Below are 56,763 nucleotides of genomic sequence, written 5' to 3'. Positions count from 1 at the left end.
GAAGTCGTCGCTCTGAAGCCGGAGACCATGCGCACGCTGATCGTGATGGCGCGCGACGTCTATCCGCACGACCGCATTGCCGACCGCTTCTATGCCGTGGCGATGAAGCCTTACGAGACCGATGCCGCCAAGGACCCGGCGCTGAAGGCACTGGTGGAGGAGGGAGTGATCACCCTCGACACCCTCGCCAAGGCGCGGCATGGGGTGGCCTACGCCGATCTCGGCTGGGAGGACCAGCGCGTCGCCATATTGCGCGAGATCGAGGACAGCGCCTTCTTCCAGAAGGTGAGGGGCGGCCTGGTGGTCGGCCTCTACAACCAGGAAGAGGTGTGGCCGATCTTCGGCTATGAGGGCGCCTCGGCCGAGAAGGGCGGTTACATCGACCGCGGCTTCAGCGACATCAGCTGGCTGTGAGGGGAGGGCACGAACATGGCTGCACCTTTCGATCTCAACGATGATTCGGTGGTCGTCATCGTCGGCTCCGGCGCCGGCGGCGGCACACTCGGCACCGAGCTGGCGCTCAAGGGCGTCAAGGTGGTGATCCTCGAGGCCGGCAAGCGGCACAATATGGAGGATTTCGTCAACAACGAGTGGGAGAGCTTCGCCCAGCTGGCGTGGACCGACATGCGCACCACCTCCGGCTCATGGCGGGTGCACAAGAACTTCCCCAATTTGCCGGCCTGGATCGTCAAGTCGGTCGGCGGCTCGACGGTGCACTGGGCCGGCGCCTCGCTGCGCTTCCAGGAGCACGAGTTCAAGACCCGCACCACTTATGGCGACCTCGACGGGGCGAACCTGCTCGACTGGCCGATCACCCTCGCCGAGCTCGAGCCCTATTATGCCAAGGCCGAGGACCGGATGGGGGTGACGCGCACCAACGGCATTCCCGGCCTGCCCGGCAACAACAATTTCAAGGTGTTCGAGGCCGGCGCCAAGAAGATCGGCTACACCGAGGTCTCGACCGGGCGGATGGCGATCAACAGCCAGCCGCGTCATGACCGTGGCTCCTGCCAGCAGATCGGCTTCTGTTTCCAGGGCTGCAAGTCGGGAGCTAAATGGTCGACGCTGATCGCCGAGATCCCGCGCGGCGAGGAAACCGGCAATCTCGAGGTGCGCCCGGAATCCATGGTGCTCAAGATCGAGCACGATAATTCCGGCAAGGCCACCGGCGTCGTCTATGTCGACAAGGACGGCAAGACCCAGCGCCAGAAGGCCCGCATCGTCGCGGTGGCCGGCAACTCGATCGAGAGCCCGCGCCTGCTGCTCAACTCGGCCAGCAGCATGTTCCCGGACGGGCTCGCCAACTCCTCCGGCCAGGTGGGGCGCAACTACATGCGGCACATGACCGGCTCGGTGTACGGCATCTTCGAGAAGCCGGTGCACATGTATCGCGGCACCACCATGGCCGGCATCGTGCGCGATGAGGCGGGCTTCAACGACAAGCGCGGCTTCGTCGGCGGCTACGAGATGGAGACGCTGTCGCTCGGCGTGCCGTTCATGGCTGCCTTCCTCGATCCCGGCGGCTGGGGCCGCTCCTTCACCTCCGCCATGGACGGCTATGTGAACACGGCCGGGCTGTGGATCGTCGGCGAGGACATGCCGCAGGAGACCAACCGCGTCACGCTGAACACCGAGGTGAAGGACAAGAACGGCATGCCGGTGGCGAACGTGCATTTCGACGACCACCCCAACGACATCGCCATGCGCACCCACGCCTACAAGCAGGGGGCCGCCATGTACGACTCGGTCGGCGCGGTGCGCACCTTGCCGACGCCGCCCTATCCCTCGACGCATAATCTCGGCACCAACCGGATGAGCGAGAAGCCGCGCGACGGCGTCGTCAACAAGCACGGCCAGACCCATGACATCCCGAACCTGTTCGTGTCGGATGGCAGCCAGTTCACCACCGGCGGCGCGGAGAATCCGACGCTGACCATTGTGGCACTGGCGATCCGGCAGGCGGATTTTATCGCCGGCGAGATGTCGAAGAACGCGTTCTGAGGGAACGGCAAAAGTTGCCGGCCTTCCTTTCCTCTCCCCATTGGGGAGAGGTGGCCCGCGCAACGGGTCGGTGAGGGGAGACGCGATGGGGAAGCGTCCGAAGACCCCTCACCCCAACCCTCTCCCCGACGGGGAGAGGGAGTTGGCACCTTGAAGACTTCGATCCCCTCACCCCCTCATTCGTCAGGCGCCCGGCGTAGCCGGGCTTCGAGGGATGCTCGTGCGGGCGCACCCGACCCACTATCCTTCGAGGTCACTTCGCTGCACCTCGGGATGAGAGCATGCCTCGCGCGAGCGACGAGGACAGCCATCCCGGCGCACTCGGTGGCCTCCCGGTGCCTGTCGCGCTTGCCAGCCGCAGCGCCAGCCATTAGCACTCGCTCGCCCAATAATTCAGCCCAGCATAGGCGAGAGATCCCCATGGCTACCCACAAGCTCCTCCTCCTTCCCGGCGACGGCATCGGCACCGAAGTGATGGCGCAGGTGAAGCGGGTGCTGGCCTGGCTCGAGGAGACCGGTCTCGCCTCCTTCGCCGTCGAGGAGGACCTCGTCGGCGGTGCCGCCTACGACCAGTGCGGCCTGCCGATTTCCGAGGAGGCGATGAAGCGCGCCTTCGCCGCCGACGCCATCCTGCTCGGCGCGGTCGGCGGTCCCAAATGGGCCAATGTGCCCTATGAGGCGCGCCCGGAGGCCGGCCTGCTGCGCCTGCGCAAGGATCTTCAGCTGTTCGCCAATCTGCGTCCGGCGCTGTGCTATCCTGCGCTGGCCGACGCCTCCAGCCTGAAGCGCGAACTCGTCGAAGGGCTCGACATCCTCATCGTGCGCGAGCTGACCGGCGGGGTGTATTTCGGGGAGCCGAAGACCATCACCGACCTCGCCGATGGCCAGAAGCGCGCCATCGACACCCAGGTCTACGAATCCTACGAGATCGAGCGCATCGCCCGCGTCGCCTTCGAGCTCGCCCGCACCCGCCGCAACAAGGTGGTGTCGGCCGAGAAGCACAATGTGATGAAGTCCGGCGTGTTGTGGAAGCAGGTGGTGAGCGAGGTGCACGGCGCCGACTACACCGACGTCTCGCTGGAGCATCAGCTTGCGGATAGCTGCGCCATGCAACTGGTGCGCGCGCCCAAGCAGTTCGACGTGCTGGTGACCGACAACCTGTTCGGCGACATCCTCTCCGACGTGGCGGCGATGCTCACCGGCTCGCTCGGCATGCTGCCCTCGGCCTCGCTCGGTGCGGTGGAGGAACTCACCGGCAAGCGTCGCGCGCTGTATGAGCCGGTGCATGGCGCCGCCCCCGACATCGCCGGCAAAGGGCTCGCCAACCCGATCGCCATGATTGGTTCGCTGGCCATGGCGCTGCGCTATTCCTTCGGCCAGGGCGATGTCGCCGACCGCATCGAGAAGGCGATTGCCGGCGTGCTGGCCAAGGGCTATCGCACCAACGACATCAAGTCGGAAGGCACCACCGTGGTCGGCACCGATGGCATGGGCGACGCGCTCCTCGCCGAGTTGGCCGCGGGCTGAGCGAATCGTCGCATAAAGATACGAAAGCCCGGCCGTCATGCCTGACGGCCGGGCTTTTATGTTTCGACCCGGAGTGTCGGGAGCGGCGGTCGCTCCGCGCGGCGGCTCGGCTCAGCGCGGCAGTTCGTAGGGGCCGGGCAGCGGCCAGCGGGTGCCGGTGATGGTGCTGTCGGTGCCGTAGCTGGGGAAGCGGAAATTGTTCAGCCCGACATAGTTGAGGTCGCGGCTGGTGCCGGGACGCACATTCGGGCCGGGATCGAGATAGGAGCGCTCCGGCAGCTTGCGGATGGTGAGGCGGGTCGAATCCTGCGCGGCGGCGGGCAGTACCGCAAAAGCGGAGCCGGCTACGGCAAGGGCAAGAGCGAGCGGGATGAAACGCATGTGAACCTCCGGGCGACGCATCCAGCATCGCTCAACGACGCTTACGTCACCCTCAAGATGGAGACAAGCCGGGCGCACGTCGAGATGGGGGAAGGATTAATTCCGCCTTTCGGCGATGAAACGTGCCGCTTCCTGGAGAAGTGTGGCCCGCGTGCCGAAGCCGGCGAGCGCCGCATGGGCCTGCTCGACCAGCCTTTCGAGCTCGATCCGCGCGCCTTCGACGCCCAGCAGCTCGACGAAGGTCGCCTTGCCGGCGGCGCTGTCCTTGCCGACCGCCTTGCCGACGGTGGCGGCATCGCCCTCGACGTCAAGCAGGTCGTCGGCGATCTGGAAGGCGCGCCCGACGGCGTGCGAATAGGTGTGCAGATGTGCCGCTTCGGCCGGCGAGGCGCGGCCCAGCAGCGCGCCGGTCGCGCAGGCATGGCGCAGCAGCGCGCCGGTCTTCAGCTCCTGCAGCCGGGCGACGCCGGAAAGGTCCGGGGCCGGGCGGCCGGCATCGGCGAACCGCCCCTCGGCGGCGAGGTCGAGCATCTGCCCGCCGACCATGCCTTCGCCGCCGGCGGCGCGGGCGAGCGCCGCCACCAGGGCGATTCGCACCGCCGGATCGGGATCGGCCGCCGGCTCGGCGAGAAGTTCGAAGGCGAGGGTGAGCAGGGCATCACCGGCGAGAATGGCGGTTGCCTCGTCATAGGCGCGATGCACGGTCGGCTGGCCGCGGCGCAGGTCGTCATCGTCCATGGCCGGCAGATCGTCATGCGCCAGCGAGTAGCAATGCACGCATTCGAGCGCGGTGGCCGCCGGCAGCGCGCGCGACATCGGCACGCCGAACAGCGCCGCGCTTTCGATCACCAGGAACGGCCGCAGCCGCTTGCCGCCGGCCAGCGCCGCATGGCGCATGGCGCGCGTCAGCCGGTCGCTGACCGGTTGCGCCCGGGCGATCACCCGGTCGAGTTCGGCGGCGACGGCATCGGCGCAGCGGATGAGCGCGCCGGCTAGCGTTTCGGCAGGGGGAGCGGTGTCGGTCATGATGCCTATCCGTCGGATCCATGGCTGCGTGCCCGAGCCGGCCGCCGCGGTCAAGCGTTCCGGCTGCGACGGGCGCGCGCGGCTTGGTGGAACCGATGGGACCGTCTAGGTTTTCCGTCATCGGCTAGGGGAGTTGGAATGCGCGGGCTGGTATGGATCTGGAGGGCGGCGTTCGTCATCGTGCTGGCGCCGCTGGTGCTGGGCCTTCTCTACAGTGCGGTGAATCCGGCCTCCACCCTGATGCTGGCCCGCTGGGCGACCGGCCAGCGTGTCGAGCAGAGCTGGGTGCCGCTGGAGGCGATTGCGCCGGCGCTGGTCCGCAGCGTGCTGGCCTCCGAGGATGCCCGCTTCTGCCAGCACAACGGCATCGACCTTGTCGAGCTGCAGAATGTCATGGACACCGCCGAGGACGGCGAGCCCGCGCGGGGCGCCTCGACGATCACCATGCAACTGGCCAAGAACCTGTTCCTGTGGAACGGGCGCAGCTTCATCCGCAAGGGGCTGGAAATGCCGCTGGCACTCTATCTCAACGTCGTCTTGAGCAAGCGGCGGCAGATCGAGATCTATCTCAACATCGCCGAATGGGGCCCGAACGGCGAGTTCGGCGCCGAGGCGGCGGCGCAGCGGGCTTTCGGCGTTCCGGCGCTGCGGCTGGGCGCGCGCCAGGCGGCGCTGCTCGCGGTGATGCTGCCGAACCCGCATCGGCGCGACGCCGCCAAGCCGGGTCCGGGCCTGTCGCGCCTCGCCGCCCGGCTGCAGGCGCGGCTGCCACGCGAGGGGGCGGAACTCACCGCGTGCCTCGGTTTGTAGGAACGGATCGAAAGCCGTCGGCAAGAGTGCAGTTTCAATGCGCCCCCCCTTTCACTCGCACGCATGAGTCTGTATAAGCCGCCACTCGAAATACGAGCTACCCGGCGCCGGCCCCCTCGACATCCGAGGCAAGCCAAGACAGGACCGCCGGCACAGGAGTTGAGACAATGGCCGTTCCGAAGAAGAAAACCAGCCCGTCGCGTCGCGGCATGCGCCGCTCGGCCGATGCGCTGAAGCAGCCCACCTATATCGAGGACAAGGATTCGGGCGAGCTGCGCCGTCCGCATCACCTCGACCTCAAGACCGGCATGTACAAGGGCCGGCAGGTGCTGAAGGTCAAGGCTGAGGCCTGAGCCCCGGGGCGGGCGACGCTCGCCCTTCCGGTCACCCTCTCGCGACAATGAACGAAGCGCGGCCGCCATCGGCCGCGCTTTTTGTCGTGTGCCCACTGTCTCGGCTTGCACCGTTCCGGTGGCTGGCGCATCGTTCAACTCTTCAAGAGCCAGTCGCCGTTCCACCGACTCGGTGGGGGCGGGGTGCGGGCATGTCCGCGCGAAGGCCGAATGCGAGGGGAGTGGGCGACGCATCATGGGATTGGCAGGGCACGGGAGCGACGGGTGTTGATGTCTGACGCGACGGGCTCAGCAGTGCCGGATCTCGGCGGCATGGCCACGCTGAACGACATCGTGCGCGCCCATGAGACCGCCGACAGCGCCGCCTATGAATGGCGTCTCGCGGATGACCGCCTGCAATGGAGCGCTTCCGCTGCGGCCTTTCTCGGCCCCGATGTCGATCGCGAACTCGCCAGCGGCCGCGGCTATGCCGCGATCGTCACGCCGGGCAGCGGGGGCGGACGCGCCGAGGCGGTCGAGGCGTGCCTTTCCGCCGGACTTGCCGGCGAATCCCAGCAATTCGACATTCGCTACAGCATCCGGCTGCCCGGCCGTGACGGTGCGCGCGAACTGCATCTCATCGATCGCGGCGTCTGCCATTTCGATGCCGGTGGCCGGGTGGAGCGGGTGCTCGGCCTTATCAAGGCCGATGCGTCCGGCGACGAGGGGCGGCGGCCGCTGTCGGCCGCCGTGCAGGTTCTACCCAATGCCGGTTCCGGCCGCAGGCCGTTTGCCATGCTGCTGAAGGACTGGCTCGACCGCGCGGGGCGGACAGGCGAGCCGTTCGGCGTCGCGCTCATCGACATCGACGACCTGGCGCGGCTGAACGACACCTATGGATTTGGCGCCGTCGACGAGGTGATCGAAATCTTCCGCCGCCGGCTGCGGGCCGAGCTGGGTGAGGGCGAGGCCATGGGGCGCTGTTCGGTCGGCAGCTTCGGCCTGCTGCTGCGGCTGCGCCCGGGCGAGGATTTCGCCGCTCGTGTCCATGCCATCGTGGATGCGGTCAATGCGAGGCCGCCAAGCACCGAGCGCGGTGTGGTGGCGGCCGGCGTCACTGCCGGGGCGCTCACGGCGCCGCATCAGGCCGGGACGCCGGCCGATGTCTTCCGCCGCGTCCAGGACGCGCTGTATCACGCGCGCCATCGCAGCCGCGGCAGCTTCGCTATCTTCGATTCGACCCTCGACCGCGCCGCCGAGCACCGTGCCAATCTCCAATTCGCCGACAATATCGTCCGCGCCCTGGACGAGGAGCGGGTCGGTCTCGCCTATCAGCCGGTGGCGACGGCCGAGACGCGCACCATCGCCTTTCACGAGGCACTGGTTCGGGTGCAGGGCCGCGACGGTTATGTGCTGGACGGTGCGGCGGTGATTCCCACCGCCGAGCGCTTCGGCCTCACCGGGCTGATCGACCGGCGCACGCTGCAACTGGCCTTCGCCACGCTCGCTGCCGATCCGCAGTTGACGCTGTCGGTGAACGTGTCGCCGACAAATCTCGACGACAGCAATTGGCTGACGTTGATGGAGAGCCATGCCGGTGACGGGCTGTGCCGACGGTTGATCGTCGAGATCACCGAAAGTGCCCGCCTCGTCGATATCGGCCATGTCCGGCGGCGCATCGACCGGCTGCACGAGCTCGGCTGCCGGGTGGCGATCGACGATTTCGGCGTCGGTTACACGTCGTTCCGCAGTCTGCGCGAGCTCCGCGTCGATATATTGAAGATCGACGGCAGCTTCGTCAGCGGGCTGATGCGGTCGGAGCCCGACAGCCATTTCGTGCGGGCGCTGATCGAGCTTGCCGCCCATCTTGGCGTCAGCACGGTAGCGGAGTGGGTGCTTGACGAGCCGACCGCGAGCCGGCTCGTCGAATGGGGCTGCACCTATCTGCAAGGTGAACTGATCGGCCTTGCCGCCCCGCAGCCGCTGCGGGGCTGAAAGCGTCCTTCCCGCCGGGGCTGCTCTGGGAGCGTTGCTCTCGCGGTTGATTCTCGCGGTTATTTCTTGGTGTCGGCGTCGCCGATCTTGTCGAGGCGCTTCTGCATCTCGGCGACTTGCCGCTTCAACTCGTCGAGATCGTCGGCCTTCACCGCCGGGGCCGCGGGGGTGGCCTCCTCGCGGGCGTTGGGCAGGAACATCTTGAAGGTGCGGTCGAAGATGTCGATGTTGCGCCGCACCTGCTCTTCCATCGCGCTGAAGCCTCCGGCAGGGAAACCACCCGTGGGGAATCCGCCCGTGGGGAAACCGCCGACGCCGAAGGTCTTGACGAACTGCTCGCGGAATTTTTCCTGGTCGCGCGTGAAATTCTCGATCGACATGTCAAGGTAGCGCGGCACCAGCATCTGCATGCTATCGCCGTAGAAGCGGATGATCTGGCGCAGAAAGTTGATGGGCAGCAGATTCTGGCCCTTGCCTTCCTGTTCGAAGATGATCTGGGTCAGCACCGAATGGGTGATGTCGTCGCCGGACTTGGCATCGTAAACGACGAAATCCTCGCCGTTTTTCACCATCAAAGCCAGATCCTCGAGCGTGACATAGGTACTCGTGCCAGTGTTGTAGAGCCGGCGGTTTGCATACTTCTTGATGGTCACGGGTTCGTTGGATTTCGCCATAGGAGCCGCTTGCCTTGTTGGTTTCCCCTTGAAAACTCTAGGGCGTTTCCGAACTGAGGGCTACAGGATTATCGGTGGACGAGGTGGTCTACAGCCTCTGGTATATTAAGGACGGCGTTCGAGCGGCCATTGACATGCGTCATACGACGTCACCACGATGTCCCTAAACTCGCTATAAGCCCGGTGCGGGATTTCTTCCTGCACCACATCTGCTTCCCATCGGAGGACGTTCAAACATGAAGGACGGCATCGTCATCGTCGGCGCCGCACGTACGCCCGTTGGCGCGTTCAACGGCGCTCTCTCCTCCCTGCCGGCACATGAGCTCGGCAAGATCGCGATCAACGCGGCGCTGGAGCGTGCCGGCGTTGCTCCCGGCGAGGTCAGCGAGACCATCATGGGGCAGATCCTTACCGCCGGCGCCGGCCAGAACCCGGCGCGCCAGGCCTCGGTTGCCGCCGGCATTCCGGTGGAGAGCCCGGCCTGGGGGGTGAACATGCTCTGCGGTTCCGGCCTGCGCGCGGTGGCGCTCGGCTTCCAGGCGATCGCCAATGGCGACAGCGACATCGTCGTCGCCGGCGGCCAGGAATCGATGAGCCAGGCGCCGCATTGCGCCAACCTGCGCAACGGCACCAAGATGGGCTCGCTTGAGATGGTCGACACCATGATCAAGGACGGCCTGTGGGACGCCTTCAACGGCTACCATATGGGCACCACCGCCGAGAACGTGGCCCGCCAGTGGCAGATCACCCGCGAGCAGCAGGACGAGTTCGCGGTCGGCTCGCAGAACAAGGCCGAGGCGGCGCAGAAGGCCGGCCGCTTCAAGGACGAGATCGTCCCCGTCACCATCTCGACCCGCAAGGGCGACATCGTGGTGTCCGACGACGAGTATCCCCGCCACGGCGCCACCATCGACAGCATGACCAAGCTGCGCCCGGCCTTTTCCAAGGATGGCACGGTGACCGCCGGCAACGCCTCGGGCATCAATGACGGCGCCGCCGCCATCGTGCTGATGAGCGCCGAGACCGCGGCCGCGCGCGGCGCCAAGCCGATCGGGCGGATTGTCTCCTGGGCGCAGGCCGGCGTCGATCCGGCCGTCATGGGTTCGGGTCCGATTCCGGCCTCGCGAAGGGCGCTGGAAAAGGCCGGCTGGACGGTTGCCGATCTTGACCTGGTCGAGGCCAACGAGGCCTTCGCCGCCCAGGCCTGCGCGGTGAACAAGGATCTCGGCTGGGATACCTCGAAGGTCAACGTCAATGGCGGCGCCATCGCCATCGGTCACCCGATCGGCGCTTCCGGCGCGCGCATCCTGACGACGCTGCTCTACGAAATGCAGAAGCGCGACGCCAAGAAGGCCCTCGCCACGCTGTGCATCGGCGGCGGCATGGGCATTGCCATGTGCATCGAGCGCGATTGACGCCTCCTGCCGGCGGCGCTTCCCCGCCGCCGGCCCGCTGGCCGCAAAGAGCCATGCGGAAATGATGGTCGGGCAGGCGTTTGGGAGCCTTGCCGATCGATAAAAACGACGTACAAGCCGTCGCAGGTTCCGGGACGGAAGCCGAGAGGGGAAGTCAGATGAGTCGCGTTGCGTTGGTCACCGGCGGAACCCGTGGAATCGGGGCCGCGGTGTGCAAGGCCTTGAAGGCTGCCGGGTACAAGGTCGCCGCCAACTATGCCGGCAATGAAGAGGCGGCCGCCGCCTTCACCGCCGAGACCGGCATCCCGACCTTCAAATGGGACGTATCGGATTTCGAGGCCTGCAAGGCCGGCGTCGCGAGCGTGGTCGCCCAGCTGGGTCCGGTCGATGTCCTGGTCAACAATGCCGGCATCACCCGCGACGGCATGCTGCACAAAATGACCGCCGAGCAGTGGTATGCGGTGATCAACACCAATCTCAACTCGGTGTTCAACATGTCCCGGCAGGTGATCGAGGGCATGCGCGAGCGCAGTTTCGGGCGCATCGTCAACATCTCCTCGATCAACGGCCAGAAGGGGCAGATCGGGCAGACCAACTATTCCGCCGCCAAGGCCGGCGACCTCGGCTTCACCCGGGCCCTGGCGCAGGAGAACGCCAATAAGGGCGTGACGGTAAACGCCATCTGCCCCGGCTATATCGCCACCGAAATGGTGAAGGCGGTGCCGCAGGAGGTCATCGAGAAGAAGGTGCTGCCGCACATCCCGGTCGGCCGGCTGGGCGAACCGGAGGAGATCGCCCGCTGCGTGGTGTTCCTGGCGGCGGACGAGGCGTCCTTCATCACCGGTTCGACGCTGTCCGCCAATGGCGGACAGTTCATGATCTGAGCGGCAGCGTTCCGGCCTCCCGCATCAGGTGGGACGGCCAGCTCGTTTAGGTCTTCGGAGCTCGGCCGGTTTCGGCGTCGAAATCGTTGCCGAGCAGGTAGCGGCTCGCGGTGGTCCCGAGCCTCCTGTTCTCCGTTGTCGCTCCAGCGTGGTGGCCGTAGCGGGCCATGGGCGCGCGTGGTCCCCGGCGTCGCGCCTCGGCTTCGACCGATCCGGTGTCCGCGCGCCGCAGCAATCGTCATGGCCTCCAATGCGATGACAGCAGCGGGGCAGCCGACATTGCAGGCGTCGAAGGGTATAGCCTCTGCTGCGAGGGTCCGCCGGCAAGGTGGGCGGCTTGCGCACCACTTGTCCATCCCGGCGCTAGGCAGAGCAGCCGTCATCGGCAGCGAGGGCCGGTCGTCCAAGGAAGGGCTTGGCGCCGCGGCCGGCGGCGGCCATAACGGGCGCCCACTCAGGTGCCTCCCATGTCCGCTTCGATCTCGCGCTCCTCCGCCACGCTCATCGGCTTTTCCGCCATCTTGCTCTGGGCGACGCTGGCGCTCGCCACCTCGGCGACCGGGGCGGTGCCGCCCTTTCTGCTCACCGCGCTCACCTTTGCCATCGGCGGCGCGGTGGGGCTGGCGGCTGCGGCGGTGCGCGGCGTCGGCCTGTCGGTGCTGCGCCAGCCTTGGCCGGTGTGGCTGCACGGCGTCGGCGGGCTGTTCGGCTACCATTTCTTCTATTTCTCGGCGCTGAAGCTGGCACCGCCGGCCGAGGCGGGGCTGATCGCCTATCTCTGGCCGCTGCTGATCGTGCTGATGTCGGCGGCGCTGCCGGGCGAGCGGCTGCGGCCGGCGCATATCGTCGGCGCGCTGATGGGGCTCGCCGGCACGGTGATGCTGCTCGGCGCCCGTGCCGGGGGCTTGGGCTTCTCGCCGGACTACCTGCCGGGCTATGCAGCGGCGGCGCTATGCGCGGTGATCTGGTCGGGCTACTCGGTCCTGGCGCGGCGATTTGCGCGGGTGCCGACCGAGGCGGTCGCCGGCTTTTGTCTCGTCACGGCGGCGCTGTCGGTGCCGTGCCATCTGTTGTTCGAGCCGTCGATCTGGCCGTCGGGAGCAACAGAGTGGCTGGCGGTGGCCGCGCTCGGCATCGGGCCGGTCGGTATCGCCTTCTATACCTGGGATATCGGCATGAAGCGCGGCGATATCCGCCTGCTCGGCGTCGCCTCCTATGCGGCGCCGGTGCTGTCGACGCTGCTCCTGGTGGCGACCGGCTTCGCCAGCGCCAGCTGGGCGCTGGCCGGGGCCTGCGCCCTCATTGTCGGCGGTGCCGGGGTGGCGACGCTGCTCGCCCGGAAATAGCCCGTCCGCGGAATCAGCCCGGCTGCCAGCCCGGTGCCGCGAGTTCGAAGCCGGCAAACTCGAAGCCGGGCGCCACGGTGCAGCCGACCAGCGTCCAGTCGCCGAGGCTCCTTGCCGCTTGCCATGTGCCACGCGGCACCACGCGCTGTGGCTCCTCGCCGGCGGCAAGGTCGGGTCCCAGCAGAAGGGATTGCACCGGCCCGGCATCGGTCGCCGCCAGCGAAAGCCTGAGCGGTGCGCCGGCGTGCCAGTGCCAGATCTCTACTGCGTCGACCCGGTGCCAGTGTGAGGCCTCGCCCGCCGCCAGCAGGAAATAGATGGCGGTGGAGGCGGCACGGCCGTCTTCCAGCCGGTGCGGATCGCGGTAGGTCTCGCGGAAATGTCCACCCTCGGGATGCGGTTCAAGCCCGAGGCGGGCAATGATGTCGGCGGCGGAGAGGGAAATGGCGGCCATCGCCGTCAGCCCCTGAACCGGCTCTTGAGCTCGCGCAGCTCGGTGAACACCGCCGCCGGGTCGGCACCGGCCAGGCCGAGCTTGGCCGCCAGCGTCGGGTCGTCGGCACGCAGGAACGGATTGCTCGCCTTTTCCGTGCCGATGGTGGTCGGCAGCGTCGGCTTGCCTTCGGCACGCAGCGCCTCGGCCAGCGCGAGCTGCTCGCGCGAGGCGGCATTGTCCGGGTCGACATGCACGGCGAAGCGGCCGTTTGAGACGGTGTATTCATGGCCGCAATAGACGGCGATGTCGTCCGGCAGCGCCCGCAGCCGCAGCAGCGATTCCCACAGCACCGGCGGATCGCATTCGAACGGCCGGCCGCAGCCCATGACAAACAGCGTGTCGCCGCTGAACAGCAGCCGTTCGCCCTCGAACAGGAAGACGATATGGCCCTTGGTATGGCCTGGGGTCTCCAGCACCCGGCCGACCAGGCTGCCCACTGCTACCGGATCGCCATCCGTCACCGCGAAATCGAGACCGGGAATGGTGTCGCGTTCCGCCTTCGGGCCGATCACGGTCGCGCCGTAGCGCGCCTTCAGCGCCTCGACCCCGGCAATGTGATCGGTGTGGTGATGGGTGACGAGGATGTGCGTCAGCGTCCAGTCCTCGCGCTCCAAGGCGGCAAGGATCGGCGCCACCTCCGGCACATCGACGACCGCGGTCGCCTCCGTCACCGGGTCGCGCAGCAGCACGGCGTAATTATCGGCGAGGCAGGGGATCAGGCGAAGCTCGACCGGCATGGCGGTTCCCGATGGGGGTTTCCGGAAGGCGTCCTCGGATGAGGAAGGCACGTGGTCCGGCGCTATTCGAGAACAGCGCCGGACCACGTGGTGTCCGGCTCAGCGGCATTCCTGCGTCGCGCGATCCACCGCCGCCGAGATTCCGCTCAGCGAATAGGTGTCGGTAGTGACGTTGCCGCGGGCCGACGTGCTTTTCACCACCACGTCCTTGCCGCGACGCATGGCATCGAGCAGGCGGTTCTCTTCCGCCACATTGCGCACCCAGGCGCCTGAGCCGCGCGTGTAAAGATCGAACGAGGCCGGACCGATGGTGAGCATGGCGTCCGAGCCCTCCTTCAGCGGGAAGCCCATGACCACGCTGATCTCGTTCTTGACGTTTTCGGCTGTGCGGGTGCTGACGAAGAAATAGGCGGGATCGCGGCTGAGGCCGGCGGGCGCGCGCGTTTTGGGCTGCGAGAGCGCGTAGCAGATCTTGCCGCTACCGCTGTCGTCCAGATAAACGCCCCAATCGCCGAACTGGCCAACCAGCTTCGGCGCCGCCTGGGCGCCAGCCGTTCCGATGAGTGCCAGTGCCAGGCCGGCGAGTGCCGCGCACGAAATGCGTCGTGCCATCGTCGATCGCTCCTGTGTTTATGCTTCCACCGCGGCTGCGGCTTTGCTCAATGCTCCGTTCAGACCGCTAAAGGGATATCTGCCCCTCGGACGGCTGTGAACCCTTGCGACCGGGATGTGATCGCTTTGCCGGAGAATTGGGCTCATCTTCGAGTGATTTTGTCAGGGAGGTAAATGAAGGATTACTGCGGCGGGTGAAAACCGTGGAAAGCCTTCACACGCGTGTGATTCGCCCGAGCGCCCGTCGCGCCGCCTCGCGGTGGGTCGGGGTGATATGGGCGGCGAGGAGATTGAGCGCAGTGGCAAGCACGGCGGCGTCGTCGGTGAAGCCGAGCACCGGCAGGATATCGGGAACCGTATCCGAGGGCAGCAGGAAATAGGCGAGCGAGCCGAACAGCATCGCCCGTACCTTCACCGGCGTGTCGCGGTCGAGCGCGCAGTAATAGGCTGCGGCGGCATCGGCGGCGAACGGGATGCGGGTGGCGACGCCGGCGAACTTGCGCCAGAAACCGGCGCGCACCTGCGCCTCGTCGCCGGCATCGTCAGCGCCGGCGAAACGCTGGTCCTCGATAAAGTCGAAATCGTCGGCTGCGGCGGCGTCGATGGGGCGGGTGGCCATATGACCCTCATGTGTCATGACCGTGAGATGGCCCCACTCATCCTCATCCGCAATATGTCCGGCGCAAGGCAGAACCGCAGGCGGGCGCCGTGCCATTACATCAGTGGGTAGGCGGCCTCGACACGGTAGGGGCCGCCACCGACCGAATCGCGCGAGGAGTAGAGCACGAAGCGCGAGACCTCGAAGCTCGGCGAGCGGAAGTAGCCACGCAGCGAGAGATAGTCCGCCACCTGCCGCGGGGCGGCGTCGCGCAGCCGGGCGAGGGTGACATGTGGGCGGAAGTTGCGTCCCTCGGGCGGCAGGCCGATGCGCTTCATCAGCCGCTCATGCTCGGCCTGCAGCTCGATCAGCGCGCTGTTGGCCTTCACCGCGGCGAAGATGGCGCGCGGCTTATTGTTGCCGAACTGGTCGACGCCGTCGAGGGTGAGGTCGAAGCCGAAGCGGTCCACCTCGTCGAGCGCTGCGGCCGCGTCGCGCGCCATGGCGTGATCGACATCGCCGATGAAGCGCAGGGTGACGTGATAGAATTCGGGGTCGATCCATCTCGCCCCGGGCAGGCCGCCGCGCAGCATCGACAGGGTGCCGGCGACATTGGCCGGGATTTCGAGGGCGGTGAAGAGCCGCGGCATGGCCGGCCTCCCTGATAACCTCGGGATCGTCTGCATCAATTTGATACGGATTCGGGCGCCGAGGAAAAGCGTAAAAATAGGGCAGTGCCAATATGGCCGCATCATGCCGGTCACGCCCCTCGGCGAAGCTGACGGCCTCGAATGAAGCCTGTATGTTGGGCCGCCATGACCGAATCAATCGACGATACCGACTCCGCCGCGCCTGCCGACCTGCCGGAAGCGCCGATTGCGTTTGCGTCGGTCGCGTCGATCTATCGCTACCCGGTCAAGGGGCTGACCCCGGAGCGGCTCGATCTCGCGGAACTGGTCGCCGGCGGCTATTTCCCCGGCGATCGGCTATATGCCATCGAGAACGGCCCCTCCGGCTTCGTGGCCGAAGCGCCGGCGTTTCAGCCGAAGATCAAGTTCCTGATGCTGATGCGCAATGAGCGGCTTGCCGCGCTTGAGGCGCGCTATGACGATGCCGCGACCACGCTCGTCATTCATCACGAGGGCGCCGAGGTGGCGCGCGGCGACCTTTCGACCGAGGCGGGCCGGGCGGCGATCGAATTGTTCTTCCAGCGCTATGCCCGCTACGAGCTGCGCGGTGCCCCGAAGATGCTGGCGGCGCCCGAGGGATTCCGCTTCGTCGATACCACCGAGGGCTACATTTCGCTCATCAACCTCGCCAGCTGCCAGGCGCTGGCGGCGCTGACCGGCAAGCCGGTCGATCCGCTGCGCTTCCGCGGCAATCTCTATCTCGCCGGCATGGAGCCGTGGGAGGAGTTCGATCTGGTCGGCCACACCATCGAGATCGGCGAGCAGGTGAAGCTGAAGATCACCGAGAGCATCGTCCGCTGTGCCGCCACTAATGTCGATCCGGTTACTGCCATGCGCGACCTGGACATTCCCGGCACGCTGATGCGCCGCCTCGGCCATAATCATTGCGGTATCTTCGCCGAGGTGGTGTCCGGCGGATCGATCGCCGAGGGCGACGCGGTACGCCTGCGGCTCTAGTTTCTCCATAACCTCAGAAGCGAAAGACGGGTGGCGCGAGCTGCCCTGCTGACGCGCGCCTGCCTGTTCCGGCCCTATCCGGAGGCGCCGCCCGTCGCCCCCGGAAGCGTGCCCTGTCGGGCCGGTTCCCCTGCCTCATGGGACCGTGCCCTGAAAAGGCGACAGCCCGGCACAAGGCCGGGCTGCTTACAGCGTCAATCTGCCAGCCGGTGAAGGCCTCACTCGCCGGCTTCGGCGGGCTCGGCCGGGGTTTCGCCCTCGGCATCTCCGGCGCGGCGGTAGCGACGCCGGCGGGTACGCGGCTTGGCGGCCTCATCGACGGCTTCCGCCTCCGGCACCGAGGCTGGCGTCTCGGAAGCGGCGGGCTCGGCGGCGGGAGCCGGAGCCGCTGCGGCGCGAGACCTGCGCGCGGGCGCGGGGGGCGCCGCGAGGGGGAGGGGCTCGGGTTCCGGCTGCGGCGCGGGCTGCGCCGCCACGGGGAGAGGGGCCGGGGTCGGCTCGGCCGGCACAGGTGCCGCCACCGGCGTTACCGGGACAGGGCCGGTGCTCTGGGTGATGAAGGCCGGCAGGCCGATCTCAGCCTCGACGTCCGGGCCGAGGGTCGGCTGCGGCTGGTTGCCCGGATCGCGATAAGCGTTATCGCGCGCCTCGCGATAGGGGCGCTCGCCGCGCTGCCAGCGGTTCTCGCGCGGCTGGTCGGAACGCTGATCGCGGTCATCGCGAGGCGCACGCTCCTGCCGCTGAACATTGCGATCCTGGCCCCGATCCCGATCCTGGCCCCGATCCCGGTCCTGATTGCGGTCGCGGTCCTGATTACGGTCCTGGCTTCGGTCCCGATCCTGATTGCGGTCGCGATCCTGACTGCGGTCCTGGTTACGATCGCGATTGTCGCGATTGTCTCGGCTATCCCGGTTGTCGCGGCGATTATAGTTGTCCCGATCGCGGTAGCCGTCGCGGGCAGGCTCACGCCCGCCTTCCTCGCGCTGGGGCACCTCGCGCGGCTGCTGCTGGTTCGGCTGCGCTTCGCCGGATTCCTCGAAGTCGAAGTCGTCCTCATCCTCGTCCGGACGCTGGAACGGCTGGCCCTGCACGCCGAACTGTGCCTGCACCGCGGCGATAATGCGGAAATAATGCTCGGCGTGCTGGAGATAGTTCTCCGCCGCCACCGGATCGCTGGAGGCCTGCGCGTCGCGGGCGAGCTGCAGATACTTCTCGGCGATGGTCTGGGCGGTGCCCCGGACCTTCACGTCCGGCCCGTTCGACTCATAAACCCGGGTGAGCGGGTTCTGGCCGCGCCGATTGGGGTTGTTGTTGTTCCGGCCACGCATACGCTTCTGCTGGTTATTATTTCGCATCGAGTCTGGTCTCTGCTGCCGCACGTCCGGGCCGGGCCGAAGCGCCGTTTCCGGGAGCATGCGGGAGGGTCAATCGCCTTCTGGGGTCCGTATCGTCTTCGTTTGCGTCACAATTGTCGGTATCGAGCGCAGCCTTCGGAAAAATCTCGACCGGGCAATTCCGGCACATCTCGGCGCAGGAGCCGGCGGATATACTCCGCGCGATCCGCTTGCGCGGAACAGCCCTGGAGGTGGATCGCCCGGCAAGATCCTTCCAGATCCGGTGCGCCGCAGCGAGGCCAGAACCTCCGAGGCATGAACCTCTTCTTGCGCCAGGGGCCGGATCCGACCGGAAAATCCGATCGCTGCCACGGCAACCACCCTGTCGGCACGCCAAAGGCGTTGCCGTCAGCTTCGCGTCTTGCCGCACGGTGACATGCGGCCAAACGACGGAAGCAATTATGTCCTAGGTGACATCGACCTCCCTTGCGGGAGAGCTTTCCGGTCAGGGGACCGTCCCGGCCGCGCAAGCCGTTCCGAAATCAACATCCTGTCGGTGAATGATGTCTCAGGTCGATTCCTGTGACCGGACACTAATCGGTTCGGTAGTCGGTTCCAAGCCCTTTTTTGCTGCTGGCCGGTGATCTCATGCCGGTGTGGTAACGAGGGCGCGGGCGATGCCGCCGAGATCGGCGCGCGCCGGACCGTCGATGTGAAGGCCCACCGCCTCGACCAACCGAGCGACGTCCGCCTCCTGTCCTGCCCCGAGTTCGAGAATCACCCGGCCTCCGGGCAACAATAGGGCGGGCAGATGACAGGCTATGGCGCGGTATGCCGTCAGCCCATCTGCCCCACCGTCAAGCGCCATATGGGGATCGTGGGCGCGCACGTCCACCTCCAGCCCGTCTATGTCGGCGGTTTCGATATAGGGCGGGTTGGAGATGACGAGATCGAAGCGCCCGCAGAGCGCCGAGGCCCAGTCGCCGACCATCACGGCGGCACGCGCGAAAAGACCGAGCGCGGCAAGATTGGCACGTGCCTGCCGCGCCGCGCCCTCCGAACGATCGACGCCGATGCCGACCGCGTTGGGCCGTTCGGAGAGGAGGGCGGCGAGGATGGCGCCGCTACCGGTGCCGAGGTCGAGCACCCGCAACGGTCGCAGGCGCTCGGGAAAAGCGGCGAGGGCGGCTTCCACCAGCGTCTCGGTTTCCGGGCGCGGCACCAGCGTCTCGGGGGAGAGCGTGAAATCGAGGCTCCAGAATTCGCGCCGCCCGGTCAGGCGGGCCAGCGGCTCGCCGGCGGCGCGGCGGCGGGCGAGGTTGCGCAGCCGCTGCGCGTCGGCATCCTCGACGGGAAGTTCCGCGCGGACGATCATGTCGGCATCGCCAAGCGATAGCGCCTGCCGGATCAGCAGGCGGGCTTCCCGCGCGGGCGATTCGAGGCCGGCGGCGGCGAGGAGCCCGGCGATCTCGCTCATCAGCGCAGCGCGGGAGGCCGGCATCGGCCTAGTTCCAGCCGGCCGATTCGGCCTCGGCCAGCAGCGCCGCCTGGTACTCGGTGACGAGCGCGTCGACGAGGTCGCCCAGCGCATCGCCGGCAACGATCTCCGGCAGCTTGTAGAGGGTGAGGCCGATGCGGTGATCGGTCACACGCGCCTGCGGGAAATTATAGGTGCGGATGCGCTCGGAGCGGTCGCCGGAGCCGACTTGCAGCTTGCGCTCGCTGGCGCGGGCGCTGTCGCGCTTCTCGCGCTCGGCCTCGTATATCCGTGCCCGCAGCATGCCCATGGCACGGGCCTTGTTCTTGTGCTGCGAGCGCTCGTCCTGCACGGCGACGACGGTGCCTGTCGGGATATGGGTGATGCGCACCGCGCTTTCGGTCTTGTTGACATGCTGGCCACCGGCACCGGAGGCGCGGAAGACGTCGATGCGCAGGTCGCCCTCGTCGATGGCGATGTCGACCTCCTCGACCTCCGGCAGCACCGCCACCGTGGCGGCGGAGGTGTGGATGCGGCCCGAACCCTCGGTGTCCGGCACGCGCTGCACGCGATGCACGCCGGATTCGAATTTCAGTTTCGCATAGGCGCCGCGGCCATGGATGGCGGCGATGATTTCCTTGTAGCCGCCGGCGGCGCCCTCGCTCATCGACATGACTTCGACCGACCAGCCGTTCAGCGAGGCGAATCGCTCATACATGCGGAACAGGTCGCCGGCGAACAGCGCCGCCTCGTCGCCTCCGGTGCCGGCGCGCACCTCGAGGATGACGCCGCGCTCATCCATGGCGTCCTTCGGCAGCAGGGCGAGCCGCACCTCGTGAACGAGCGCCTCGGTCGTCTCTTCCAGAGCGGCGGCCTCCTCGGCGGCGAGGGCGGCCATCTCCCGGTCCCCGGCGGCATCTTCCGCGAGCAGCCGTGCCTCGGCGAGCTCGCGCTCGGCGGCGCGCAGCGCCTTCACCCGCTCGATCAGCGGCGAGAGGTCGGCGAATTCGCGCGAGAGCCGGACATAAGCCTCCGCATCCGGGCTGGCCGAAAGCGCGTGCTCGATCTCGGCGTGGCGGGCGAGAAGCTGGTCGAGGCGGGCATCGGGCAGAGCGGTGGTCACAGTGGCAGGCCGGTGGTTTCGGCAAAGGCCTTCAGATGCGGGCGCAGGCTGGGAATATAGGCTTCGCCGTTCAGCAGCGGCTTGACCAGGGCGGAGACGGCGCCGAGATCGAGATCGAGGAACATCGCCTTCACCGGGCCGTAGGATGCGGGCGAAAGCGAAAGCTTGCGATAGCCGATGGCGGCGAGCGCCAGCGCTTCCAGCGGCCGCGAGGCGAGTTCGCCGCACAGGGTCACCTGCTTGCCGTGGCGTTCGGCGGCGTCGGCGATGGTCTTGAGCGCATTGAGCGCCGGCGGCGACAGCGGGTCGAAGCGGTCGGCGACGCGCGGATTGCCGCGATCGGCGGCGAACAGGAACTGCACCAGGTCGTTGGAGCCGACCGAGGCGAAATCGATGCGCTCGAACAGCGCGTCGAGCTGGAACAGCAGCGAGGGCACTTCCAGCATCACCCCCACCAGCACCCGCTCAGGCAGGCCGTGGCCGTGGCGGCGCAGATGGGTGAGCTCGCGCTCGACGATATGGCGCGCCTTGTCGAACTCTTCCACCGCCGCGACCATCGGGAAGATCAGCCGCAGCTCGCGGCCATTGGCGGCGCGGAGCAGGGCGCGGACCTGGCTGCGCAGCAGGCCCGGGCGGTCGAGGCCGAGGCGGATGGCGCGCCAGCCCAGCGCCGGGTTCTCTTCCTCGATCGCCCGCATATAGGGCAGCACCTTGTCGCCGCCGATGTCGAGGGTGCGGAACACCACCGGCCGGCCATCGGCCGCGTCCAGCACCGCGCGATAGAGCTTGAGCTGCTCATTGGTGCGCGGGAAGGCGGAGGCGATCATGAACTGCAGTTCGGTGCGGAACAGGCCGATGCCCGAGGCGCCGGTCTCGTCGATGTGCGGCAGGTCGACCAGCAGGCCGGCATTCAGATGCAGGTCGATGGCGACGCCGTCCTTGGTGACGGTCGGCACGTCGCGCAGCGCGGCATATTGCTCCAGCCGCTTGGCCCGGAACCGCACCTTCTCGACATAGACGCCCTCGACATCGGTGGGCGGGCGCACATGCACCTCGCCGCTGACGCCGTCGACGATGATCGGGTCGCCGGCATCGACGAGGCCGACAATGTTCTCGATATGCCCGACCGCGGCGATGTTGAGCGCGCGGGCGACGATGGTGAGGTGGCTGGTCGCCGCGCCTTCCTCCAGCACCAGGCCGCGGATGCGGGTGCGGTCGTAGTCGAGCAGCGCCGCCGGGCTCATATTGCGGGCGACGATGATCGCGTTGTCGGGGAGCGCCATCTTCTCCGGCCCGCCGGCGCGGCCGGTGAGCTGGCGCAGCAGCCGGTTGGCGAGGTCGTCGAGGTCGTGCATCCGCTCGCGCAGATAGGGGTCGGTCATGCGCAGCATGCGCGCGCGGGTGTCCGACTGCACGCGCTCGACCGCGCCTTCCGCGGTGAGGCCGGTCATCACCGCCTCGCGCATGCGGTTGATCCAACCGCGGTCGTGGGCGAACATCCGGTAGGCTTCGAGGATCTCGCGGTGTTCGCCGACGCGGGCGACCCCCTCATCCTCCAGCATGATGTCGATGGAGGCGCGCAGTGTCTGGACCGCGTGATCAACGCGGTCCAGCTCGGCCGGCACGTCGTCGGCGATGACCTTGGTCACCTCGATGCGCGGCTCGTGCAGCACCACATGGCCGAGGCCTATGCCCTCGGAGAGCGCGCTGCCGGTGAGGTGCAGCGGGCGGCGGGCGGCGGGCTCGGCACCGGGTAGGGCGAGGGCGGTCAATTCGCCGGAGGCGATGATCTCGGCGAGCACCATGGCGGTGGTCTGCAGCGCCTCGATCTCCTCCTCGGTATAGGAGCGATGGGCGCGGTTCTGCACCACCAGCACGCCGAGCGTATTGCCGGCGCGCAGGATCGGCACGCCGAGGAACGAATGGTAGATCTCCTCGCCGGTTTCCGGCCGATAGGAGAAGGCGGGGTGCGCCTGGGCGTTGGAGAGGCTGATCGGCTCGGCCTCGCGGGCCACCGTGCCGACGAGGCCCTCGTCGATGCGCATCACCGTCAGATGCACGGCGCTGCGGTTGAGGCCCTCGGTGGCGTAGAGCTCCAGCGTGCCGTCGACGCGCAGCACATAGACCGAGCAGACCTCGGCCACCATGTTGGCCGCGATCAGCACGACGATCTTGTCGAGGCGGTCCTGCGCGCTGACCGGCTCCGCCATGACTTCGCGCAGGCGGCGCAGCAGCACGCGCGGACCGCCGAGGGCGCTACGCATCGGCCGTCCCTGGAAGCCGGGCAAAACCCGGATCTATCGAAGAATCGGCGCGGCCGGGGTCGCGCCGCCGAAATAATGCCGTCAGGCGTCGAGCCCGTATACCGAATGCAGCGTCCGCACCGCAAGTTCGGTATAAGCCGCATCGATCAGCACCGAGATCTTGATCTCGGAAGTGGAGATGGCGCGGATGTTGATACCGCGTTCGGACAGCGCCTTGAAGGCGCGGGCGGCGACGCCGGCATGCGAGCGCATGCCGATGCCGATGATCGAGATCTTCACCACGTCGGTGGCGCCCTCGATGGTCTCGAAGCCGATCTCCGACTTGACCGCCGCGAGCGCCGCCTTGGCGCGCTCGAAATCGGCGGTCGGCACGGTGAAGGTGATGTCGGTATGGCCTTCCGCCGAAATGTTCTGCACGATCATGTCGACGTTGATGTTGGCATCGGCCAACGGCACGAAGACGTTGGCGGCGATGCCCGGCTTGTCCGGCACGCGGCGGATGCTCACCTGGGCCTCGTCGCGCGCGAAGGCGATGCCGGTGACGACTTCACTCTCCACGATTTCCTCCTCGTCGCAGATCAGGGTGCCCGGCGGATCGCCGGCGGTCTTGAGTTCCGGTGCATCCGGGTCGGTGAAGCTGGAGCGCACGAAGGTCCGCACCTTGTGCACCATGGCCATCTCGACCGAGCGCACCTGCAGCACCTTGGCGCCCAGCGACGCCATCTCCAGCATCTCCTCGAAGGCGACCTTGTCGAGGCGCTTGGCCTTGGGGACGATGCGCGGGTCGGTAGTATAGACGCCATCGACGTCGGTATAGATGTCGCAGCGATCGGCCCTGATGGCGGCGGCCACCGCCACCGCGCTGGTGTCGGAGCCGCCGCGCCCCAGCGTGGTGACCCGGCCGGACGGCTCGTGGATGCCCTGGAAGCCGGCAATCACCGCCACCTCGCGGCCGGCGCCGAATCGGCGGACGATCTCGTCGCCGTTCACCGACAGGATGCGCGCCGAGCCATGGGCGTCGTCGGTGGAGATCGGCAGCTGCCAGCCCTGCCAGGAGCGGGCCGCAATGCCCATGTCCCGCAGCGCGATGGCAAGAAGACCCGACGTCACCTGCTCGCCCGAGGCGACGATGGCGTCATATTCGGGGGCATCGTACAGCACCGCCGTGTCGCGGCACCAGGCGACCAGCTCGTTGGTCTTGCCGGACATGGCGGAAACCACCACGGCGACCTCGTGACCGGCGTCGATCTCGCGTTTGACGTGGCGGGCGACGTTCTTGATGCGCTCCACGTTCGCGACGGACGTGCCGCCGAACTTCATCACCAGACGTGCCATGGGAAGAAACCGTACCGCTTTGTTCTTATGTCGGGCGCAGGGGAGGGAGCCCCCGGCCGAAAAGGCGCGTATACATATCCACCTCGCGCCCCGCCCGCAACGGGCGCGCGTGGGTCGGCGGCGAGCTTGGAATTCTTCCCGGCTGCGCCCGTTTCCGACCGGTTGAGCCCGATTGACCCGAGAGCGCCTGATGACCGAGACCGCCGACACCGCCACCACCGTCGATCCTCGCGAAGTGGAGCGCTTCGCCGCTCTCGCTGCCGAATGGTGGAATCCGCGCGGCAAGATGGGGGTTCTCCACAAGTTCAATCCGGTACGGCTCGCCTATCTGCGCGAGAAGATCGTCACCCATTTCAACCGCGACCCGCGCGCCATGCGCCCGCTGGAGGGGCTGCGCCTGCTCGATATCGGCTGCGGCGGCGGACTGCTGTGCGAGCCGCTGGCGCGGATGGGGGCCACCGTGGTCGGCATCGATCCCGCCGAGCGCAATGTGCGCGTCGCCTCCCTCCATGCCGGGGAGAGCGGCGCGCCTGTCGAGTATCGTGCCACCACCGCCGAGGCGATGGCGGCAGCCGGCGAGCGCTTCGACGTGGTGCTGGCGATGGAGGTGGTCGAGCATGTCGCCGATGTCGGGCTGTTCGTGAACAGCGCGGCGGAGATGGTGAAGCCGGGCGGGCTGATGTGCGCCGCGACGCTGAACCGCACCGGCCGCAGCTTCGCCCTCGCCATCGTCGGCGCCGAATATGTGCTCGGCTGGCTGCCGCGGGGCACGCATGACTGGAAGCGCTTCGTCACCCCCGAGGAACTGGCGGCGGCGATGACCGCCGGGGGCCTCGCCGTGACCGATCGCGAGGGCGTGGTTTTCAATCCGCTGCTCGCCGAATGGCGCCGCTCCACCGATCTGGCGGTCAACTACATGCTGCTCGCCGAACGGCCGGCGTGAGGCGGCCCGCCGAATCCGGCCGACACCTCAATAGACGATGCGGTTCTCCGGCCGGATGATCGGGGCGACACGCTCCGCCAGCCATTCGCGGCCGATCCGGCGCCGCACGGCGTCATCGCTGGCGAGAATGCTGAGTTCGCTGCGGTCGAAGCCGGCCGCCTCGAGATCCTTGACGGCGCGCTCCAGCCGTTGGGCGCTGTCGAACAGTCCGACCGCCTTGGTCCGGGATGGTAGCTTACGAGCGTCGAAAGCCATGGTGAAGCCTCCCATGCCACGGGCGGCCGAGCACCGCCCGACCGGGGCACTATAACCTGGAATGGCGCTGATTGCCCGAGGCGACCGGCGGCGGCCGGCCTCGGTATTTTCTGGTCCGGCGCCCCCTTTCGTTGCCGATCTGCCACACTACATGAGCAGGGACGGATCGCCTGATCGGGGTTCGTCGCGGTGGCCGGGATACGGGCGCCGCCGTCCCGCAAGACCGTGTGTGCTCGCTCACGAGGCCACGGGGGGCCAGGAGGCAACGACCTATGAATTTCGAGATCTACACCGAGCGCGCGCGCGGCTTCATCCAGTCCGCCCAATCGCTCGCCCTGCGTGAGGGGCACCAGCAGTTCACGCCCGAGCACCTGCTCAAGGTGCTGCTCGACGACCCGGAAGGGCTGTGCGCCGGGCTGATCCAGCGTGCCGGCGGCGATGCGCGCATCGTGCTCGCCGACACCGAGGCGGCGCTCGCCAAGCTGCCGAAGGTGCAGGGCTCGGGCGCCGGGCAGGTCTACCTCGCCCCGACCACCGCCCGCGTCTTCGACGCCGCCGAGAAGGCGGCCAAGAAGGCCGGCGACGGCTATGTCACCGTCGAGCGGCTGCTGCTGGCGCTGGCGCTGGAGAAAGATAGCGAGGCCGGGAAGATTCTCGCCAAGTCCGGCGCTTCGCCGCAGAAGATCAACGCCGCCATCGAGGCGCTGCGCAAGGGCCGTACGGCCGACAGCGCCACGGCGGAAAACGCTTATGACGCGCTGAAGAAATATGCCCGCGACCTGACCCAGGCGGCCCGCGACGGCAAGCTCGACCCGGTGATCGGCCGCGACGAGGAGATTCGCCGCACCATCCAGGTGCTGGCGCGCCGTACCAAGAACAATCCCGTCCTCATCGGCGAGCCCGGCGTCGGCAAGACCGCCATCGTCGAGGGCCTCGCGCTGCGCATCGTCGATGGCGACGTGCCGGAGAGCCTGAAGGACAAGAGCCTGCTGGCGCTCGACATGGGCTCGCTGATCGCCGGCGCCAAATATCGCGGCGAGTTCGAGGAGCGGCTGAAGGCGGTGCTCTCCGAGGTCACTTCGGCCGAGGGCGGCATCATCCTGTTCATCGACGAGATGCACACGCTGGTCGGCGCCGGCAAGGCGGACGGGGCGATGGACGCCTCCAACCTGCTGAAGCCCGCTCTGGCGCGCGGCGAGCTGCACTGCGTCGGCGCCACCACACTCGACGAATACCGCAAGCATGTGGAGAAGGACGCCGCGCTGGCCCGCCGCTTCCAGCCGGTCTTCGTCTCCGAGCCGACGGTGGAGGACACGGTGTCCATCCTGCGCGGCATCAAGGAGAAATACGAGCTGCACCACGGCGTGCGCATCACCGATTCGGCGCTGGTGGCGGCGGCGACCTTGTCGAACCGCTACATCACCGACCGCTTCCTGCCGGACAAGGCGATCGACCTGATCGACGAGGCCGGCTCGCGCCTGCGCATGCAGGTCGATTCGAAGCCCGAGGAGCTGGACAGCATCGACCGCGAGATCGTACGCCTGCGCATCGAGCAGGAGGCGCTGAAGAAGGAAAGCGACGCCGGCTCGAAGGACCGGCTGAAGAAGCTGGAAAAGGAGCTTGCCGATCTCGAGGAGGAATCCGCCTCGATCACCTCCCGCTGGAAGGCGGAGAAGGACAAGCTCGGCGATGCCCAGAAGGTCAAGAGCGACCTCGAAAAGGCGCGCGCGGACCTCGCCATCGCCCAGCGCAACGGCGAATACCAGAAGGCCGGCGAACTGGCCTATGGCACCATCCCGGCGTTGGAGAAGAAGCTCGCCGAACTCGAGAAGCAGGATCTTGCCGCCGAGGTGAGGGCCGGCACCATGGTGGAGGAGGCGGTGACGCCCGACCACATTGCCGGCGTGGTCTCGCGCTGGACCGGCGTGCCGGTCGACAAGATGCTGGAGGGCGAGAAGGAGAAGCTGCTCCGCATGGAGGAGGAGCTCGCCAAGCGCGTCATCGGCCAGAAGGAGGCGGTGGAAGCCGTCTCGACGGCGGTGCGCCGCGCCCGCGCCGGGCTTCAGGACCCGAACCGGCCGATCGGCTCGTTCATGTTCCTCGGCCCCACCGGCGTCGGCAAGACCGAGCTGACCAAGGCGCTCGCGTCCTTCCTGTTCGACGACGACACCGCGCTCGTCCGCATCGACATGTCGGAATACATGGAGAAGCACGCGGTGGCCCGGCTGATCGGCGCGCCTCCCGGCTATGTCGGCTATGAGGAGGGCGGCGCGCTCACCGAGGCCGTTCGCCGCCGGCCCTATCAGGTGGTGCTGTTCGACGAGGTCGAGAAGGCGCATCCGGATGTGTTCAACGTGCTGCTTCAAGTTCTGGACGACGGGCGCCTGACCGACGGCCAGGGCCGCACGGTCGACTTCCGCAACACGCTGATCATCATGACCTCGAATCTCGGTTCGGAGTATCTGGTGAACCAGAAGGACGGCGAGGACACCGAAGCGGTGCGTGACGAGGTGATGGAGGTGGTGCGCTTGCACTTCCGGCCGGAATTCCTCAACCGCATCGACGAGATCGTGCTGTTCCACCGGCTGCGGCGCGAGCAGATGGGCGCCATCGTCGATATCCAGGCCAAGCGGCTGCAGAAGCTGCTGGACGAGCGCAAGATCGTGCTGGAGATCACCCCCGAGGCGCGGGATTTCCTCGCCGAGCGGGGCTACGATCCGGCCTATGGCGCGCGTCCCTTGAAGCGGGTGATGCAGAAGCTGCTGCAGGATCCGCTGGCCGGCCGCATCCTTGCCGGCACGGTGAAGGATGGCGACGTGGTGAAGGTCGAGCGCGGCGCGGGCGAATTGCTGTTCGACACCCGCCCCTCGGTGGAGGAGGCCGCCTGAGCGGCCTTCGCCTGCCGATGATCCAACGCGGCGCGACCCGGCAAAGGGCCGCGCCGTCCTGCTTTCGGCCGGCGGCATCGCCGCGCGCCGTTGCCATTCTGTCTTGATCGCCGGTACTCGACCGCGCCTGATCGCGTCCCGGCAGCCGCCTTGCGGCCGGGGTTGCCCCGCGCCACACTCCTCCGCCCGACCTCGGTACCCCTTTGGAGCGACCCATGCTGATCGGCTTCAACCTGTTCGTCGTCGTGCTTCTGGTGCTGGCGATCGCCACCATCCTCGCCGGCGTGAAGACCGTTCCGCAGGGTTACCAGTATACGGTGGAGCGATTCGGCCGCTACACCCGCAGCCTGACGCCGGGCCTCAACATCATCATCCCGTTCATCGACCGCATCGGCCACAAGGTGAACATGATGGAGCAGGTGCTCGACGTGCCGACGCAGGAGGTGATCACCAAGGACAACGCCACGGTGGCGGTCGACGGGGTCGCCTTCTTCCAGGTGTTCGATGCTCCGCGCGCCAGCTATGAGGTCTCCCAGCTTGACCTTGCCATCCTCGCGCTGACCACCACCAATATCCGCACGGTGATGGGTGCGATGGACCTCGACCAGCTGCTGTCGCATCGCGACGAAATCAATGAGCGCCTGCTCAAGGTGGTCGACGCCGCCGCCTCGCCCTGGGGCGTGAAGATCACCCGCATCGAAATCAAGGACATCGTGCCTCCCGCCGACCTGGTTACCGCGATGGGGCGGCAGATGAAGGCCGAGCGCGAGAAGCGCGCCGTGGTGCTGGAGGCGGAAGGCCAGCGCCAGTCGGAGATCCTGCGCGCCGAAGGCGAGAAGCAAGGCCAGATCCTTCAGGCCGAGGGACGGCGCGAGGCCGCCTTCCGCGACGCGGAGGCGCGCGAGCGGCTTGCCGAGGCCGACGCCAAGGCGACGCAGATGCTGTCCGCCGCCGTGGCGTCCGGCGATCCGGCGGCTCTGAACTACTACATCGCCGAGAAATACGTGAAGGCGCTGGAGGCGATGGCCACCGCGCCGAACCAGAAGACACTGATCCTGCCCTATGAGGCGACGGCGATTCTCGGCTCGCTCGCCGGCATCGCCGAGATCGCCCGCGGCGCATTCGGAGAGGCAGGCGCGGCGCGTGGCCCGGCGCGCCCGCGGCCGACGGGGCCGGCGGCGGGGACGTCATCCGGTGGCCATGACGGCTTCGGAAGCTGATCGGCGGGCGAGGCGGAGGCGGTGATGGCAGTTCTGGCGGAGATCGGGCGCGAGATCGGCAACTGGATCTGGTTCATCATCGCCGGCTTGTTGCTGCTGGGCGAACTGCTGCTGCCTGGCGCCCAGTTGATCTGGCTCGGGGTCGCGGCGCTGGCGACCGGGCTCGTCGTGCCGCTGCTGGAGATCGGCTGGCAGGGGCAGTTGGTGCTTTATGCAGTGCTGGCCTTCGTCACCTTGCTGCTCGGCCGCCGGATGTTCCCGCGCGGACCGAAGGCGAGCGACCGTCCGTTCCTCAACCGCCGCACCGAGGCGTTGATCGGCCGCGCCTTCGTGCTGCGGGAACCCATCGCCGGCGGCGTCGGCCAGGTGAGGGTCGACGATACCGTGTGGCGGGTGATGGGGGAGGATTGCCCGGCGGGTGCGCGGGTGGTGGTCACCGGCATCGACGGCGCGACGCTCACGGTGCGACCCGAGGGGACGGCGGCCTGAGCCGCGCTCCCTCGGGCGAGAGCGGCGAACCGCCTCAGTCGTTGCTGGCGAGCAGCGCGTCGAGCTCGGGGCGGAAGGTCTCGGCAATGTCCGGCCGCGCCAGCGCATAGGCGACATTGGCCATCAGGAAGCCGAGCTTCGAGCCGCAATCATAGATCGAGCCGTCGAAGGTGACGCTGTAGAAGTCCTGCTTCTTGGCCAGCTTCAGCATCGAATCGGTCAGCTGGATCTCGCCGCCGGCGCCGCGCTCCTGGGTCTCCAGCAGGTCGAAGATCTCCGGCTGCAGGATGTAGCGGCCGGAAATGGCGAGGTTGGAGGGAGCGACCTCCTTCTTCGGCTTTTCGACCATCTTGGCGATGCGATGCACGCGCTCGGCAATGTTTTCGCCGAGGCCGACGATGCCGTACTGGTCGGTCTGGTCCATCGGCACTTCGTAGACGGCGATGTGGTTGCCGCCGCCCGCCTTGTCATAGGCGTCCACCATCTGGGCGAGGCAGCTCTTGCCGTTGCGCGGCTTGTGCAGCATGTCCGGCAGCAGGAGCGCGAAAGGCTCGTTGCCGATGATGTCGCGGGCGCACCACACCGCGTGGCCGAGGCCGAGCGGCAGCTGCTGGCGGGTGAAGCTGGTCTTGCCGGGACCCAGGGTCTCGGCCCGCAACGTATCGAGCAGCTGATGCTTGCCGCGCTCGGACAGCGTGGCCTCGAGCTCGTACTGGCGGTCGAAATGGTCCTCGATCACGCCCTTGTTGCGGCCGGTGACGAAAACGATGTGTTCGATGCCGGCCGCGCGGGCCTCGTCGACGACGTGCTGCACCACGGGCCGGTCGACCACGGTCAGCATCTCTTTGGGAACCGCCTTGGTGGCGGGCAGGAAGCGTGTGCCGAGACCGGCAACGGGAAGGATCGCCTTGCGAATATGTGTCATCTGCAACTAGGTCCGTTCTTGAAATGAGCGGGTCGAGCCGGATCGGTCTAGGTGGGGGCGTATGAACCTCAACTTAACGTGAGAAGCGCGCCAATGACAAAAATCATGTGACAGGCCGCAACTTATCTCTCCAGCATGGCCGCCGCGGCCGGTCGCATGGAGGTATTATAAAGCCCCTTACGCTACGAAATCGGAAAAACCGACCTGACGTTAAGTCCTCGTAAAACATGCCGAGCCCCTAATCGGCCCGGACTGCGTATCAGAGGTCTCAACATGCGTACAGGGTCGGTTTCCGGCAGCCGCCTATCGGGCGGCATGGCCGCCGTTGTCCTCGCGATCGGGCTCGGGGGCTGCGCGTTCTCGGACGATGTGACCGGCACCGTCGCCACGGCCGGGCCTTCGCCCGTGTCGGCGCGGGTGGCGCCGCCGCCGCGCGTCGCCTCGGCGCCGGCGGCCTCGACGGGCTCGTCGCATCCCGACATGCAACCGGCCGCCCTGCGCGCGGCGGAGGCGAATTTCAGCCGCTGCATCGCGGCGCTGGAGCCGAAAGCCCGCCAGGCCGGGGTTTCCGCCGCTGGCTTCCGCCGGCTCACCGCCGGGCTCACCCCCGACATGTCGATCATGAAGAAGCTGGAGACCCAGCCGGAATTCTCCCGAACGCCCGGACAATATGTCGAGATGCTGGTCTCCGAGACCCGCATCCAGAAGGGCCGCCAGGCAATGGCCGAGAACGCCGCCGTCTTCCAGGCCGTCGAGCGCACCTATGGCATCGATCCCTATGTGGTGGCGGCGATCTGGGGCATCGAGACCAATTATGGCGGCGCCCGCGGTTCCTATCCGGTGATCCAGGCGACCGGGACGCTCGCCTGCGTCGGTCGCCGGCAGCCCTATTTCCGCGACGAGTTCGTCGCCGCCCTGCGCATCGTCGATCGTGGCGATATTCCCGAGAGCCACCTGAAGGGCTCGTGGGCCGGTGCCTTCGGCCTCACCCAGTTCATGCCCACTGCCTTCCAGCGCGACGCGGTCGATTTCGACGGCGACGGCCATCGCAATGTCGTCGATTCCGTCGCCGACGCCATGGGCTCTACCGCCAACAAGCTGAAGCGCGGCGGCTGGAAGCCGGGCATCAGCTGGGGCTACGAGGTCCTCACCCCGCGCGGCTTCGATTATCTCCTCGCCGACAAGAGCATCCGCAAGCCGCTGCGCGAGTGGGCAGCGCTCGGCGTGACACGGGTCGGCGGACGCGGCTATCCCAATGGCGAGGCTACGGCCTATCTACTGCTGCCCTCCGGCGCCAATGGCCCGGCCTTCCTGATGACCGACAATTTCCGCGCCATCCTTTCCTACAACCCGGCCGATGCCTATGCGCTCGCCATCGGCCATCTTGCCGATCGCATCCGCGGTGGCGGGCCGTTCGTCACGCCGTGGCCGGAAGATGTGCGCATGCTGTCGCGTGCCGAGCGCTCGGAATTGCAGCAGCGCCTCGCCCGGCGCGGCTTCGATCCGGGTCCGGCCGACGGCACCATGGGCCAGCAGACCCGCGTTGCGGTGCGCGAGTTCCAGGTCAGCGTCGGCATGCTGCCCGACGGACACGCCACCGGCGAGGTGCTGGACCGGCTGCGCTAGCGCGTCCGCCATTCGCTTGCGGCGGCAAACCGCTCCGATCCGCCGTCTTCGGGGGGGCTGATGCCGGGCGGTTTTGCCCGGCGTGGAGCCGTTCCGGCGGAGACGGTGGGCGGCGGGACTTGAAACCGCCGCGATATTGGTTCACCGCTTGCCGACGATGGATCTCATGGACCGCACCGGGCAGAGACGGCGGATGGGACCGGAGGGCGGCGCGCCCTCCGCATGGCTGCGACTTGCCGGCTCGGTGCTGTGCCTGCTGCTGCTCGCTCTGCCGGAGGCGCCGGCGCTGGCGCAGGCGGACTGGTTTCGTCCCCCCGCCGATGTCGGTCAGCCCTCGCGTGCCGCGCCGCCGCAACGTGCGCGGCAGCCCCCGCAGCGGCGTCAGCAGCAGGCGGCGCCGGTTCGTCAGGCGTCGCCCCAGCAGCCGCGCGGTTGGAACCCGTTCCAGCCGCTGATCGATCTGTTCCAGCCGCAGGACCAGCCGCGCTATGCGCCGGGTCGCCCGCGCGATCTCGGCCCGCCACCGCCCGCCGTCGCCGCGCCGGCTCGGCCGGCGGTCGAAACGCCGGCCGAGCCGCGGGGCTCCGTCTACGCGACCGCTGCCGCCGCCAGGGCGGAACAGGGCGAGGATCTGAAGGGCATCGTGCTGGTGCTGGGCGATGAATATGCCGATGCGCTGGCGCAGGGGCTCGCCGATGCCTTTGCTGCCGACCGCAAGGGCATCGCCGTGGTCGGTCATGCCGAATCCGGCTCGGGTTTCGCGCCGGCGAGTGCCTATGACTGGATCAATGGTGCCCGCCGGCTGGTCGCGTCGGAGGCGCCGAGCGCGATCGTCATGTTCGCCGGCAGCGCCGATCTGGCACCTATCCAGGATACGGGCGGAGCGGCAGAGCTGTTCGACGAGCGCTGGCGGGCGATCTATGGCCGGCGCATCGACGATCTGCTGCTCGGGCTGAAGCTGCAGGGACGCCCGGTGGTTCTGGTCGGGCTGCCGCCGGTCGACGATGCCGCCGCCAGCGAGCGCAATGCCCGGCTCAACGAATTGCTCGGCGAGCATGCTGAACGGGCAGGGGTGATCTTCGTCGAGGTCTGGGACGGCTTTGTCGACGAGAACGGCCAGTTCATGATGTCCGGCCCGGCGGTGGATGGCCAGCGCCGGCGGCTGCGTACCGCGAACGGTCTCGGCTTCACCCGCGCCGGCGGGCGCAAGCTCGCCTTCTTCGTCGACCGCGATCTCGGGCCGCGGCTGGAGCATGAGGAATTGCCGGTGCCCGGCGATCCGGTGGCCGCTCGTCCCTCGATCATCATGCTGACCGGCGCCGGAGCCGGGGTTGGCGCACGCACGCTCGTCGGCGCGCCCGGGGCCGCCCTGGCTCCGCCGCCGCAGCCATCAGGCGAGGCGGTCGCACCGGAATCGCAGGACGGCACCCTGCGCCTGTTGGTGCGCGGCGAGCCGCTGCCGGCGGTGAGCGGGCGCACCGACGATTTCAGCTGGACGCCGCCGAAGCGTGCGGGCGATGGCGCGGCTCCGCAGGCCGCCCCCGAATCGACCGGTGCCGCCAAGACGGCGACGCCGTAGCGGCGGCGCCCTGTGCTGTTCCCCGTCGGCTCGGGTTGCTACCGGCGCGGCTTCACTGCGCGGCCTCGCGCGGCCATGACAGCGTCGCGTCGGCAGCCTGCGCCAATTGCTCGGGCACCTCATAGGCGGTTCCGGGCATCGTCAGTCCGGTCCAGCGCAAGCGCGCCTTCCAGGGCGACAGATACTGGGCCACGTCGCTATGCCGGTTGGGCAGCTGCGCCACGCCGTCAATGATCAGCGGGTTGTCATAGAGCGAAAGGGCAGAGACGTAATCGTCATCCGTCAGGCAGATCACCCGGGTCGGCGCGGGGTTGGTCAGGAAGGAATAATAGCCTTCCGCATAGGCGAGCTCGATTTCCCGTCCCATTTTGTGGAGCACCGTCAGCAGCGAGCCGGAATAATAGGCGCATTGGTGGGCGCCGCCGCCCTGGGTGCTGATGAAATGGAAGGCCCGCTTATAGAGCGAGGCCTTGAAATCGTTGACGCTGACGCCGCCGAACCGCGACGCGTAGTCTTGCACGAGATCATCGAAGAGGAACACCGACGGAAATTCGTTGATCAGCGACAGATCGTCGAATTCGGGTCGCAGCCTGACGTCGTTCGAGTAGCCGGCCTGGATATCCTTGATGCCGTGCCGGATATAGACGATCGTGTATTGATCGCTCAGCCGCTCGAAGGTCTCTCTCAGGCAGGTCGTGTTGATGAAGTTGATGGGTGGGTTCTTCCACTCATTATTGAATTTATTGTGGACGATCAGGATAGGCTTCGCATCCAGGCTGTCGCGGAAGGCATCGCTGCTTTTCGCGATGTCCAGGGTTCCCAGTTGGCGCATGACGGGGAACAGATGAAACGGCGAGGGGCGCGCATAAATATGCTCGAGGCCGATCGGCATCGGCGTGCTGATGCGCCGGTGGAGGCGACGCTGCCGCCGCTCGACGATGGAGCGGCAATCCAGCGCTTCATAGAACATCGTCATGCCGGAAAAGGTAAGAATATCGGTATTCTTGAGCAGCCCAGCCCGAGAAAGCCAGTTCGCGAACGGAAGAAACAAAATTATCTCCGCCCCAAACTCCCCGTCGAAAAAGATCGATTCGGGCATCTGCTTCTTGTTGAGGAGGGATGAGATAAAAGACTTCACGGCCATGTTAACCGTTCTCTCCGTTTCGTCTATTTTACGGCAGGACGCCTAGCGCAGATAGATGGTTCGCACGAACCCCGGCATTTTTCCGTTTCTCCAGCGCAGCGAAGCACCGCAACATATTCGCACGCTCGACCAAACTAGCCACGCAAGGCAATGCAGCTTTTGAGGTGATGTCGCTCATGGCGTGCGTTGGGGTAGCCGAGTCCGGCCGGATATCGGGGGCGACGATCGGTGGCGAGCAGGCCGGATCGACGGGGCCGTGCGTTCGCACTGAAGAAGTCCGGTGTCATCGACCCGGAATGGCACGGGGCCTTGAGATCGGTGAGCGCGCTGTGGCGTGGGACCGTCGATGGAATGCCGCCGATGGAAATCAGCTCACATTCATTCCGACTGGCGAGGATGACGTCGCTCTGCGAGATTTTCCTGGACGTTACCCAGCCGATTTCATCGTCGAGATTGCTCTTCGATGTGCCGGCGGGCCTCCACCAATAGAGCTTAAGCGGACCCATGCTGAATTGATCTCGATTCGCAAAAGTTCGAACTAAATTCTACCTGACAAGGCATGCGTCGGCTGCCGCCGATCATTCTGTCCATGACAAAGACAATCTATCCCATACTCGACTGAAGCTGTCACGCCGGGCCGGTATGACGGAGATAGCGGGCAAACCGCCACTTTCGTCATCGCGTGCTTATGCCGCTTTCGCACCGAGTTGGCAGGGCCTTCGGGAGGGCGCCTTCCAGCGGCTCGGCCGCGCGCGGTGATGCCGGCCGCAAGCATCGCGACGCGATCCGAAACACGTCGCGCTGGGGAACCGGCGGGGCGCCCGGCATCATGTGGTGTACGGCGAAGATAGGACCGGCAACGTCGCGCGCCGCCGGGGGATGGGACGATGGCGCACGCCGTGCGGAGGAGCCGTCGCCCATCGCAGCGTGGAGGCGAGGGCGAGGCGGCGTCGGTGATAGTTACCCGCCGCAGGGCTTCCTGCGGCGGCAGGAGAGAGAGCCGGTCAGCGCGGCAGCACCGAAGCGCCCATCAGGAAGGTGTCGATGGATTGCGCCGCCTGCCGGCCCTCGCGGATCGCCCACACCACCAGCGACTGGCCGCGGCGCATGTCGCCGGCGGAGAACAGCTTCGGCACCGAGGTGACATAGTCGTCGTCAGAGGCGGCGACATTGCCGCGCTTGTCGATCGACAGGCCGTCGAGCGCCAGCATGCCCTCATGCACCGGATGGATGAAGCCGAGCGCGATGAAGACGAGGTCGGCCTTGATGTGGAATTCGGTGCCGGGGATCGGCTGGCGCTTGGCATCGACGCGAGCGCACTTCACCGAGGTGACATGGCCCTTCTTGCCTTCCATGCCGAGGGTGGCGGCGGCGAATTCACGCTCGGCGCCCTCGGCCTGGCTGGAGGAGGTGCGGAACTTGGTCGGCCAATACGGCCAGATCGCCAGCTTGTCCTCCTTCAGCGGCGGCACCGGGCGGATGTCGAGCTGGTGGACCGAGAGCGCGCCCTGGCGGAAGGCGGTGCCGACGCAGTCGGAGGCGGTGTCGCCGCCGCCGATGACGACGACATGCTTGCCGCTGGCGAGGATCGGCTGCTCGGCGCTCACATCCTCGCGGCCGAGGCGGCGGTTCTGCTGCACCAGATAGGGCATGGCGTAGTGCACGCCGGCCAGGTCCTGGCCGGGCAGGGCGGGGTCGCGCGGGTGCTCGGAGCCGCCGCACATCAGCACGGCGTCGTGGCTGTCGATCAGCGCGTCGAGCGGACGGTTGACGCCGACATTCACCCCGTAATGGAAGGTCACGCCCTCCGCTTCCATCTGCTGGACGCGGCGGTCGATATAGTGCTTCTCCATCTTGAAGTCGGGGATGCCGTAGCGCAGCAGGCCGCCGGCCTTGGGCTCGCGCTCATAGACATGCACCTCGTGGCCGGCGCGGGCGAGCTGCTGGGCGGCCGCCATGCCGGCCGGGCCGGAGCCGATCACCGCGACCTTCTTGCCGGTCTTGTGCGCCGCCGGCTCGGGCCGGATCCAGCCCATCTTCCATGCCTTGTCGGCGATAGCCTGCTCGACGGTCTTGATGGTGACCGGCATGTCCTCGAGGTTCAGGGTGCAGGCTTCCTCGCAGGGGGCGGGGCAGATGCGGCCGGTGAACTCGGGGAAATTGTTGGTGGAATGGAGGTTGCGCGTCGCCTCCTCCCAGTTGCCGTTATAGACGAGGTCGTTCCAGTCCGGAATCTGGTTATGGATCGGGCAGCCGTTCGGCCCGTGGCAGAACGGAATGCCGCAATCCATGCAGCGCGAGGCCTGGTTGGCGACTTCCGAGTCCGGCAGCGGCAGGGTGAACTCGCGGAAATGGCGAATGCGGTCGGACGCCGGCTGATACTTCGCCTCGCGCCGATCGATTTCGAGAAACCCGGTAACCTTACCCATCGCGCCCTCTCGTCGGAGCACCGCCACTCTGGAGGCGTTCCAGCTCCGCAGCCAGATACATCAATTGTGCCATTTGGAAAATGACGACGCGGCATCGCGCCGCGCCATCCTGCGCACCGACCACCCCGCCGGGTACCGCGGCGGCTCCTGCCGCCTCCGGTACCGGGCCGCCCGGTCCCGCGTGGCGCCGCCGCGTCGCGGCATCGCCTGGCCGGGAGGACGGCCTTTTCGGGGAAGGGCGCCCGCGGCCTATTCGGCCGCCTGCAACCCGCGCGCTTTCTCCATTTCGCGCAGCGCCCGCTGATACTCGACCGGCATCACCTTGACGAACTTGCCGCGATAGTCGGTCCAGTTGTCGAGGATCGTCTGGGCGCGCTGCGAGCCGGTATGGTGCAGGTGCTTGGCGATCAGCTGGTGCAGGCGTTCCTCGTCGCCATGGCCCATGTCGGCCATGATGTCGATACGGCCCTTGAACTCCAGGTCGCCGCCATGGTGGTGCAGGCGCTCCAGGAGATCTTCCTCCTCCTCGACCGGCTCCAGGTCCACCATGGAGAGGTTGCAGCGGTTCTTGAAGCTGCCGTCCTCGTCCAGCACATAGGCGACGCCGCCGGACATGCCGGCCGCGAAGTTGCGCCCGGTCTGGCCGATCACCACCACCACGCCGCCGGTCATGTATTCGCAGCCATGATCGCCGGTGCCCTCGACCACCGCGATGGCACCGGAATTGCGCACCGCGAAGCGCTCGCCGGCGACGCCGTGGAAATACACCTCGCCGGCGGTGGCGCCGTAGAGCACGGTGTTGCCGACGATGATCGAGTCTTCCGGCACGATGGAGCTGTGGCTGGGCGGGCGCACGATGATGCGGCCGCCGGACAGGCCCTTGCCGACATAGTCATTGGCCTCGCCGACCAGCGTCATCGTCACGCCGCCGGCGAGGAAGGCGCCGAAGGCCTGTCCGGCGGTGCCGGTCAGGTGGATGTCGATGGTGTCGTCCGGCAGGCCGGCCTCGCCATAGCGCTTGGCGACCTCGCCCGAGAGCATGGCGCCGACCGAGCGGTTGATGCTCTTGATCGGTGTCTCGATCCGCACCGGCTCGCCGCTCTCAAGCGCCGGCATTGCCTCGCGGATGAGCGTGCGGTCCAGCACGTGCTGGATCGGGTGGTTCTGCCGCTCGGTATGGCGGATGGCGACGTCGGGACCGACCTGCGGCTTGGCGAAGATGCGGCTGAAGTCCAGCCCCTTCGCCTTCCAGTGGTCGATCGCCGGCTTCTTGTCGAGCCATTCGGAATGGCCGATCAGCTCGTTGAAGCTGGTGACGCCGAGCGCGGCCATGATCTCGCGCACTTCCTCTGCGACGAAGAAGAAGTAGTTGATCACATGCTCGGGTGTGCCCTTGAAGCGCTTGCGCAGCACCGGGTCCTGGGTGGCGACGCCGACCGGGCAGGTGTTGAGGTGGCACTTGCGCATCATGATGCAGCCGGCGGCGATCAGCGGCGCGGTGGAGAAGGCGAAGTCGTCCGCCCCCAACAGCGCGCCGATTACCACGTCGCGCCCGGTGCGCAGTCCGCCATCGACCTGCAACGCGATACGTCCGCGCAGATTGTTCAGCACCAGTGTCTGGTGCGCCTCGGCCAGGCCGATCTCCCAAGGCGAGCCGGCATGCTTCAGCGCGGTGAGCGGCGAGGCGCCGGTGCCGCCCTCGAAGCCGGAGATGGTGATGTGGTCGGCGCGCGCCTTGGCGACGCCGGCGGCCACCGTACCTACGCCGACTTCCGAAACCAGCTTCACCGAGACATCGGCTTCCGGGTTGACGTTCTTCACGTCGTAGATGAGCTGCGCCAGATCCTCGATCGAATAGATGTCGTGATGCGGCGGCGGCGAGATCAGGCCGACGCCCGGCGTCGAGTGGCGCACCTTGGCGATAACGGCATCGACCTTGTGGCCGGGCAATTGTCCGCCTTCGCCGGGCTTGGCACCCTGCGCCATCTTCAGCTGGATCATGTCGGCGTTGACCAAATAGTCCGCGGTCACGCCGAAGCGGCCGGAAGCCACCTGCTTGATCGCCGAGCGCATGCTGTCGCCGTTGGGCAGCGGCTTGAAGCGCGAGGCTTCCTCGCCGCCCTCGCCGGTGTTCGACTTGCCGCCGATGCGGTTCATCGCGATGGCGAGCGTGGTGTGCGCCTCGCGCGAGATCGAGCCGAACGACATGGCGCCGGTGACGAAGCGCTTGACGATCTCCGCCGCCGGCTCCACCGCCTCGATCGGCACCGGCGCGTGGCCGACTTCCGCCGCCTCGCGGATGCGGAACAGCGAGCGGATGTTCAGCGTCTTGTCGCCGGTCTCGTTCACCAGCTTGGCGAAGTGCCGGTACTTGTCCTGCGCGTTGCCGCGCACCGCGTGCTGCAGGACCGCGACGGTCTCCGGATCCCAGGCATGCTCCTCGCCGCGCAGGCGGTAGGCATATTCGCCGCCGACATCCAGCGCGTTGCGGAACACCGGCGCGTCGCCGAAGGCGTCGCGATGGCGCATCGCCGTCTCCTCGGCGATCTCCGGCAGGCCGATGCCGCCAATGGTCGAGGCGGTGCCGGTGAAATACCTGGCGACCACCTCGTCGGACAGGCCGACGGCGTCGAAGATCTGCGCGCCGCAATAGGACTGGTAGGTCGAGATGCCCATCTTGGACATCACCTTCAGCAGCCCCTTGTCGACCGACTTGATGAAGCGCTTGACGATCTCGTACTCGTCGACCTCCTCGGGGATGTCGTCGCGCATGGCGATCAGCGTCTCGAAGGCGAGATAGGGGTTGATCGCCTCGGCACCATAGCCGGCGAGGCAGGCGAAATGATGCACCTCGCGCGCCTCGCCCGTCTCCACCACGAGGCCGGCGGCGGTGCGCAGGCCCTTGCGGATCAGGTGATGATGCACGGCGGCCGTCGCCAGCAGCGAGGGTATGGCGATGCGGTCCGGCCCGAGCAGGCGGTCGGACAGGATGATGATGTTGTAGCCGCCATGCACCGCCGCCTCGGCGCGCTCGCACAGCCGCTCGACGGCGTCGCCCATACCCGCCGCGCCCTTGTCGGACGGGTAGGTTATGTCGAGCGTGCGGGTGTCGAAGCGCTCCTCCATGAAGCCGATGGAGCGGATCTTCTCCAGGTCGGCATTGGTGAGGATGGGCTGGCGCACCTCGAGCCGCTTGCGGCGCGAACTGCCCTCGAGGTCGAAGATGTTCGGCCGCGGCCCGATGAACGAGACGAGGCTCATCACCAGCTCCTCGCGGATCGGGTCGATCGGCGGGTTGGTGACCTGGGCGAAGTTCTGCTTGAAATAGGTGAACAGCGACTTCGACTTCTTCGACAGCGGCGAGATCGGCGTGTCGGTGCCCATGGAGCCGACCGCCTCCTGCCCGGTGGTCGCCATCGGCGCCATCAGCAGCTTGAGGTCTTCCTGCGAATAGCCGAAGGCCTGCTGGCGGTCGAGCAGCGACACGTCGGTGCGGACTTCCCGCGCCTCCACCGCGCGCAGTTCTTCCAGCACCAGCTGGGTACGCTTCAGCCACTCCTTGTAGGGGTGCTTGCCGGCCATGTCGGTCTTCACCTCCTGGTCGGGCACGAGACGCCCTTCCTCAAGGTCGATCAACAGCATCTTGCCGGGCTGGAGCCGCCACTTGGTGACGATCTCCTCCTCCGGGAAGGTGAGCACGCCCATTTCCGAGGCGCAGACGATCTTGTCGTCCTTGGTCACCATGTAGCGCGCCGGCCGCAGGCCGTTGCGGTCGAGCATGGCGACGATCTGCCGGCCGTCGGTGGCGACGATGGCGGCCGGGCCATCCCACGGCTCCATCAGCGCGGCATGGTACTCGTAGAAGGCGCGACGCTCCTCGTCCATCAGCGGGTTGCCGGCCCAGGCTTCGGGGACGAGCATCATCGCCGCATGCGGCAGCTCGTAGCCGCCCTGCACCAGGAACTCGAGCGCATTGTCGAAGCAGGCGGTGTCCGACTGCCCCTCATAGGAGATCGGCCACAGCTTGGAGATGTCGTTGCCGAACAGCTCCGAGTCGACGGAGGCCTGCCGGGCCGCCATCCAGTTCACATTGCCGCGCAGCGTGTTGATCTCGCCGTTGTGGGCGACCATGCGATAAGGATGCGCCAGCGACCACGCCGGGAAGGTGTTGGTCGAGAAGCGCTGATGCACCAGGGCCACGGCGCTCTCGAAGTCGGCGTCGTGCAGGTCAGCATAATAGGTGCCGAGCTGGTCGGCATTGAACATGCCCTTGTAGACAATGGTGCGGCAGGACAGCGACACCACGTAATAGCCGGCCGTGCGCGGATCCCTGGCGCCGTAGACGGCGTTGGAGACCACCTTGCGCAGGATGAACAGCCGGCGCTCGAAATCGTCCTCGCTGGCCGTCGCCTCGCCACGGCCGATGAACACCTGCATATGGCTGGGCTCGGTCGGCAGCACGGTGTGGCCGAGATGCGAGTTGTCGGTCGGCACCTCGCGCCAGCCGAGCACGACCTGGCCTTCCTCGGCAACGACGCGCTCGAAGGTCTCGCGGATGATCTCCTGGCCTTCCGCCTCGCGCGGCAGGAAGACGTGGCCAACGGCGTAATGCCCCGGCTCGGGCAGCTCGAAGCCGAGCCGGGCCGCTTCCTTGGCGAAGAACTTGTGCGGAATCTGCACCAGCATGCCGGCGCCGTCGCCCGCGCGGGGGTCTGCTCCCACCGCGCCGCGATGCTCGAGGTTGAGCAGGATCTGCAGCCCGTCCTTGACGATTTGGTGCGACTTGCGGCCCTTGATGTCGGCGATGAAGCCGACGCCGCAGCTGTCCTTCTCGTTGCGCGGGTCGTAGAGGCCCTGCGCCGCCGGAAGTCCGGGATCGATGGCGGTGATGGGTTTGACGATGGCGCGATCCGTCGTGGCCGGACGCACCGTACCCTCAACGAAACTCGACGTGGCCATGCCGCCAAACTCCTCGCTCATCGGAGCCTCCCATGTGTTCGCCTCGCCGGTGGACATGCCGAGACATCCCGGCCCCGCGGGCTCACCGCCCGCAAGCATGCACACCAGCATCAAAATACGCTAGCATCGACTGTGCCATGCCGATGCGCCTCCATCGTGCAGAGCGGCAGCCTATCTGCCTGATAGGACAGTATGGTTGTCCTATCAATGCCGAACATGCCAGAAACCGCGCGCGTGGACAAGCGGGAGATATCACTTTCGGCGCGGCATTTTTATCTCTTGTTGCGGGAACTGGCCATAACGCGCAATCAATGCCAATCCGAGGGTAGGGTGGACGCAAGCCAATTGCCCGCCGCCGCTGCGGAGGGCGCGTGGCGCGCTCTGCCGGCGTCCGCAGCCGGAGCCGGTCTCAGCGGCGCCGCATTCGGCGCCTTTCATGGCTCACGGTTGGTAAGGCTCTGCTGTTCAGCTGATCGTCAGCTGTCTTTTTCTGGAATGCGGTTCGATGTCCAAGCTGTCCGCCCCCAAATTCGTCCGACGCGCCGTGCTGCTGCCAGTGCTTGCCGCCGCCTTCGCCGCGGGCGCGGCCCTGCCGGTGATGCCGGCGCGGGCGCAGGTCTATTATCGCCCCTATGCGCCGCCGCCCGGCTATGTGCCGGCCCCCCGTTACGTACCGCGGGCCTATCCGGCGCCCGGCTCGGTCTATCGTCCGGCGATCGCGCCACCTTATTCCCCGCCGGTGATGCCGCGGGCCGACATGCGGCCGATGCTGAGCTCGATGGGGCTGCGCAACATCTCCCGCCCGCGCACCGATGGGCAGTTCTATGTCAGCGAGGCGACCGACGCGATGGGCCGCCGCGTGCAGGTACGGGTGAATGCCTATTCCGGTGCCATCGTGTCGATGCGGCCGCTGGGTCCGGCGGTGCCGGTCACGCCGCCGGGAGCCGGCAGCGCCCCGCTGCCGGTGACGAGCGTGCTGCCGCCGCGCAAGCCGCCGCTGCCGCCCTCGCCGCATGCGCCGCTGTCCACCAACCTGCCGGAAGCCGGGGCCTCGACGCCGGGAGGTGCCCAGCGCCCGGTCGATCCGATGCCATCTGCCCTGCCATCGGCCTCGCCACCGGCGAGCGGCGGCGCCTCGGTCGCCGCGCCGAAGCCGTCGGTCGCGGCGGTGCCGCCGGCCGGGGCCGATCCAGCGCCGGCCGAGGCGGCGAAACCGGTGGAAGCCGGCGCGCCAAGCGCGGTACGGGTCATTCCCGGCGTGGCTACGCCGCCCAATGCGGCCCAGCCCAGCAATGCGTCCACCGGCCCGTCCTCTGGCGGTACCGCGCCTGCCGTGAGCACGCCGGTCGTTGCTCCCGTCACGGCGCCGGAAGCGGCGGCGAAGCCTCCCAATGCGTTGGAAGCGCGCGCCGGCGTCTCCACCGGCGCCGGTGCCGGAGCGGCGGAGGTGCCGGCCGGCACCGCCTCGGTGGTGGTGCGCGAGGTGAACGAGCCGCCGCGGCCGACACCCAAGCCGCCGATCCAGTAACCAGGCACCGCACAAACGATAGGCGCCCCGGGGTCCGGGGCGAGGCTTCCTGCAAACGAAAGGCGCCCCGGGGACCGGGGCGCCGACTTGCGTGCTTGAGCCGTGGCGGGTGCGGCGATTAGGCGGCGACCTTGGCGTCGATCACCTTGGTGCCGGGTGCCGCAACCTGCGGGGCGGTGCCGGAGGTGATGGCGATCGAGCGGGGCTTCAGCTTCTCGGGAACCTCGCGCACGAGGTCGACATGCAGCAGGCCGTTTGCGAGCGAGGCACCGCGTACCTCGACATGGTCGGCGAGCTGGAAGCGGCGCTCGAAGGCGCGCGCGGCTATGCCCTGATAGAGCACCTCGCCGGCGACGCCGACGGCGGAGCCGGCGGATTCATCGGCCTTGCGCTCGCCGCGGATGGAGAGGGTGCTCTCCTTCACGTCGATGCTGAGGTCGCGGTCGGTGAAGCCGGCGACCGCCACCGTGATGCGGTAGGCGTTCTCGCCGGTCCGCTCGATATTATAGGGCGGATAGGTGGTGCCGGCATCGACGCCGCCGACCTGGTCGAGCAGCGAGAACAGCCGGTCGAAGCCGACGGTGGAACGATAGAGCGGGGAAAGATCGAACGTACGCATGAACATATCCTCCTGTGAAGCGACATGCAGGGGTGTGCGGACCCTCTCGCCTGAGCCGGGTCCGTCTCCGTGCCGCCGATTGGCCGGCACCCCTTGGAAATAGGTGGGTATGCGCGCTTCGCAAGGGGGGACGGAAAGGGAAGTCGCCGGCGGAAATCGTCGGGGCGGATGCGGCGAAGATGAACGGCAGATGAACGGCCAGCTCGGCGGTAATTCAGTTCAAATCCCGCATGTTTCCGGCCAAGGTAGCGTGCGGCGGTGGAACCGGCGCAGCGGTGAACCGGGAGAGCTCTGGCGGTGATGGCGATGCTGCGCGTGCTGTTGGCGATCCTGCTGGCATTGCCGGCCGGGCTGACGCTCGATGCGCGGGCGCAGACCATCGCCCAGGCCATTGGCCCGTCCGGTGGCCCCTGGGCGGCGCCCTATGGCCGCGGCGGCCCGCCTCCGGGGCCCTATGCGCCCTATGAAACGCCGCCGGCCGGCGGGCGTCTCGATGGCGAGGCGGCGGCGCGGATGCTGCGCGCCCGCGGCTTCTCGGATGTGTCGGTGCTGCGCCAGCGCGGCCCCACCATCCTGCTCGAGGCGAATGGCCCGCGCGGCGAGCGGGTGCAGGTGGTGGTCGATGCCGCCTCCGGCGCCATCAGCGGCATGAAGGTGATCGGCTTCGGCACCCAGCGCTATTAGGGTCGGACGCTGCGGCAGGCGATCACAAAACTGTCACGAAAACCCACGGAAAGCCTTGCCGGCTTGTGATTCGGCGTAGGGTTCGCTACTCACGCTTCCCGTTTCCTTCGAAGGCTTTCTTCACCCCCCGAAATGAACCTCTTCAGCACCCCCGACAATCCCGTGCCCGACAGCGCCGAAAGCGGCATGCTGCGCACCTCCGATGGTGTGTCGCTGCGCTACGCCTATTGGCGTGCCGCCGCGCGCGCGCGGGGCACGGTGTGCGTGTTTCCGGGGCGCACCGAGAAGATCGAGAAATATTTCGAGACCGCCGAGGATCTGCGCGGGCGCGGCTTCTCGGTGGCCGTCCTGGACTGGCGCGGCCAGGGGGGGTCGCAGCGCCTGCTGCGCAATCCGATGAAGGGGCATGTCGGCGCCTTCTCCGAGTATCAGCTCGATCTCGAAGCCTTCATGCGCGATATCGTGCTGCCGAACTGCCCTGCGCCCTATTATGCGCTCGCCCATTCCATGGGAGCGGCGATCCTGCTGGAATCCGCCCGTCTCGACAAACGCTGGTTCAATCGCATGGTGCTGTCGACGCCCATGCTGGACCTCGCCATGGTACGCCACGAGCGGGCGGCCCGCCGCACCGCCCGTGTGTTGAACGCCGCCGGCCTGTCGCGTGTCTATGTGCCGCATAATGGGCGGCTGCGCGCCGGGGAGCTGATCTTCGAGGGCAACCGGCTCACCTCCGATCCGGTGCGCTTTGCGCGCAACCTTGCCATCAGCGTGGAGCATCCGGTGCTCGATGTCGGCCCGCCGACCATTGGCTGGGTGAAGTCGGCCTTTGACCAGATGGACCGGCTCACCGATCCCGCTACCGCGCGGGTCATCCGCCAGCCCTTGCTGATGGTGGGGGCGGGGGCGGACAAGGTGGTCTCGACCCCAGCGATCGAGCGGCTGGGCAGCCGCCTCATCGCCGGCGCGCATATCGTGCTGCCGGGCGCGCGGCATGAATTGCTGCAGGAGCGCGACGAGTTCCGTCAGCCCTTCCTCGCCGCCTTCGACGCCTTCATTCCCGGCAGCGCCGCCGCTGCGGCCTGAACAGGCCGCGGGCGCTCAGCCGTCCGCCAGCACTTTCATCGCCTGTTCGTGCACCCGCTTGTCGCCGGCGGCGATGATGCGACCGCCGCCCTGCGCCGGATTGCCTTCCCAGTCGGTGATGACGCCGCCGGCGCCCTCGACGATGGGGATGAGCGCGGCGATATCGTAATCCTGCAACTCGGTCTCGATGACGAGGTCGACATGGCCGGCGGCGATCATGCAATAGGCATAGCAATCGCCGCCATAGCGCGGCAGCCGCACCTGCCGTTCCACCTCGCCGTAGCGGGCGCGGTCGGTCTCCTTCATCAGCCGGGGGCTGGTGGTCATCAGCAGCGCCTCGCCGAGCGTGGCGCAGGGGCGCACCGACAGGCTGCGCGGCCCGGCGGGGCCACGATAGCGGGCGGTCATGCCGTCGCCGTAGAAGCGCTCGCCGACGAAGGGCTGGTGCATCATGCCGTAGACCGGCGCGCCGTGATGGGCGAGGCCGATCAGGGTGCCCCAGGCGGGCAGGCCGGCGATGAACGATTTGGTGCCGTCGATGGGATCGAGGATCCACAGATACTCGGCATCCAGATTGTGGTTGCCGTATTCCTCGCCGCGAATGCCGTGCTGCGGGAAGGTCTTCTGGATGAGGTTGCGCATCGCCTGCTCGGCGGCGCGGTCGGCGGCGGTGACCGGGTCGAAAACGGCACCCTTGTTCTTGTCCTCGACGCCGAGGGCGGTGCGGAAGAAGGGCAGGATGACCTGGCCGGACACGGTGGCGAGTTCGTGTACGAAGACTTCGAAATCCACGGCGCCCATGTGGCTGCACTCCGTTCTGTCCCGGCCGATGCCGCTCGGCACGTTGTCCATTTCCATATCGGCCGTGCCGCCGGCCGGCAATGGTGCGCGCGGGAACGCCATTGCCGGCACCGGACGTTGGGGAGCGATGAGCGAATCTCATGGCAACCCGGCCATCAAGAGGTCGGGAGCCACGCGCCAGACGCATGGCTGCCATTCCGGCAAGATGAACAATTAGGCATGTTCGGCGATTGCCAGCCGAGGGCATAGCTGCCATATTATTGCGGTGCGGCAAGGCAATTGGCGTTGCCTCGCCGTCGCCCTCCTTGGGCGTTTCCTCCCTAGACTTGGGCCGCTCCGGCAACGTGAGCGGCCCCTTTCTTTTTGTCCAGGGCATTGATCTTCAACGATTTTCGCGCATCTTTCCCATCGCGCCACCCGAGCGGTCCGTGCGGATGGCGTCGTGCCGCCCCGGTGGGAATCGTGCTCCGGCGGTCGTGCGGCGACGGGCAGGCGATCAACCGGCAGCCAGGCGCGCTCGGGGCGCGTTTCTCGTCACTTGCGCGTGAACTTCGGCAGGCGCCTTTCGTTTCTTTCGTTTGCCCCTTGCGTCAGACGCCTATCTCCTGCATATTATTGCGGTGCGGCAACGTGATTGGCGTTGCGTTGCCGTCGCCCTCCTTGGGCGTTTCCTCCCTAGACTTGGGCCGCTCCTCCGGGACGCGGCCCTTTCTTTTTTCTGCATGACGAAGTCGTTCCGCCCGTGCCGGCGTGCCACCGCGCCGGCGGGTATGAGAGACGAATTCCATGCATTTTCCGCTGCCGGTCACCCCTGCGCATCGATAGGACGCCGTCCGCTTTCCGCCATGCTGGGTCGATTGCACCTGTTTAACGGGTCGGCATATGTGCCTGCCGGGGATTTTTGCCGTTGCCGGACGCGGAGGCAGGCCGTCTTCCTGTCGGGCTGGTGCCGAGGCCTTATCAGGCGGCGGCCTCTCGCTCGCGCCGCCTGATCACGCCAAGTCCTGACCGTGCCATGCTGACAGCACGGCCTTGGCGACCGTTTCTCGCCGCACCCGCACGTCGCCGTCATCATCTCGCGTCTTTGCGGAAAGGTCAGATGGAGACTGTGCTGCGGCCGGACGAGCGACCTCGGGAACGCAGCAGGCTCCGGCACATGACATGAGAGAGGTCGTGAAGGCCGGCTCCCGAACAAACCGATTCTAATATGGAGGACAGGCCGGCGAGGACCGCCGCGTCGCGCGGGAGCAGGCTGCCCTTTAAGCGCCGGGAAGCCTATCTCGCGCTCCGGTCATACTGCGTCTTTACGGGGATATCAGGCGACGCGACTCTCGATCGCGCGTCTCCCGAGGCCGAGGGCAAGCCTGCCCGCGCGGACCGGCTGTCTGCCAAACGCTGGAAAGCCCGCGACGTGGCACTGGGGCGAGCTGTCCCCGGCACGCTAGCGGCGCGTATGACACAGCCGGGTATCGTTGCGGAATGGGCCTCCGTAAAACGCGCGCCAGGGCGGACGGCGCGGCCGTCGGCCGAACGGTCCCTGAGGGGCAGGCGCGCGCTCGGCCGTGATGGTGCGCCGTTCTCGAAACGCGGGAGGCGGCTGCTGTCAAACGCCGGAAAGCCCGCGACATCCCGGTGGGTCGAGCTGTCTCCGGTACGCAAGCGGCGTAGGCGATATGGCTGTGTATTGAGCCGTCGCAGGCGGGGGGAGGGCAGGTCGGTCGCTACCGAATGGAGCTACACGTAAAACCCCAGCAGGAGCGGACGGCGCGAACGGCAGTTCAACGGTTCCTGAAAGGCAGGCGAGTTCGGCATTGCCAGCCGGTTGAGCCGTTCTCGAAACGCAGGCGAGAGCGGCGTGGCCTCGACGGAGTTTCGCGCCGCCACGCGCCAGACATTGGGGGCCAGACATTCGGGGCAATGCCATGCCCCTTCGCGCGATGCGCTGCTAGCGCTCCGGCCGAGCTGCCACGCATCGGCGTTCTCCCGCCGTGGGCCCCGGCCTCTGGCGCGCGCCTTCCCTTATGAGGCTGGGCGGTAGAAATCGTGGTGCTGGCGCGGTGACGCCCTTCAGGAGGCGCACGACCGCGCCTACGTCGAAACAAAAGGCCGGAACAGCTTGCCGCCGTTCCGGCCGTCACTCCGACATGCACAGTACGCGCAATCTCACCAGCGAGAGGGCACGTACCGCGACAAATCAGCCACACCTGTCATTTGGTTGTATCTGGTATGCCAGAAAATGACGCCTGCCGCCTTGATTAATCCGCAATGCGCATTCATCTTCTGTCTCGCACGCAGCGATTGGCGTCGCTCCGTGCAGCCCTCCTTGGGCGTTTCCTCCCTAGACTTGGGCCGCTCTCCTTCGTGTGAGCGGCCTCTTTCTTTTGTGCCGTCGGCATCGGTCCGGGGCGTGGCGGCTGTGAGCCGTCTTGTCGCGTTCCCGGCGATCCCTTCGGCATGATGTCTTTCGACACCCGGAAGAGGGCCATCTCGTTTCCGTATCGCGCTCCGCCCACGGCGTCGCCGTCGTGGTCTGAAATCCCGCACCGGGATGGGAAGCGCTCCGTCAGAACCGAGCGTGCAGAATTGGTATATCTCTCATTCCCAAAATGCAAGGCTGAACTGCGGCGTTTCGCATCGTCCGATAAGAAATCGTCATGTCCCGCATAAGCGAATGAAAATGCTGGGCTATTCCGCAGCCGCCCGCGCCGGCGCCAGTTCCAGATGCGCGATGGCGGCCAGCGCGCGGGCCACGAGGATGAGGTCGCGCTGCACATTTTCGAATTGTTCGCTGCGCTGATAGGTGCGTTCGTTCATGTAAAGCGCGCGGTTGATCTCGATCTGCACCGCATGCATCCCCGAGGCCGGGTTGCCGTAATGCTCGGTGATGAAGCCTCCGGCATAGGGCTTGTTGCGCACCACCGAATAGCCCAGCCGCCGTAACTCGCCCTCGATGCAATCGGGGATCGCCCCGGCGCAGCTGGTGCCGTAGCGGTCGCCGATCACCATGTCGACGCGGGCGCGCTCGTCGCGGCCACCGCCCGAGGGCATGGAGTGGCAGTCGACCAGCACCGCGATGCCGAAGCTGCGCTGCATCTGCACCATCATCCGGCGCAGGGTGCGGTGATAGGGCTTGTAATAGGCCTCGATGCGCGCCATCGCGTCGTCGACCGGAATGCGCCGGCCATAGATCTCCTGCTGCTCGCCGACCACGCGGGCGATGGTGCCGAGCCCGCCGGACACCCGCATCGAGCGCGTATTGGCATAGGCCGGCAGCCGGCCGTCGAACATGCGCGGGTCGAGCTCGTAGGGCTCGCGGTTCACGTCGAGATAGCAGCGCGGGAAATGTGCCCGCATGAAGCCCATGCCGAGCTCGGTGACCGGCCGAATCAGCTCGTCGACCAGCGAATCCTCGGAGCGGCGCAGAGTGGGCATGTCGAGCCGCACCTGGTCGAGGAAGGCCCGCGGATAGATGATGCCGCTATGGGGCGAATTGAACAGGAACGGCGCGACGGCGGGGTCGGGCTCCACGACCTCGAAGGCCGGATCTATCGTCTCCGATATGATCGCCATCTGCCCGACGCTGGCTCCCTCTTGGGCGCGCTCTATGCGGCGCACCTGTCATGCATCTGTCTAACACGCGCATGATGCCGGTGGAACGGTCGGCAATGTTTCAGAAAGCACGTATCGTTCACACCAGCGTGGATTCACGATGTGCTAACAGCCGGCGCGGTACCCGGTATGCGAAACATGCGGGGAGTTCCCCGGCGTTGCGGGCGGGCAACCGGCCGACCGCCCCGCTCCCGAATCCGAGGTGACGTCGATGCTGAAGATCCTGCTGGCCGAAGACGACAACGATATGCGCCGTTTCCTGGTGAAGGCGCTGCAGAATGCCGGCTATTCGGTCGTGTCGTTCGACAATGGCCGCTCGGCCTATGATCGGCTGCGCGAGGAGCCGTTCGAATTGCTGCTGACCGACATCGTGATGCCGGAGATGGATGGCATCGAACTCGCCCGCAAGGCGACCGAACTCGATCCGGATATCAAGGTGATGTTCATCACCGGCTTCGCGGCGGTGGCGCTGAACGCCGACAGCCAGGCGCCGAAGGATGCCAAGATCCTGTCGAAGCCGTTCCATCTGCGCGACCTCGTCAATGAGGTCGGCAAGATGCTGGCGGCGTGACGCCGCCAGCATGACGGCGGCGCCCGTCGCCGTCGTCGCGGCCTGCGTCATCCCCAGCCTGGTTCCGATGCCGATGCGGGGCGCTTGCGCCGGACGCGGCTTGTGGTTATAGGGGTGCCCGCCGGGCTGCCCCGGCATCCCGGACGGAATGGGCGCGTAGCTCAGCGGGAGAGCACCTCGTTGACATCGAGGGGGTCACAGGTTCAATCCCTGTCGCGCCCACCATTCCGACCAATAATTCAGCCGACATGTTGTTTTGCGATGGCACCTCCTGCATCGCGCCGTAGCCGGCGTTGATGCCGCCGGCTTGGTGGCCTGACGTTGCCATATGAGCGCGCAAGCCGGGCCGCCATCCGCCCCGCACCGCCGGGCTTCCAATCGCCACGCGACCGCCAGTTTCACGCGTGCCTGCCGTCCGGCCGCCGGTGAAATCGCCTGCTGGGCCTCACGCTGCGCAGGCTAAAATGCGCGTGAAAGATCCGAAGTAAAATAATCGCAAAATTGTTCCATGTCGCAGCTGCGGCGGGCAGATCATGTCGTGCAGCCGCGTCGGCCGGAGCCTGTTCACGCGGCCGTTGGGCTTTCGTTTCGCCACCATGCGAAGACAATATGTCGGCCGGCATGCGTAAATTCATCGGCACCATGAAACAAAAGCCGTTCTCCCGCATTGATTGAGCAGTTCAATACTCATCGGGAGGTAATGATGATCTCGAAGAAGCTTGGCATTGCCGCGCTCGCCGCCATGGTCGTCCTGCCGGTCTTCGCCACCGCGCCGGTGCATGCCACCACCACGGCGATCAGTCCGCTGCCCGCCATCGGCAGCGAGGAGCAGAAGGAAGTGCGTGAACGTGAGCGCGTGCGTCGCCAGCAGGTTCGGCAGAATCGCCAGAACGGGCTGTTCGAGCCGATCCTCGCGCCGCTCTATAAGAGCTACAACTCGCCCGGCCAGCAGCTGAAGCGCGCCGTGGACTAAGCTCGGCCGGCACCTGCGGACCCGGAATACGCACGTTCTCTCCGGCGTGCGTCGGGGGGCGAAGGATCAGCTGCAGCCGGAACCGGCGGGCAACGGTTCCTCCGCCCCCCAGTCGTTTGACGGCAGCGCTGCGTAGGGCGGCTGGAAATATTGCCGCACGACACGGAAGCGCGACGGCAGCTGCGCGGTGTCGCTGCCGTAGTCGAGGATCCAGAAGAAATTGAAGTTGGAATCCGGCCAGGTGTCCGGCACCCCGCCGGGCGAATTCACGATCCGCGCCGGCGCGATCTCGCCGAGCCGCAGCAATTGCCGCAGCGTCGCCTGCTCGCCGGGGAACTCGGCCTCCAGCGCCGCGCTGGCGATGTGGAAATGCTCCCACACCATCACCACGGTCTTCCCGTGCCAGCGCGGATTGGCCATCAGATCCGCCACCACGTCCTGGTTCACCTTGTTGAGCTTGGCGTTGAAGTAGCGGTCGTTGCGGATCGGCACGTGGGCGATCGCCGGCGCGTCGAGCTTCATTCCCCAGGCCTTGCCGATCGGCCGCGCCGTCTCCAGCGTGTGCAGCGTCATCACCATGATCGCCGCCGGCGGATCCTTGGCGATCAGGCTCATCGGGCTGGTCGGCGAAAGATATTGTGCTGCCAGTGCCTGCGCCCGTTCCTTGCCGACGCTGCACAGCGCGAGCGGCCCGGCCTTCTCGCCATGCCGCACGATGACGATGCGTTTCGGTGCCGCCTCCGCCGGCCGCGAGGCCGCGCCCGCGCCGGCTATGGCGAGAAGGACGGCAGCGGCGGAGAGGCCGAGACTGGAAAATTTGGAACGGCGGGCGGCGGGTTTCATGGCGGGAACCGTATGGAGGGCGGTGCCCGGTCACCATGATGCGGCGGCGGGAAGCGATCAAGAGCGCGCGCCGCGCATTGATCCCCGACGGTCGGGCACGATATCTGTTGCTCCCTTGAGAAACCTCCCGCCGGAGTCGTCATGTTTCCCCGTCAGAACCGTCATCCCGCCCTGTCCCCCACCTCGGACGGAGGCGTCGCGCTCGGCAAGCTGCCCCAGTGGGACCTCTCCGACCTCTATCCCGGCATGGATTCGCCCGAGCTGAAGGCCGATCTCGACCGCGCCCAGGCCGAATGCGCCGGTTTCGAGCAGGCTTACAAGGGCCGGCTCGAAGCCATGCTCGACGGCGTCGATGCCGGCGGCGAGATGGCCAGGGCGCTCAAGCGCTATGAGGGCATCGAGGAATTGCTCGGCCGGCTGTATTCCTATGCCGGCCTCATCTATTCCGGCGACACCACCGATCCGGTTCGCGCCAAGTTCTATGGCGACGTGCAGGAGAAGCTCACCGACGCCTCCACCCACCTGCTGTTCTTCACGCTGGAGCTGAACCGGCTCGACGACGGCAAGATGGAAGCGGCGCTGGCCGATCCCGCCTTCGGCTATTACCGGCCGTGGATCGACGATGTCCGCGCCGACAAGCCCTACCAGCTCGAGGACCGTATCGAGCAGCTGTTCCACGAGAAGGGCGTGACCTCGCGCGGCGCCTGGAACCGTCTGTTCGACGAGACCATCGCCGGGCTGCGCTTCGAGATCGACGGCAAGAGCCTGCCGCTGGAGCCGACGCTGAACTATCTCGCCGAGCCGGAAGAGAAGAAGCGCAAGGCCGGTGCCGACGCGCTAGCCAAGGTGTTCGGCGAGAATCAGCGGCTGTTCACCCTCATCACCAACACGCTGGCCAAGGACAAGGACATCTCCGACCGCTGGCGCGGCTTCCAGGACATCGCGGATTCGCGGCATCTGGCGAACCGCGTCGAGCGCGAGGTGGTCGATGCGCTGGTGTCCTCGGTTCACGAGGCCTATCCGCGGCTGTCGCACCGCTACTACAAGCTGAAGGCCAAGTGGTTCGGCAAGGACAAGCTGGAACACTGGGACCGCAACGCGCCGCTGCCCAAGGTCGAGACCCGGCCGATCGCCTGGGACGAGGCGCGCGACACCGTGCTCGGCGCCTATTCCACCTTCTCGCCGCGCATGGCCGACATCGCCCGCGACTTCTTCGACAAGAGCTGGATCGATGCCGGTGTGCGGCCGGGCAAGGCGACCGGCGCCTTCGCGCACCCGACCGTGCCCTCGGTGCATCCCTATGTTCTGCTCAACTATATGGGCAAGCCGCGCGACGTGATGACGCTCGCCCATGAACTCGGCCATGGCGTGCATCAGGTGCTCGCGGGCCCGAACGGCGCGCTGATGGCTCCGACCCCGTTGACGCTGGCCGAGACCGCCTCGGTTTTCGGCGAGATGCTCACCTTCCGCCGGCTGCTCGACGCCGCGCCCGACAAGGCGGCGCGCAAGGCGATGCTGGCCTCCAAGGTGGAGGACATGATCAACACGGTGGTGCGCCAGATCGCCTTCTACACCTTCGAGCGCCGCATCCACACCGAGCGCAAGTCGGGCGAACTCACCGCCGAGCGCATCTGCGAGATCTGGATGGACGTGCAGTCCACCAGCCTCGGCGAGGGCATCCATCTCGGGCCGGGCTACGAGACCTACTGGGTCTATATCGGCCACTTCATCCACTCGCCGTTCTATGTCTATGCCTATGCTTTCGGCGATTGCCTGGTGAACTCGCTCTACGCCGTCTACGAGAACGCCGCCGAGGGCTTTGCCGAGCGCTATCTCGCCATGCTGGCGGCGGGCGGCACCAAGCATCATTCCGAGCTCCTGAAGCCCTTCGGCCTCGATGCCCGCGATCCGGCGTTCTGGCAGACCGGCCTCAACCTCATCGACCGGATGATCGGCGAGCTGGAGGCGATGGAAGGCTGAGGCGCTGCGGCGCGGCGCGGGCAGGGCGCTTCCATGCCCTGCCCGTCGCTTCTGAGGGTGCCCGGATTTTGGGCTTGCCCTGCCGGCGGCTGCGGGCGGACAAATCGGCATTCACTGCCGGGAAGTCCACGCATGTCCGCCGCCGCCGATTCCTTCGCGCATACCCCGTTCGACGGCTCCAGGAAGCCGTTCTCCATCGCCCTCGCTCCGCTGGATCTCGCCGAGTGGATCGAGCCGGATCCGCGCCTCGCCGAGACGCTCGCCGAGCGCGCCCGGCTGCTCGCCGGCAAGCGCGACGTCGTGCTGCGCGAGGAGGCCGGCACCCGCGCCTCCCAGCGCGAGGCGCTGGAACTGCTGGTCGCCCATCTGGTCGAGCGCTTCCCGGAGCGCTACCGGCTCGACGGCCGCCGCCTCACGGTCATCCCCGCCGGCCTCGCCGTCGATCTCGACGACGAGAGCGAGCCGCCCTTCGCGACCGCCGGTCGCATCGTCTCCGACGATCTGCTGCTGCTCACGCCCGGCGAGGCAGGCTATCGGCTGGTGGCGGCGGTGCTGTGCTTTCCCTCCGCCTGGTCGCTGGCGGAGAAGTTCGGCCAGTCGCTGGACGGGCTGCACGCCGCGGTTCCCGGCTACCCCGACAAGATGGCGCGGGTGATGAACCGTATCTTCGACAACCTCAAGGTCGAGCAGCCGGTCTGGCGGGTGAACTGGTCGATCTATCCCGATGCCGAGCTGCATCATCCCGAATCCAAGGAACGCCCGCGCGACTGGTTCGACGACCCGGCCAATCTCGACGCCGCCGCCTTCGTGCGCGTCGAGCGCCAGACGTTGCGGCGGCTGCCTTCGAGCGGCGATCTCCTGTTCACCGTGCGCATCCATGTCGATCCGTTCGAGGCGTTCCGCCGCCATCCGGAGGGCCGCGATCTGGCGGCCCGCCTGCGCGAGCAGATCCTGTCGCTCGATCCGGCGCAGCTCGCCTATAAGGGGCTGACCGAGCACCGCGACGCGGTGGCCGCGGCGCTCGCCGCCATCGCCGAGGCGCCGGTGGCGGCGCCGAGCGCGGCGATAGCCTGACGCGGCGGGCGGGCGCGGCGCGGTGCTGCGCGACGCCTTGACGCGCCCATGGCCATCGGCGTCCCCGGCGTTGCCGCAGGGGACGACTTCCGCTAAAGCGGACGGTGGCTGACATTATCCATTAGAAGGGGGGTCGCATGGCTGACCACGGAGCGCCCGAATACGCCACCGCCACCGGCAATGATTATGCCGAACATGAGGGCACCTATGGCTTCTTCGTGAAGCTGACCCTCGTCGGCACACTGTCGATTTGCAGCCTCATGGTCGCGCTGGCGATCGGTGGCGTGAACGGGCACTGGGGGCTGTTCACCCTGGCGACGCTGGCCATCATCGTGAGCACCGCCATCGGCCTCGCCTCCGAGAGCGGCAAGCCGGGCATCATCGGCGGCCTGCTCGGCCTGCTGGTGCTGCTGCTGATCGTCACTTCGTGAGTATTGCCATGCGTATCAGTGTTTTCAGTGAAGATCCGTCGCTCGAGCCGCGTGTGTCGGCATCGGTTGACACGTTGAAGCGTCTTTCCGGCCTGGG

47 protein-coding genes and 1 tRNA gene (1 of these 48 only partly in view) are annotated in these 56,763 nt (G+C 67.3%); 25 read left to right on the top strand and 23 right to left on the bottom strand.

Features of this window, described 5'->3' with window-relative positions:
• From KHC24_RS08130 to leuB, 3 genes are all read left to right on the top strand, one after another.
• Positions 1–414, top strand: partial view of a gluconate 2-dehydrogenase subunit 3 family protein gene (locus tag KHC24_RS08130; protein WP_213362043.1) — the 3' portion only. It extends 135 nt beyond the left edge of the window; 414 of the gene's 549 nt are visible here — the last part of the coding sequence; its start codon lies off the left edge, out of view; it ends in the stop codon at positions 412–414.
• 15 nt (positions 415–429) lie between these two features.
• The gene (locus tag KHC24_RS08125) at positions 430–2,001 is read left to right on the top strand and encodes a GMC family oxidoreductase (protein ID WP_213362041.1); all 1,572 of its coding nucleotides are present in this window, start codon (positions 430–432) and stop codon (positions 1,999–2,001) included.
• Positions 2,002–2,421: 420 nt separating this feature from the next.
• Positions 2,422–3,528, top strand: coding sequence for a 3-isopropylmalate dehydrogenase (gene leuB / locus KHC24_RS08120; RefSeq protein WP_213362039.1), 1,107 nt, complete (start codon positions 2,422–2,424; stop codon positions 3,526–3,528).
• 111 nt (positions 3,529–3,639) lie between these two features.
• Here leuB and KHC24_RS08115 read toward each other — a convergent pair whose 3' ends face one another.
• A complete protein-coding gene (locus tag KHC24_RS08115; RefSeq protein WP_213362030.1) occupies positions 3,640–3,909 on the bottom strand; it encodes a hypothetical protein in 270 nt (89 codons plus the stop codon).
• 96 nt (positions 3,910–4,005) lie between these two features.
• A complete protein-coding gene (locus KHC24_RS08110) occupies positions 4,006–4,935 on the bottom strand; it encodes a polyprenyl synthetase family protein (protein WP_213362022.1) in 930 nt (309 codons plus the stop codon).
• A gap of 138 nt (positions 4,936–5,073) precedes the next feature.
• Here KHC24_RS08110 and mtgA point away from each other — a divergent pair, with 138 nt between their 5' ends.
• The 3 genes from mtgA to KHC24_RS08095 all read left to right on the top strand — a co-directional run bounded on the left by mtgA (position 5,074) and on the right by KHC24_RS08095 (position 8,072).
• On the top strand, positions 5,074–5,745 hold the full coding sequence (mtgA, locus tag KHC24_RS08105; RefSeq protein WP_213362020.1) for a monofunctional biosynthetic peptidoglycan transglycosylase: 672 nt from the start codon (positions 5,074–5,076) through the stop codon (positions 5,743–5,745).
• 167 nt (positions 5,746–5,912) lie between these two features.
• Positions 5,913–6,098 carry a 50S ribosomal protein L32 gene (gene rpmF / locus KHC24_RS08100; protein WP_213355023.1) on the top strand — a complete coding sequence of 62 codons (186 nt, stop codon included), beginning with the start codon at positions 5,913–5,915 and terminating at the stop codon, positions 6,096–6,098.
• Between the two features lie 270 nt (positions 6,099–6,368).
• Complete coding sequence (locus KHC24_RS08095; RefSeq protein ID WP_213362018.1) at positions 6,369–8,072, top strand: GGDEF and EAL domain-containing protein; 1,704 nt, start codon at positions 6,369–6,371, stop codon at positions 8,070–8,072.
• Positions 8,073–8,131: 59 nt separating this feature from the next.
• Here the strand turns inward: KHC24_RS08095 and phaR are convergent, their stop codons facing one another.
• Positions 8,132–8,746, bottom strand: coding sequence for a polyhydroxyalkanoate synthesis repressor PhaR (phaR, locus tag KHC24_RS08090; protein WP_213362016.1), 615 nt, complete (start codon positions 8,744–8,746; stop codon positions 8,132–8,134).
• A gap of 236 nt (positions 8,747–8,982) precedes the next feature.
• On the opposite strand from phaR, the gene KHC24_RS08085 reads away from it, so the two are divergent.
• The 3 genes from KHC24_RS08085 to yddG all read left to right on the top strand — a co-directional run bounded on the left by KHC24_RS08085 (position 8,983) and on the right by yddG (position 12,391).
• Positions 8,983–10,161, top strand: a complete 1,179-nt coding sequence (locus KHC24_RS08085; RefSeq protein ID WP_213362002.1) for an acetyl-CoA C-acetyltransferase — start codon at positions 8,983–8,985, stop codon at positions 10,159–10,161.
• Positions 10,162–10,319: 158 nt separating this feature from the next.
• The gene (gene phbB, locus KHC24_RS08080; RefSeq protein WP_213362000.1) at positions 10,320–11,045 is read left to right on the top strand and encodes an acetoacetyl-CoA reductase; all 726 of its coding nucleotides are present in this window, start codon (positions 10,320–10,322) and stop codon (positions 11,043–11,045) included.
• Between the two features lie 467 nt (positions 11,046–11,512).
• Positions 11,513–12,391, top strand: a complete 879-nt coding sequence (gene yddG, locus KHC24_RS08075) for an aromatic amino acid exporter YddG (protein WP_213361998.1) — start codon at positions 11,513–11,515, stop codon at positions 12,389–12,391.
• A 13-nt stretch (positions 12,392–12,404) separates the two neighbouring features.
• Here the strand turns inward: yddG and KHC24_RS08070 are convergent, their stop codons facing one another.
• The 5 genes from KHC24_RS08070 to thpR all read right to left on the bottom strand — a co-directional run bounded on the left by KHC24_RS08070 (position 12,405) and on the right by thpR (position 15,484).
• On the bottom strand, positions 12,405–12,845 hold the full coding sequence (locus tag KHC24_RS08070) for a cupin domain-containing protein (RefSeq protein WP_213361996.1): 441 nt from the start codon (positions 12,843–12,845) through the stop codon (positions 12,405–12,407).
• A 5-nt stretch (positions 12,846–12,850) separates the two neighbouring features.
• Positions 12,851–13,624 (bottom strand): hydroxyacylglutathione hydrolase, encoded by a 774-nt coding sequence (gene gloB, locus KHC24_RS08065; protein WP_213361994.1) that lies wholly within the window; start codon positions 13,622–13,624, stop codon positions 12,851–12,853.
• Between the two features lie 99 nt (positions 13,625–13,723).
• A complete protein-coding gene (locus KHC24_RS08060; protein WP_213361993.1) occupies positions 13,724–14,236 on the bottom strand; it encodes an invasion associated locus B family protein in 513 nt (170 codons plus the stop codon).
• A 214-nt stretch (positions 14,237–14,450) separates the two neighbouring features.
• Positions 14,451–14,855 (bottom strand): YkvA family protein, encoded by a 405-nt coding sequence (locus KHC24_RS08055; RefSeq protein ID WP_213361991.1) that lies wholly within the window; start codon positions 14,853–14,855, stop codon positions 14,451–14,453.
• A gap of 95 nt (positions 14,856–14,950) precedes the next feature.
• Positions 14,951–15,484: an RNA 2',3'-cyclic phosphodiesterase gene (thpR, locus tag KHC24_RS08050; protein WP_213361990.1), complete on the bottom strand. Its 534-nt coding sequence runs from the start codon at positions 15,482–15,484 to the stop codon at positions 14,951–14,953.
• A gap of 165 nt (positions 15,485–15,649) precedes the next feature.
• On the opposite strand from thpR, the gene KHC24_RS08045 reads away from it, so the two are divergent.
• Positions 15,650–16,480, top strand: coding sequence for an MOSC domain-containing protein (locus KHC24_RS08045; protein WP_213361989.1), 831 nt, complete (start codon positions 15,650–15,652; stop codon positions 16,478–16,480).
• Between the two features lie 218 nt (positions 16,481–16,698).
• Here KHC24_RS08045 and KHC24_RS08040 read toward each other — a convergent pair whose 3' ends face one another.
• From KHC24_RS08040 to KHC24_RS08020, 5 genes are all read right to left on the bottom strand, one after another.
• Positions 16,699–17,895 (bottom strand): DUF4167 domain-containing protein, encoded by a 1,197-nt coding sequence (locus KHC24_RS08040; RefSeq protein WP_246546396.1) that lies wholly within the window; start codon positions 17,893–17,895, stop codon positions 16,699–16,701.
• 565 nt (positions 17,896–18,460) lie between these two features.
• The gene (gene prmC / locus KHC24_RS08035; RefSeq protein ID WP_213361987.1) at positions 18,461–19,315 is read right to left on the bottom strand and encodes a peptide chain release factor N(5)-glutamine methyltransferase; all 855 of its coding nucleotides are present in this window, start codon (positions 19,313–19,315) and stop codon (positions 18,461–18,463) included.
• Positions 19,316–19,319: 4 nt separating this feature from the next.
• Entirely contained in the window at positions 19,320–20,414 is a 1,095-nt protein-coding gene (gene prfA, locus KHC24_RS08030) for a peptide chain release factor 1 (RefSeq protein ID WP_213361983.1), read from the bottom strand.
• Complete coding sequence (gene ptsP / locus KHC24_RS08025) at positions 20,411–22,678, bottom strand: phosphoenolpyruvate--protein phosphotransferase (protein ID WP_213361977.1); 2,268 nt, start codon at positions 22,676–22,678, stop codon at positions 20,411–20,413. Before ptsP ends, prfA begins: the two co-directional genes overlap by 4 nt.
• Before the next feature lie 81 nt (positions 22,679–22,759).
• On the bottom strand, positions 22,760–24,013 hold the full coding sequence (locus KHC24_RS08020) for an aspartate kinase (protein ID WP_213361974.1): 1,254 nt from the start codon (positions 24,011–24,013) through the stop codon (positions 22,760–22,762).
• A 190-nt stretch (positions 24,014–24,203) separates the two neighbouring features.
• On the opposite strand from KHC24_RS08020, the gene ubiG reads away from it, so the two are divergent.
• Complete coding sequence (gene ubiG, locus KHC24_RS08015) at positions 24,204–24,956, top strand: bifunctional 2-polyprenyl-6-hydroxyphenol methylase/3-demethylubiquinol 3-O-methyltransferase UbiG (protein ID WP_213361970.1); 753 nt, start codon at positions 24,204–24,206, stop codon at positions 24,954–24,956.
• A 27-nt stretch (positions 24,957–24,983) separates the two neighbouring features.
• On the opposite strand, the gene KHC24_RS08010 is transcribed toward ubiG, so the two are convergent.
• Positions 24,984–25,211 (bottom strand): general stress protein, encoded by a 228-nt coding sequence (locus KHC24_RS08010; protein WP_213361966.1) that lies wholly within the window; start codon positions 25,209–25,211, stop codon positions 24,984–24,986.
• Positions 25,212–25,483: 272 nt separating this feature from the next.
• Here KHC24_RS08010 and clpB point away from each other — a divergent pair, with 272 nt between their 5' ends.
• From clpB to KHC24_RS07995, 3 genes are all read left to right on the top strand, one after another.
• Complete coding sequence (clpB, locus tag KHC24_RS08005) at positions 25,484–28,099, top strand: ATP-dependent chaperone ClpB (RefSeq protein ID WP_213361964.1); 2,616 nt, start codon at positions 25,484–25,486, stop codon at positions 28,097–28,099.
• 218 nt (positions 28,100–28,317) lie between these two features.
• Complete coding sequence (locus KHC24_RS08000; protein WP_213362988.1) at positions 28,318–29,319, top strand: SPFH domain-containing protein; 1,002 nt, start codon at positions 28,318–28,320, stop codon at positions 29,317–29,319.
• 24 nt (positions 29,320–29,343) lie between these two features.
• Positions 29,344–29,808: an NfeD family protein gene (locus KHC24_RS07995; protein WP_213361963.1), complete on the top strand. Its 465-nt coding sequence runs from the start codon at positions 29,344–29,346 to the stop codon at positions 29,806–29,808.
• Between the two features lie 34 nt (positions 29,809–29,842).
• Here KHC24_RS07995 and galU read toward each other — a convergent pair whose 3' ends face one another.
• On the bottom strand, positions 29,843–30,733 hold the full coding sequence (gene galU / locus KHC24_RS07990; RefSeq protein ID WP_213361962.1) for a UTP--glucose-1-phosphate uridylyltransferase GalU: 891 nt from the start codon (positions 30,731–30,733) through the stop codon (positions 29,843–29,845).
• Between the two features lie 273 nt (positions 30,734–31,006).
• On the opposite strand from galU, the gene KHC24_RS07985 reads away from it, so the two are divergent.
• Both KHC24_RS07985 and KHC24_RS07980 read left to right on the top strand, forming a co-directional pair.
• A complete protein-coding gene (locus KHC24_RS07985) occupies positions 31,007–32,359 on the top strand; it encodes a lytic murein transglycosylase (protein WP_213361961.1) in 1,353 nt (450 codons plus the stop codon).
• Between the two features lie 166 nt (positions 32,360–32,525).
• Positions 32,526–33,938, top strand: coding sequence for an SGNH/GDSL hydrolase family protein (locus tag KHC24_RS07980; protein ID WP_213361960.1), 1,413 nt, complete (start codon positions 32,526–32,528; stop codon positions 33,936–33,938).
• Positions 33,939–33,990: 52 nt separating this feature from the next.
• On the opposite strand, the gene KHC24_RS07975 is transcribed toward KHC24_RS07980, so the two are convergent.
• From KHC24_RS07975 to gltB, 4 genes are all read right to left on the bottom strand, one after another.
• Entirely contained in the window at positions 33,991–35,082 is a 1,092-nt protein-coding gene (locus tag KHC24_RS07975) for a hypothetical protein (RefSeq protein ID WP_213361959.1), read from the bottom strand.
• Between the two features lie 134 nt (positions 35,083–35,216).
• The gene (locus KHC24_RS07970) at positions 35,217–35,588 is read right to left on the bottom strand and encodes a hypothetical protein (protein ID WP_213361957.1); all 372 of its coding nucleotides are present in this window, start codon (positions 35,586–35,588) and stop codon (positions 35,217–35,219) included.
• Between the two features lie 498 nt (positions 35,589–36,086).
• Complete coding sequence (locus tag KHC24_RS07965; protein WP_213361955.1) at positions 36,087–37,511, bottom strand: glutamate synthase subunit beta; 1,425 nt, start codon at positions 37,509–37,511, stop codon at positions 36,087–36,089.
• A gap of 249 nt (positions 37,512–37,760) precedes the next feature.
• Entirely contained in the window at positions 37,761–42,491 is a 4,731-nt protein-coding gene (gene gltB, locus KHC24_RS07960; protein ID WP_213361953.1) for a glutamate synthase large subunit, read from the bottom strand.
• A 484-nt stretch (positions 42,492–42,975) separates the two neighbouring features.
• On the opposite strand from gltB, the gene KHC24_RS07955 reads away from it, so the two are divergent.
• Positions 42,976–43,998: a hypothetical protein gene (locus KHC24_RS07955; RefSeq protein ID WP_213361952.1), complete on the top strand. Its 1,023-nt coding sequence runs from the start codon at positions 42,976–42,978 to the stop codon at positions 43,996–43,998.
• Between the two features lie 118 nt (positions 43,999–44,116).
• On the opposite strand, the gene KHC24_RS07950 is transcribed toward KHC24_RS07955, so the two are convergent.
• Positions 44,117–44,617 carry an Hsp20 family protein gene (locus KHC24_RS07950; protein ID WP_213361951.1) on the bottom strand — a complete coding sequence of 167 codons (501 nt, stop codon included), beginning with the start codon at positions 44,615–44,617 and terminating at the stop codon, positions 44,117–44,119.
• A 300-nt stretch (positions 44,618–44,917) separates the two neighbouring features.
• On the opposite strand from KHC24_RS07950, the gene KHC24_RS07945 reads away from it, so the two are divergent.
• Both KHC24_RS07945 and KHC24_RS07940 read left to right on the top strand, forming a co-directional pair.
• On the top strand, positions 44,918–45,301 hold the full coding sequence (locus tag KHC24_RS07945; protein WP_246546395.1) for a hypothetical protein: 384 nt from the start codon (positions 44,918–44,920) through the stop codon (positions 45,299–45,301).
• A 132-nt stretch (positions 45,302–45,433) separates the two neighbouring features.
• Positions 45,434–46,384, top strand: coding sequence for an alpha/beta fold hydrolase (locus tag KHC24_RS07940; RefSeq protein ID WP_213361946.1), 951 nt, complete (start codon positions 45,434–45,436; stop codon positions 46,382–46,384).
• A 15-nt stretch (positions 46,385–46,399) separates the two neighbouring features.
• Here the strand turns inward: KHC24_RS07940 and hisN are convergent, their stop codons facing one another.
• Together hisN and KHC24_RS07930 are read right to left on the bottom strand one after the other, a co-directional pair.
• Complete coding sequence (gene hisN, locus KHC24_RS07935) at positions 46,400–47,185, bottom strand: histidinol-phosphatase (protein WP_213361944.1); 786 nt, start codon at positions 47,183–47,185, stop codon at positions 46,400–46,402.
• 2,685 nt (positions 47,186–49,870) lie between these two features.
• A complete protein-coding gene (locus KHC24_RS07930) occupies positions 49,871–50,755 on the bottom strand; it encodes an N-formylglutamate amidohydrolase (protein WP_213361943.1) in 885 nt (294 codons plus the stop codon).
• A 250-nt stretch (positions 50,756–51,005) separates the two neighbouring features.
• On the opposite strand from KHC24_RS07930, the gene cpdR reads away from it, so the two are divergent.
• The 3 genes from cpdR (at position 51,006) to KHC24_RS07915 (ending at position 52,338) form a co-directional block, all read left to right on the top strand.
• Positions 51,006–51,365, top strand: coding sequence for a cell cycle two-component system response regulator CpdR (gene cpdR / locus KHC24_RS07925; protein WP_213361942.1), 360 nt, complete (start codon positions 51,006–51,008; stop codon positions 51,363–51,365).
• A 150-nt stretch (positions 51,366–51,515) separates the two neighbouring features.
• Positions 51,516–51,590, top strand: a tRNA-Val gene (locus KHC24_RS07920).
• A gap of 478 nt (positions 51,591–52,068) precedes the next feature.
• Complete coding sequence (locus KHC24_RS07915) at positions 52,069–52,338, top strand: hypothetical protein (RefSeq protein WP_213361940.1); 270 nt, start codon at positions 52,069–52,071, stop codon at positions 52,336–52,338.
• A gap of 66 nt (positions 52,339–52,404) precedes the next feature.
• Here KHC24_RS07915 and KHC24_RS07910 read toward each other — a convergent pair whose 3' ends face one another.
• Positions 52,405–53,181, bottom strand: coding sequence for a histidine phosphatase family protein (locus KHC24_RS07910; RefSeq protein ID WP_213361939.1), 777 nt, complete (start codon positions 53,179–53,181; stop codon positions 52,405–52,407).
• Between the two features lie 141 nt (positions 53,182–53,322).
• Between KHC24_RS07910 and KHC24_RS07905 the strand changes: the two genes are divergently transcribed.
• The 3 genes from KHC24_RS07905 (at position 53,323) to KHC24_RS07895 (ending at position 56,666) form a co-directional block, all read left to right on the top strand.
• Entirely contained in the window at positions 53,323–55,161 is a 1,839-nt protein-coding gene (locus KHC24_RS07905; RefSeq protein ID WP_213361938.1) for a M3 family oligoendopeptidase, read from the top strand.
• 132 nt (positions 55,162–55,293) lie between these two features.
• On the top strand, positions 55,294–56,235 hold the full coding sequence (locus KHC24_RS07900) for a heme-dependent oxidative N-demethylase family protein (protein ID WP_213361937.1): 942 nt from the start codon (positions 55,294–55,296) through the stop codon (positions 56,233–56,235).
• A gap of 137 nt (positions 56,236–56,372) precedes the next feature.
• Positions 56,373–56,666, top strand: a complete 294-nt coding sequence (locus KHC24_RS07895) for an aa3-type cytochrome c oxidase subunit IV (protein ID WP_213361935.1) — start codon at positions 56,373–56,375, stop codon at positions 56,664–56,666.
• Positions 56,667–56,763 lie beyond the last annotated feature (97 nt).

It is taken from the genome of Ancylobacter defluvii (assembly GCF_018390605.1).
In the GTDB taxonomy this organism is placed as follows: domain Bacteria; phylum Pseudomonadota; class Alphaproteobacteria; order Rhizobiales; family Xanthobacteraceae; genus Ancylobacter; species Ancylobacter defluvii.
This window is presented reverse-complemented; position numbering and strand designations above follow the sequence as displayed.

What these genes read in the sequence shown, in the direction of transcription:
- KHC24_RS07980 (WP_213361960.1), top strand. Translation starts at nt 32,526, where the DNA reads ATGGACCGCACCGGGCAGAGACGGCGGATGGGACCGGAGGGCGGCGCG.
- KHC24_RS07900 (WP_213361937.1), top strand. Translation starts at nt 55,294, where the DNA reads ATGTCCGCCGCCGCCGATTCCTTCGCGCATACCCCGTTCGACGGCTCC.
- hisN (WP_213361944.1), bottom strand. Translation starts at nt 47,185, where the DNA reads ATGGGCGCCGTGGATTTCGAAGTCTTCGTACACGAACTCGCCACCGTG.
- cpdR (WP_213361942.1), top strand. Translation starts at nt 51,006, where the DNA reads ATGCTGAAGATCCTGCTGGCCGAAGACGACAACGATATGCGCCGTTTC.
- KHC24_RS08125 (WP_213362041.1), top strand. Translation starts at nt 430, where the DNA reads ATGGCTGCACCTTTCGATCTCAACGATGATTCGGTGGTCGTCATCGTC.
- KHC24_RS08045 (WP_213361989.1), top strand. Translation starts at nt 15,650, where the DNA reads ATGACCGAATCAATCGACGATACCGACTCCGCCGCGCCTGCCGACCTG.
- KHC24_RS07955 (WP_213361952.1), top strand. Translation starts at nt 42,976, where the DNA reads ATGTCCAAGCTGTCCGCCCCCAAATTCGTCCGACGCGCCGTGCTGCTG.
- KHC24_RS07975 (WP_213361959.1), bottom strand. Translation starts at nt 35,082, where the DNA reads ATGGCCGTGAAGTCTTTTATCTCATCCCTCCTCAACAAGAAGCAGATG.
- KHC24_RS07995 (WP_213361963.1), top strand. Translation starts at nt 29,344, where the DNA reads ATGGCAGTTCTGGCGGAGATCGGGCGCGAGATCGGCAACTGGATCTGG.
- KHC24_RS07905 (WP_213361938.1), top strand. Translation starts at nt 53,323, where the DNA reads ATGTTTCCCCGTCAGAACCGTCATCCCGCCCTGTCCCCCACCTCGGAC.
- KHC24_RS08110 (WP_213362022.1), bottom strand. Translation starts at nt 4,935, where the DNA reads ATGACCGACACCGCTCCCCCTGCCGAAACGCTAGCCGGCGCGCTCATC.
- KHC24_RS07915 (WP_213361940.1), top strand. Translation starts at nt 52,069, where the DNA reads ATGATCTCGAAGAAGCTTGGCATTGCCGCGCTCGCCGCCATGGTCGTC.
- KHC24_RS07950 (WP_213361951.1), bottom strand. Translation starts at nt 44,617, where the DNA reads ATGCGTACGTTCGATCTTTCCCCGCTCTATCGTTCCACCGTCGGCTTC.
- galU (WP_213361962.1), bottom strand. Translation starts at nt 30,733, where the DNA reads ATGACACATATTCGCAAGGCGATCCTTCCCGTTGCCGGTCTCGGCACA.
- KHC24_RS07965 (WP_213361955.1), bottom strand. Translation starts at nt 37,511, where the DNA reads ATGGGTAAGGTTACCGGGTTTCTCGAAATCGATCGGCGCGAGGCGAAG.
- KHC24_RS08055 (WP_213361991.1), bottom strand. Translation starts at nt 14,855, where the DNA reads ATGGCCACCCGCCCCATCGACGCCGCCGCAGCCGACGATTTCGACTTT.
- prmC (WP_213361987.1), bottom strand. Translation starts at nt 19,315, where the DNA reads ATGCCGGCCTCCCGCGCTGCGCTGATGAGCGAGATCGCCGGGCTCCTC.
- KHC24_RS08095 (WP_213362018.1), top strand. Translation starts at nt 6,369, where the DNA reads ATGTCTGACGCGACGGGCTCAGCAGTGCCGGATCTCGGCGGCATGGCC.
- KHC24_RS07910 (WP_213361939.1), bottom strand. Translation starts at nt 53,181, where the DNA reads ATGAAACCCGCCGCCCGCCGTTCCAAATTTTCCAGTCTCGGCCTCTCC.
- KHC24_RS07985 (WP_213361961.1), top strand. Translation starts at nt 31,007, where the DNA reads ATGCGTACAGGGTCGGTTTCCGGCAGCCGCCTATCGGGCGGCATGGCC.
- KHC24_RS08115 (WP_213362030.1), bottom strand. Translation starts at nt 3,909, where the DNA reads ATGCGTTTCATCCCGCTCGCTCTTGCCCTTGCCGTAGCCGGCTCCGCT.
- mtgA (WP_213362020.1), top strand. Translation starts at nt 5,074, where the DNA reads ATGCGCGGGCTGGTATGGATCTGGAGGGCGGCGTTCGTCATCGTGCTG.
- KHC24_RS07970 (WP_213361957.1), bottom strand. Translation starts at nt 35,588, where the DNA reads ATGGGTCCGCTTAAGCTCTATTGGTGGAGGCCCGCCGGCACATCGAAG.
- KHC24_RS08070 (WP_213361996.1), bottom strand. Translation starts at nt 12,845, where the DNA reads ATGGCCGCCATTTCCCTCTCCGCCGCCGACATCATTGCCCGCCTCGGG.
- clpB (WP_213361964.1), top strand. Translation starts at nt 25,484, where the DNA reads ATGAATTTCGAGATCTACACCGAGCGCGCGCGCGGCTTCATCCAGTCC.
- gloB (WP_213361994.1), bottom strand. Translation starts at nt 13,624, where the DNA reads ATGCCGGTCGAGCTTCGCCTGATCCCCTGCCTCGCCGATAATTACGCC.
- phaR (WP_213362016.1), bottom strand. Translation starts at nt 8,746, where the DNA reads ATGGCGAAATCCAACGAACCCGTGACCATCAAGAAGTATGCAAACCGC.
- KHC24_RS08085 (WP_213362002.1), top strand. Translation starts at nt 8,983, where the DNA reads ATGAAGGACGGCATCGTCATCGTCGGCGCCGCACGTACGCCCGTTGGC.
- rpmF (WP_213355023.1), top strand. Translation starts at nt 5,913, where the DNA reads ATGGCCGTTCCGAAGAAGAAAACCAGCCCGTCGCGTCGCGGCATGCGC.
- yddG (WP_213361998.1), top strand. Translation starts at nt 11,513, where the DNA reads ATGTCCGCTTCGATCTCGCGCTCCTCCGCCACGCTCATCGGCTTTTCC.
- thpR (WP_213361990.1), bottom strand. Translation starts at nt 15,484, where the DNA reads ATGCCGCGGCTCTTCACCGCCCTCGAAATCCCGGCCAATGTCGCCGGC.
- KHC24_RS08040 (WP_246546396.1), bottom strand. Translation starts at nt 17,895, where the DNA reads ATGCTCCCGGAAACGGCGCTTCGGCCCGGCCCGGACGTGCGGCAGCAG.
- phbB (WP_213362000.1), top strand. Translation starts at nt 10,320, where the DNA reads ATGAGTCGCGTTGCGTTGGTCACCGGCGGAACCCGTGGAATCGGGGCC.
- KHC24_RS07940 (WP_213361946.1), top strand. Translation starts at nt 45,434, where the DNA reads ATGAACCTCTTCAGCACCCCCGACAATCCCGTGCCCGACAGCGCCGAA.
- ptsP (WP_213361977.1), bottom strand. Translation starts at nt 22,678, where the DNA reads ATGCGTAGCGCCCTCGGCGGTCCGCGCGTGCTGCTGCGCCGCCTGCGC.
- KHC24_RS07945 (WP_246546395.1), top strand. Translation starts at nt 44,918, where the DNA reads ATGGCGATGCTGCGCGTGCTGTTGGCGATCCTGCTGGCATTGCCGGCC.
- gltB (WP_213361953.1), bottom strand. Translation starts at nt 42,491, where the DNA reads ATGAGCGAGGAGTTTGGCGGCATGGCCACGTCGAGTTTCGTTGAGGGT.
- KHC24_RS08010 (WP_213361966.1), bottom strand. Translation starts at nt 25,211, where the DNA reads ATGGCTTTCGACGCTCGTAAGCTACCATCCCGGACCAAGGCGGTCGGA.
- KHC24_RS07930 (WP_213361943.1), bottom strand. Translation starts at nt 50,755, where the DNA reads ATGGCGATCATATCGGAGACGATAGATCCGGCCTTCGAGGTCGTGGAG.
- KHC24_RS08060 (WP_213361993.1), bottom strand. Translation starts at nt 14,236, where the DNA reads ATGGCACGACGCATTTCGTGCGCGGCACTCGCCGGCCTGGCACTGGCA.
- leuB (WP_213362039.1), top strand. Translation starts at nt 2,422, where the DNA reads ATGGCTACCCACAAGCTCCTCCTCCTTCCCGGCGACGGCATCGGCACC.
- KHC24_RS07895 (WP_213361935.1), top strand. Translation starts at nt 56,373, where the DNA reads ATGGCTGACCACGGAGCGCCCGAATACGCCACCGCCACCGGCAATGAT.
- KHC24_RS08020 (WP_213361974.1), bottom strand. Translation starts at nt 24,013, where the DNA reads ATGGCACGTCTGGTGATGAAGTTCGGCGGCACGTCCGTCGCGAACGTG.
- ubiG (WP_213361970.1), top strand. Translation starts at nt 24,204, where the DNA reads ATGACCGAGACCGCCGACACCGCCACCACCGTCGATCCTCGCGAAGTG.